The 57,671-nt window shown below is 46.5% G+C and carries 48 protein-coding genes (1 of these 48 running past the window's edge); 19 read left to right on the top strand and 29 right to left on the bottom strand.

The annotated features are described in order from the left end of the window. Window positions 1-943: the 5' portion of an aldehyde dehydrogenase family protein gene (locus H4O21_RS12190; RefSeq protein WP_182809145.1), read on the bottom strand. It extends 569 nt beyond the left edge of the window; the window shows 943 of its 1,512 coding nt (coding positions 1-943); it begins with the start codon at window positions 941-943; its stop codon lies beyond the left edge, outside the window. A gap of 584 nt (window positions 944-1,527) precedes the next feature. Here H4O21_RS12190 and peaA point away from each other — a divergent pair. The 5 genes from peaA (at window position 1,528) to H4O21_RS12165 (ending at window position 8,865) form a co-directional block, all read left to right on the top strand. Beyond that, window positions 1,528-3,183 (top strand): quinohemoprotein amine dehydrogenase subunit alpha, encoded by a 1,656-nt coding sequence (gene peaA, locus H4O21_RS12185; RefSeq protein ID WP_255487286.1) that lies wholly within the window; start codon window positions 1,528-1,530, stop codon window positions 3,181-3,183. Between the two features lie 110 nt (window positions 3,184-3,293). Then, entirely contained in the window at window positions 3,294-4,727 is a 1,434-nt protein-coding gene (gene peaB, locus H4O21_RS12180; RefSeq protein WP_182809144.1) for a quinohemoprotein amine dehydrogenase maturation protein, read from the top strand. A 2-nt stretch (window positions 4,728-4,729) separates the two neighbouring features. After that, window positions 4,730-5,056 carry a quinohemoprotein amine dehydrogenase subunit gamma gene (gene qhpC, locus H4O21_RS12175; RefSeq protein ID WP_182809143.1) on the top strand — a complete coding sequence of 109 codons (327 nt, stop codon included), beginning with the start codon at window positions 4,730-4,732 and terminating at the stop codon, window positions 5,054-5,056. Between the two features lie 24 nt (window positions 5,057-5,080). Continuing rightward, the gene (gene peaD, locus H4O21_RS12170; RefSeq protein WP_255487285.1) at window positions 5,081-6,244 is read left to right on the top strand and encodes a quinohemoprotein amine dehydrogenase subunit beta; all 1,164 of its coding nucleotides are present in this window, start codon (window positions 5,081-5,083) and stop codon (window positions 6,242-6,244) included. Window positions 6,245-6,786: 542 nt separating this feature from the next. Further along, the gene (locus tag H4O21_RS12165; protein ID WP_182809142.1) at window positions 6,787-8,865 is read left to right on the top strand and encodes a sigma-54-dependent Fis family transcriptional regulator; all 2,079 of its coding nucleotides are present in this window, start codon (window positions 6,787-6,789) and stop codon (window positions 8,863-8,865) included. A gap of 21 nt (window positions 8,866-8,886) precedes the next feature. Here H4O21_RS12165 and H4O21_RS12160 read toward each other — a convergent pair whose 3' ends face one another. After that, entirely contained in the window at window positions 8,887-10,692 is a 1,806-nt protein-coding gene (locus tag H4O21_RS12160) for a winged helix-turn-helix domain-containing protein (protein WP_182809141.1), read from the bottom strand. Window positions 10,693-10,969: 277 nt separating this feature from the next. On the opposite strand from H4O21_RS12160, the gene H4O21_RS12155 reads away from it, so the two are divergent. Both H4O21_RS12155 and H4O21_RS12150 read left to right on the top strand, forming a co-directional pair. Then, window positions 10,970-11,773 (top strand): alpha/beta fold hydrolase, encoded by an 804-nt coding sequence (locus tag H4O21_RS12155; protein ID WP_182809140.1) that lies wholly within the window; start codon window positions 10,970-10,972, stop codon window positions 11,771-11,773. Between the two features lie 147 nt (window positions 11,774-11,920). Beyond that, on the top strand, window positions 11,921-12,370 hold the full coding sequence (locus H4O21_RS12150; RefSeq protein ID WP_182809139.1) for a hypothetical protein: 450 nt from the start codon (window positions 11,921-11,923) through the stop codon (window positions 12,368-12,370). Here the strand turns inward: H4O21_RS12150 and H4O21_RS12145 are convergent. After that, complete coding sequence (locus H4O21_RS12145; RefSeq protein ID WP_182809138.1) at window positions 12,271-12,747, bottom strand: peroxiredoxin; 477 nt, start codon at window positions 12,745-12,747, stop codon at window positions 12,271-12,273. The two genes, H4O21_RS12150 and H4O21_RS12145, sit on opposite strands and share 100 nt — an antisense overlap. Before the next feature lie 356 nt (window positions 12,748-13,103). On the opposite strand from H4O21_RS12145, the gene H4O21_RS12140 reads away from it, so the two are divergent. From H4O21_RS12140 to H4O21_RS12125, 4 genes are all read left to right on the top strand, one after another. After that, window positions 13,104-16,241 (top strand): response regulator, encoded by a 3,138-nt coding sequence (locus H4O21_RS12140; protein WP_182809137.1) that lies wholly within the window; start codon window positions 13,104-13,106, stop codon window positions 16,239-16,241. Window positions 16,242-16,538: 297 nt separating this feature from the next. Then, window positions 16,539-18,356 carry a diguanylate cyclase gene (locus tag H4O21_RS12135; RefSeq protein WP_220495638.1) on the top strand — a complete coding sequence of 606 codons (1,818 nt, stop codon included), beginning with the start codon at window positions 16,539-16,541 and terminating at the stop codon, window positions 18,354-18,356. A 500-nt stretch (window positions 18,357-18,856) separates the two neighbouring features. Continuing rightward, a complete protein-coding gene (locus tag H4O21_RS12130) occupies window positions 18,857-19,063 on the top strand; it encodes a cold-shock protein (protein ID WP_182809135.1) in 207 nt (68 codons plus the stop codon). 144 nt (window positions 19,064-19,207) lie between these two features. Next, the gene (locus tag H4O21_RS12125) at window positions 19,208-19,435 is read left to right on the top strand and encodes a hypothetical protein (RefSeq protein WP_182809134.1); all 228 of its coding nucleotides are present in this window, start codon (window positions 19,208-19,210) and stop codon (window positions 19,433-19,435) included. 127 nt (window positions 19,436-19,562) lie between these two features. Here H4O21_RS12125 and H4O21_RS12120 read toward each other — a convergent pair whose 3' ends face one another. Beyond that, window positions 19,563-20,609: an AraC family transcriptional regulator gene (locus tag H4O21_RS12120; RefSeq protein ID WP_182809133.1), complete on the bottom strand. Its 1,047-nt coding sequence runs from the start codon at window positions 20,607-20,609 to the stop codon at window positions 19,563-19,565. Window positions 20,610-20,923: 314 nt separating this feature from the next. Here H4O21_RS12120 and H4O21_RS12115 point away from each other — a divergent pair, with 314 nt between their 5' ends. The 5 genes from H4O21_RS12115 to H4O21_RS12095 all read left to right on the top strand — a co-directional run bounded on the left by H4O21_RS12115 (window position 20,924) and on the right by H4O21_RS12095 (window position 29,168). Further along, on the top strand, window positions 20,924-22,078 hold the full coding sequence (locus H4O21_RS12115; protein ID WP_368737549.1) for an acyl-CoA dehydrogenase family protein: 1,155 nt from the start codon (window positions 20,924-20,926) through the stop codon (window positions 22,076-22,078). 50 nt (window positions 22,079-22,128) lie between these two features. Continuing rightward, complete coding sequence (bktB, locus tag H4O21_RS12110; protein ID WP_182809131.1) at window positions 22,129-23,346, top strand: beta-ketothiolase BktB; 1,218 nt, start codon at window positions 22,129-22,131, stop codon at window positions 23,344-23,346. 12 nt (window positions 23,347-23,358) lie between these two features. Then, on the top strand, window positions 23,359-25,776 hold the full coding sequence (locus tag H4O21_RS12105; protein ID WP_182809130.1) for a 3-hydroxyacyl-CoA dehydrogenase/enoyl-CoA hydratase family protein: 2,418 nt from the start codon (window positions 23,359-23,361) through the stop codon (window positions 25,774-25,776). Window positions 25,777-26,063: 287 nt separating this feature from the next. Continuing rightward, complete coding sequence (locus H4O21_RS12100; protein WP_255487284.1) at window positions 26,064-27,683, top strand: fatty acyl-CoA synthetase; 1,620 nt, start codon at window positions 26,064-26,066, stop codon at window positions 27,681-27,683. Between the two features lie 213 nt (window positions 27,684-27,896). Beyond that, window positions 27,897-29,168: an ABC transporter substrate-binding protein gene (locus H4O21_RS12095; RefSeq protein WP_370463926.1), complete on the top strand. Its 1,272-nt coding sequence runs from the start codon at window positions 27,897-27,899 to the stop codon at window positions 29,166-29,168. A 147-nt stretch (window positions 29,169-29,315) separates the two neighbouring features. Here the strand turns inward: H4O21_RS12095 and H4O21_RS12090 are convergent, their stop codons facing one another. From H4O21_RS12090 to H4O21_RS12035, 12 genes are all read right to left on the bottom strand, one after another. Then, complete coding sequence (locus H4O21_RS12090) at window positions 29,316-30,023, bottom strand: P-loop NTPase family protein (RefSeq protein WP_182809129.1); 708 nt, start codon at window positions 30,021-30,023, stop codon at window positions 29,316-29,318. Between the two features lie 194 nt (window positions 30,024-30,217). Then, window positions 30,218-32,332 (bottom strand): polysaccharide biosynthesis/export family protein, encoded by a 2,115-nt coding sequence (locus H4O21_RS12085; protein ID WP_182809128.1) that lies wholly within the window; start codon window positions 32,330-32,332, stop codon window positions 30,218-30,220. Window position 32,333: 1 nt separating this feature from the next. After that, a complete protein-coding gene (locus tag H4O21_RS12080; RefSeq protein ID WP_182809127.1) occupies window positions 32,334-33,083 on the bottom strand; it encodes an OmpA family protein in 750 nt (249 codons plus the stop codon). A gap of 90 nt (window positions 33,084-33,173) precedes the next feature. After that, window positions 33,174-33,515 (bottom strand): STAS domain-containing protein, encoded by a 342-nt coding sequence (locus H4O21_RS12075; RefSeq protein ID WP_182809126.1) that lies wholly within the window; start codon window positions 33,513-33,515, stop codon window positions 33,174-33,176. Between the two features lie 337 nt (window positions 33,516-33,852). Continuing rightward, a complete protein-coding gene (locus H4O21_RS12070; protein ID WP_182809125.1) occupies window positions 33,853-34,542 on the bottom strand; it encodes a sugar transferase in 690 nt (229 codons plus the stop codon). 114 nt (window positions 34,543-34,656) lie between these two features. Beyond that, window positions 34,657-35,862 carry a glycosyltransferase family 2 protein gene (locus H4O21_RS12065; RefSeq protein ID WP_182809124.1) on the bottom strand — a complete coding sequence of 402 codons (1,206 nt, stop codon included), beginning with the start codon at window positions 35,860-35,862 and terminating at the stop codon, window positions 34,657-34,659. A gap of 70 nt (window positions 35,863-35,932) precedes the next feature. Further along, window positions 35,933-37,009 (bottom strand): glycosyltransferase, encoded by a 1,077-nt coding sequence (locus H4O21_RS12060; RefSeq protein WP_182809123.1) that lies wholly within the window; start codon window positions 37,007-37,009, stop codon window positions 35,933-35,935. After that, window positions 37,006-38,565: a GumC family protein gene (locus H4O21_RS12055; protein WP_182809122.1), complete on the bottom strand. Its 1,560-nt coding sequence runs from the start codon at window positions 38,563-38,565 to the stop codon at window positions 37,006-37,008. The genes H4O21_RS12060 and H4O21_RS12055 overlap by 4 nt, the downstream gene beginning before the upstream one ends. Window positions 38,566-38,587: 22 nt before the next feature. Beyond that, on the bottom strand, window positions 38,588-41,077 hold the full coding sequence (locus H4O21_RS12050) for a hypothetical protein (RefSeq protein ID WP_182809121.1): 2,490 nt from the start codon (window positions 41,075-41,077) through the stop codon (window positions 38,588-38,590). Then, window positions 41,074-42,249 carry a glycosyltransferase family protein gene (locus H4O21_RS12045; RefSeq protein ID WP_182809120.1) on the bottom strand — a complete coding sequence of 392 codons (1,176 nt, stop codon included), beginning with the start codon at window positions 42,247-42,249 and terminating at the stop codon, window positions 41,074-41,076. The genes H4O21_RS12050 and H4O21_RS12045 overlap by 4 nt, the downstream gene beginning before the upstream one ends. A gap of 12 nt (window positions 42,250-42,261) precedes the next feature. Then, entirely contained in the window at window positions 42,262-42,990 is a 729-nt protein-coding gene (locus tag H4O21_RS26120) for an acyltransferase (RefSeq protein WP_182809119.1), read from the bottom strand. Window positions 42,991-43,198: 208 nt separating this feature from the next. Then, the gene (locus tag H4O21_RS12035) at window positions 43,199-44,386 is read right to left on the bottom strand and encodes a glycosyltransferase family 4 protein (protein WP_182809118.1); all 1,188 of its coding nucleotides are present in this window, start codon (window positions 44,384-44,386) and stop codon (window positions 43,199-43,201) included. Between the two features lie 39 nt (window positions 44,387-44,425). On the opposite strand from H4O21_RS12035, the gene H4O21_RS12030 reads away from it, so the two are divergent. Beyond that, window positions 44,426-45,361, top strand: coding sequence for an NAD-dependent epimerase/dehydratase family protein (locus H4O21_RS12030; RefSeq protein ID WP_182809117.1), 936 nt, complete (start codon window positions 44,426-44,428; stop codon window positions 45,359-45,361). Window positions 45,362-45,544: 183 nt separating this feature from the next. On the opposite strand, the gene H4O21_RS12025 is transcribed toward H4O21_RS12030, so the two are convergent. The 10 genes from H4O21_RS12025 to H4O21_RS11980 all read right to left on the bottom strand — a co-directional run bounded on the left by H4O21_RS12025 (window position 45,545) and on the right by H4O21_RS11980 (window position 54,374). Continuing rightward, complete coding sequence (locus H4O21_RS12025; RefSeq protein ID WP_182809116.1) at window positions 45,545-46,159, bottom strand: LysE family translocator; 615 nt, start codon at window positions 46,157-46,159, stop codon at window positions 45,545-45,547. 49 nt (window positions 46,160-46,208) lie between these two features. Continuing rightward, entirely contained in the window at window positions 46,209-46,901 is a 693-nt protein-coding gene (locus H4O21_RS12020; protein ID WP_182809115.1) for an alpha/beta fold hydrolase, read from the bottom strand. A gap of 100 nt (window positions 46,902-47,001) precedes the next feature. Next, entirely contained in the window at window positions 47,002-47,958 is a 957-nt protein-coding gene (locus tag H4O21_RS12015; protein ID WP_182809114.1) for an alpha/beta hydrolase, read from the bottom strand. Between the two features lie 19 nt (window positions 47,959-47,977). Then, on the bottom strand, window positions 47,978-48,982 hold the full coding sequence (locus H4O21_RS12010) for a hypothetical protein (protein WP_182809113.1): 1,005 nt from the start codon (window positions 48,980-48,982) through the stop codon (window positions 47,978-47,980). Between the two features lie 188 nt (window positions 48,983-49,170). Further along, complete coding sequence (locus H4O21_RS12005; RefSeq protein WP_220495637.1) at window positions 49,171-49,452, bottom strand: hypothetical protein; 282 nt, start codon at window positions 49,450-49,452, stop codon at window positions 49,171-49,173. Between the two features lie 388 nt (window positions 49,453-49,840). Beyond that, on the bottom strand, window positions 49,841-50,743 hold the full coding sequence (locus H4O21_RS12000; protein ID WP_182809111.1) for an AraC family transcriptional regulator: 903 nt from the start codon (window positions 50,741-50,743) through the stop codon (window positions 49,841-49,843). Between the two features lie 342 nt (window positions 50,744-51,085). Then, window positions 51,086-52,018 carry an alpha/beta hydrolase gene (locus H4O21_RS11995; RefSeq protein ID WP_182809110.1) on the bottom strand — a complete coding sequence of 311 codons (933 nt, stop codon included), beginning with the start codon at window positions 52,016-52,018 and terminating at the stop codon, window positions 51,086-51,088. A gap of 89 nt (window positions 52,019-52,107) precedes the next feature. Next, window positions 52,108-53,022: an alpha/beta hydrolase gene (locus tag H4O21_RS11990; RefSeq protein WP_182809109.1), complete on the bottom strand. Its 915-nt coding sequence runs from the start codon at window positions 53,020-53,022 to the stop codon at window positions 52,108-52,110. Between the two features lie 455 nt (window positions 53,023-53,477). Further along, window positions 53,478-53,672: a glycine zipper domain-containing protein gene (locus H4O21_RS11985; RefSeq protein ID WP_182809108.1), complete on the bottom strand. Its 195-nt coding sequence runs from the start codon at window positions 53,670-53,672 to the stop codon at window positions 53,478-53,480. Between the two features lie 12 nt (window positions 53,673-53,684). After that, window positions 53,685-54,374 carry a zinc metallopeptidase gene (locus tag H4O21_RS11980; RefSeq protein WP_182809107.1) on the bottom strand — a complete coding sequence of 230 codons (690 nt, stop codon included), beginning with the start codon at window positions 54,372-54,374 and terminating at the stop codon, window positions 53,685-53,687. 152 nt (window positions 54,375-54,526) lie between these two features. Between H4O21_RS11980 and H4O21_RS11975 the strand changes: the two genes are divergently transcribed. After that, window positions 54,527-54,751, top strand: a complete 225-nt coding sequence (locus tag H4O21_RS11975) for a type II toxin-antitoxin system TacA family antitoxin (protein ID WP_368737548.1) — start codon at window positions 54,527-54,529, stop codon at window positions 54,749-54,751. Window positions 54,752-54,797: 46 nt separating this feature from the next. After that, the gene (locus H4O21_RS11970) at window positions 54,798-55,076 is read left to right on the top strand and encodes a type II toxin-antitoxin system RelE/ParE family toxin (RefSeq protein ID WP_182809106.1); all 279 of its coding nucleotides are present in this window, start codon (window positions 54,798-54,800) and stop codon (window positions 55,074-55,076) included. Window positions 55,077-55,206: 130 nt separating this feature from the next. On the opposite strand, the gene H4O21_RS11965 is transcribed toward H4O21_RS11970, so the two are convergent. The 3 genes from H4O21_RS11965 to H4O21_RS11955 form a co-directional block, all read right to left on the bottom strand. After that, entirely contained in the window at window positions 55,207-55,509 is a 303-nt protein-coding gene (locus tag H4O21_RS11965) for a type II toxin-antitoxin system RelE/ParE family toxin (RefSeq protein WP_182809105.1), read from the bottom strand. After that, window positions 55,497-55,754 carry a type II toxin-antitoxin system Phd/YefM family antitoxin gene (locus H4O21_RS11960; RefSeq protein ID WP_182809104.1) on the bottom strand — a complete coding sequence of 86 codons (258 nt, stop codon included), beginning with the start codon at window positions 55,752-55,754 and terminating at the stop codon, window positions 55,497-55,499. Before H4O21_RS11960 ends, H4O21_RS11965 begins: the two co-directional genes overlap by 13 nt. Before the next feature lie 360 nt (window positions 55,755-56,114). Further along, the gene (locus H4O21_RS11955) at window positions 56,115-57,530 is read right to left on the bottom strand and encodes a hypothetical protein (RefSeq protein WP_182809103.1); all 1,416 of its coding nucleotides are present in this window, start codon (window positions 57,528-57,530) and stop codon (window positions 56,115-56,117) included. Between the last annotated feature and the right edge of the window lie 141 nt (window positions 57,531-57,671).

Genomic DNA, 57,671 nt, shown 5'->3' with positions numbered 1-57,671 from the left:
GAGATCCGGCACAGCATACCTGGCCATGGTTAAAGAAGATGGCGTTTGCGGCTCCCTGAACGGCGGTTTCAAGATCGGCATCTGGCAGAACAATCGTCGGTGATTTACCGCCCAATTCCAGCGTGACGCGTGTCATTGAATTCATTGCTGCCTTACCGATCAGCTTGCCGACCTCTGTTGAACCGGTAAACGTCAGTTTATCCACGTCAGGGTGCTGGGAGAGGGCTGCACCGGCTTCATGGCCTATGCCGGTGACGACATTAACGACACCTGGCGGATATCCTGCTTCCAGAGCCAGTTCAGCCAGTTTAAGAGCGGTGAGTGGGGTTTCTTCTGCAGGCTTCAGTACTACTGTACAGCCGGTGGCCAGTGCCGGACCTAATTTCCAGCATGCCAGTAGCAGAGGGAAGTTCCAGGCAACAATCGCACCGACCACGCCGACAGCTTCTCTGCGGGTATAGCCGTGGAACTGAGCATCAGGCATAAAAGGGACAGAGACATCAACGCTGCGTCCTTCAATTTTTGTAGCAAAACCTGCCATATAGCGCAGAAAATCGACGGCAAGACGAATGTCTACATGCTCTGCGATAACGACACTTTTGCCATTATCTATAGACTCAATTTCCGCCAGCAGCCTTGCGTTTTTTTCAATCAGATCGGCGAAATCCCACAGCCGTTTTTGACGATCCACGGGTTTAACCCGGCTCCAGTCGGAGTCGTCAAATGTCTGTCTGGCCATGGCAACCGCACGGTCCATATCTTCTTTTTTACCGGCGGGTACCTGGGTGATCTGTTCACCGTTAGCAGGATTATAGACGGTCAGTGTTTCGCCATCACTAGCAGGTAACCATTGATCTCCAATCAGAAAACGATGTTCTTTCTGAATGAAAGCCATGGCTTCAGGTGATGCGGAGAAGTGGCTCTGGGAATGTTGACTATTCATGTTGTCACCTTGTTATTGTTTTTGGTTGTCCATTGTTACGTCTTCATCAGAGAGCGGCTTTTATTCACGGGCCTGTGTTATCTGATGCTGTCCGTATAGGCGCAAGGCTTGTGCCAGTCAGAATAATTGGTTTTAACTATTTGATATTGTTTGAAATTTTAATTTTTGTTGCTGCCATTGGGTGTCAGTGTTCAGTGTTTCACTATGAGACAGGTGTTCAGAAATGGATCAGTTGATGTGTTCAGTGAAACAGTCTTAAGAGAACGGTAATCTTCGATTTATAGCCACTGCATAGATAAGCACCTGGTTCCGCGTTGATAAGCGTCTGGTCCGCGTTGCTAATAAGCCGATGCTATCTGTATCGCTTATTGGAACAAGTGTCACATTTTTGAACAGGGCAGGTGCAAAGTGTCGCGGAATAAAACAGTGCTGAAACGCCAGTGTCAGTATCGTTTTTTACTCATCTGTCTGAAATATATAGAAATTACCATTGTGGCACAGGCCATGCTCATGAGTTCTGTGGGTTAGAACACAACGAGTCTTCGCTCGTGGACAAAATAAACAATAAAAGGAGTCTGGCCTTGATGAAATTTCCGAAGTTATCTCGCCTGAACCTTCTGCTCAGGAAAACGCCTCTTGCAGCTGGCATTGCTGCTTGTGGTATGACATGGGCAGGTGTCGCTAACAGTGCTTCCGATGCACTGACCGAAAAAGCAGAGAGCATTATTCGCTCTAACTGTCTGGCCTGCCATAGCGAACAGCAGGCAGAACCCGCGCAATTCAGTCGTATCAGTCACCAGCGTAAAACCCCTGAAGGCTGGCTGATGACGATTGCCCGGATGCAGATTATGCATGGATTACAGATCAGTAATGAAGATCGCCGTACTCTGGTTAAATATCTGTCTGATAAACAGGGGCTGGCTCCTGAAGAAACAGCGGGCAGCCGTTATGCCATGGAACGTCGTCTGAATACCATGGAGAGTTTTGATTCAGCGGAATTTGCTGAGATGTGCGCCCGTTGTCACTCGGGTGCCCGTGTGGCTTTGCAGCGTCGTCCTGCTGGTGAATGGGAACATCTGGTGCATTTCCATCTGGGGCAATGGCCGTCTCTTGAGTATCAGGCCTTATCCCGTGACAGAGAATGGTTTGAGCTGGCTCTGAATAATATGGTGCCTGCACTGGCGAAGGATTATCCGTTGAAATCCCAGAGCTGGCAGCAATGGCAACAAACTGATAAACCTGAACTGGGCGGTAGCTGGAGTTTTGCCGGACAGATGCCGGGTAAAGGCGATGTTCATGGCCAGATGCAGATTACTTCTGCCGGAAATGATGAGTATCAGGTCAGAATTACTGGCCAGTATGCCGATGGATCACCTTTGAAAGGTAAGGGCAGCGCCATTGTTTACACCGGTTACGAGTGGCGTGCCAACCTGACCTTTGAAGGTGTGGGGCAGGAAAAAATCAAAATGCGCCAGGTGTTTGCGGCTTCCAAAGAGGGAGATCAGCTGACTGGCAGAATGTTTGCCGCTGTGCATGATGAAATGGGTATGGATTTCTCTGCGGTTCGCCAGCAAAGCCAGCCTGATCTGATCGCGGTTCAGCCTGCTTATATTAAAGCCGGTACGCGTCAGACCATTACTCTGGTGGGGAATAATCTGGGCACAGATGTTTCTCTGGGCGAAGGGGTGTCGGTTGAGAAAGTGGTACTCCGGGATGCCAACAAGCTGGTTCTTCAGGTCCGCGCCGCTAAAGACTCTGAACCTGGTGCTCGTCAGGTGACTGTAGGCCAGGCCGGTGGTGCATCGTTGACCGTTTATGACCGCATCAGCTCTGTCAAAGTGGTTCCTGAATATTCGGTGGCCCGTGTGGGTGGTAATGGCGGTTCAACGCCGAAATATAATGCTCATTTCCAGGCCGAAGCCTGGGCCAGTGGTGCTGATGGTAAACCCGGTACCGCGGATGATCTGCGCATTGGTTATGTCCCGGCTAAATGGCATGTTGAGCCATTTGATGCGCAGGCGAAAGCAGATAATGATGTCCACTTTACTGGCCGCATGAACGCCAGCACAGGCATGTTTACTACCGCATCTGCCGGGCCTAATCCTGAACGTCGTATGTCCACGAATAATGCGGGTAACCTGAAAGTGGTTGCCAGTGTTAAAGACGGAGGGCAAAAACTGACGGGTGATGGCCAGTTAATTGTCACCGTTCAGCGCTGGAATAACCCACCGCTGCCATAGGCTGATTTAAATCTGAATATCTGAACAATCTCACGGCGCACCTGATTCTCTCAGAGTATCTGACAGTGCTGTTACCCGTGAGCCCGAAAACAGAACAGAGGAGTCAGCTTATGGGTGCTCAACTCAGACTGGTTGAACAGAACCTGCATCTGGTGGATGTGGACAGTAAATCCCTGCTGTTTCATATCCCTACCAGCAGTCTGTTTGAACTGGATGACCTGACCGAACGTCTGATCCATGAACTACGCCAGACACCGGATTTAACCGCAACTATGCTGGTTACCCGGCTGGCAGAGACATTTCCTGAACATCAGGTACAGGAAGTGATTCGTGAAATGCTGTCACTGGAGCTGATCAGTGATGGTTCAAAAGCATTAACCCGCGAAATTGCGGTTAGCCAGATCAATGAATTTCCATTGAACACTCTGGTGCTGAACGTGAACACCGGTTGCAACCTCAGTTGCAGCTATTGCTATAAAGAAGATCTGGATAAACCATCTGCCGGGCGAAAGATGTCGCTGGAAACAGCGAAGCAGTCTATCGAAATGTTACTACAGGAGTCACCGGATGAAGCACGCTATAACCTGGTGTTCTTTGGTGGAGAGCCCTTGTCTAACTTTGGCCTGATTGTGGATGTGGTGAACTATGCGGAACGCCGTTTCGCACAGTTTGGCAAACCGGTGGATTTTACCATGACCACCAATGCCACTTTATTAACAGAGGAGATTGTTGATTGGCTGGCGGTTCACCGTTTTGGTCTGTCAGTCAGCATGGATGGCCCGAAAGCGATTCATGATAAGAACCGGATCACGGTCGGAGGGCAGGGGACCTACGATGTGGTGAGTCGTAAAGCCCGTATGTTGCTGGAACGTTATTCGCAGCGCCCTATTGGTGCCCGTGTCACATTGACCCGCGGCATTACTGATATCGAACGCATCTGGCAGCATCTGTTTCAGGATATGGGGTTTGCTGAAGTGGGGTTTGCCCCGGTGACATCCGGGGATATTGCTTCGTTTAACCTGACTCAGCAGGAGCTGGCCGATGTTTTTGCCGGTATGAAACGACTGGGTGAGTATTATCTGACAGAAGCATTGCAACACAGAAATATCGGCTTTTCCAATATGCACCAGCTGATTACCGATCTGCATGAAGGTAATAAAAAAGCCCTGCCATGCGGTGCCGGAGTCGCCATGCTGGCGGTTGATCACAAAGGTGAACTGAATCTTTGTCATCGTTTTACCGGCTCAGATCTGAATACCTTTGGTGATGTGCATCAGGGACCGGACAAACCCGCATTGTCTGCATTTCTTGAACAGCGACTGGATCGTTCAGATAAGGGCTGTGCCAGCTGTTCTATTCGCAATCTCTGTTCCGGAGGTTGTTACCACGAAAGCTATGCCCGTTATGAAGACCCTGCTCAACCCACCTGGCATTACTGTGAACTGATGCGGGACTGGGTGGATTTCGGTATCCGTGTTTACAGTCAGATCATGGCCGAAAATCCGGCATTTATTGACGACTATATTTCGCCTCGGAGGGCTTAACCATGAAACATCTTAAACCTGTTAATAATAAGGCCCGCTTGCTGAGTAAAGTTGCCGATGAGGACCAGATTGAAGAAGTCGTTGCCATGCAGTCTCTGGCGGGATGTACCGCAACAACCGATCCGGGCTGGGAGATTGATGCCTTTGGTTCAGTGACATCCTTGTGTCAGCCGATGGAGTCTGATCTTTACGGGTGTGCTGATCCGTGTTGGTGGCCAGCTCAGGTGCCGGACATGATGAACACTTATCCGAACTGGAATGAGAAAGCGACCAATTCAGGTGAGAACTGGCGTAACCTGGGTTCTGTTTTTCCGGCAGATAAAGAGTAATTAAGGCAGAGAAAGGAGATCACAATGCATAATAAAAAGTATTCTCGCCTGAATGTTAAAACGACCCTGGCTTTACTGGTCATGGGAATCACGGGCTATTCCGGTCATGCTATGGCGATTAACGGTCTGGCATCGGTCAATAAAGATAAAACGCTGGAATCCGGCCATGAGTATATGGTGGTAGCGAATTATCCGAACCAGCTGAATGTACTGGATCTGAAAAATGACAGTGTTTATAAAACCTGTCAGATGCCGGATCGTTTCGGCCCCGGAGCGCTGCAGATGGCGCCGGATAAGAAAACCGCTTATATCCTGAATAATGGCTATGAAGATATTTATGGCGTTAATCTGGATAACTGCGAAGTTACCTTCCATGCCCGCATGGCGCAACAGCCGAAGGAACGGACTAAAACGCTGTATGCCTTTACGCTCAGTTATGATGGTAAAGAGTTGTATGCGGTGCAGAATCCGACTCTGCTGGAAAGGGATCACTATCGGGTTCAGCCAACCCGGCTGGCGGTATACGATACGTCATCCGGTCTGAACGCCAAACCGATTCGTACTCTGCCGTCTCCACGCCTGGTAACGGCTATGCAGACAGGTAAAGATGGTGGCCTGTATATGGCCGGTGCCGATATCTACAAAATGGATGTTAATACCGGTGAGTACAGTGTGGCAGTGCCCAGCCGGAACTGGAAACGTCCACGCTATGTACAACCGGATGTACTGAATGTCTGGGCGGTACAGACGCCGACACAGGATTTCACCATTTTGTACACGACAGCACGTTTTCAGGAAGGATCAGAAGATCTGAACACAGCGGACTGGTTATATGGTTACTTCAACATCAACCTGGAAACCGGCCAGACGGAAACAAAAGATTTCGGGCCAATTACCGAGATCTATTTCACCGGAACCCGCTCGCCGAAGGATTCTAACATCATGTACGGTGTGCTGAATCGGCTGGCAAAATACGATATTGAGCAACAGAAACTGATTAAAGCCGCTGAGCTGGATCACTCTTACTACTGTCTGACCGTGAACAATGATGGCAGTAAGCTTTATCTGGCTGGTACCTTCAATCATGTTGCTGTATTTGATGCCGATACTCTGGAGCGTCTGGATACCATCACTCTGCCAGGAGGTGATATGTCGACCACAACGGCTCAGGTATTTATCCATAACTGATACCTGAACCGGATCTGAGTTAACAGAACCGGAGTAATATGCCTGATACAGCTGTTTTCGGCTATTCAGAAGATTTATGCTCCGGTACTGGTTTTATGTTACCACTCCCTGGCTTTTGAGCTTTCTTGTTCTCTGTCTTACTCCGGGTGTTCACTCAGCCTGCGCCCGGAGCTTTTTTACCCCGGCATCCCGACAAAACCGCTTCTCCGGCAACCGCCTCTGTGCGTGAAAACATGTAATACCTGATAACTAATTTTTACCCTGATGGTTGAAATATCAAGTCAGGTCAGGTAATCCTTAATGACCTGCCGATGACTCATATTCATAAATATCGGTCCGGTCTGAAAATAAAAATAACAGCGTTACAAAAATAAAAAGTGTCGCAGAATAATCGGCAACATCTATGACAGGTTTTCCTGAATATTCTGACTATCCGATCTGAGTTGAACTGCGTTGGCATCGGTCGATGTCTGACGGCTTCTATGCTTGCAGGCTGCTAAAGGACATTTTTTGTAACATCCGGTTTGAGGAATTCATCTGTCATGAACCCTATTGCTGATAATTCGGATCGCTCTATCGATCTGGCCAGACAACACTTACTTCGTGACGGTCAGGTCTCCCGACAATTTTTACGTTCAGAAATTGCGCATTCATGGCAGCGAAGTGTGGACGCCGGGTTAAGCTGTGCATCGCCTCTTGAACCTGAGAACCTGTCCCAATCCAGTCTGAATGATCTTAAAGAGCAGCACCGGCCCCTGATTGAGGCTGCTCATCCAGAGATAAAACAGCTGGCTGAGTATTTTTCATCCGTCGGTGGGTTAGTGATGCTGGCCGATGCGGATGCGACTATTTTGTCTGTAACTGGTGATAAAAGGCATCTGGATAGTCAGACCCGTTATGCCCTGGCCGAAGGGGCCAGCTGGTGTGAAGAGATCAGAGGCACCAATGCGTTAGGCACAGCGGTTATTGATCGCTCTGCCGTGATGATTAATGGTAACGAGCACTTTCTGGATAGTGTGGGCTATCTGTCCTGCTGTTCGGCTCCGGTCACTAATGCGGAAGGCGAAGTAATCGGGGTACTGGATCTGACTTCACTGGTGGATAATCAAAAACTCCCCCCTAATCTCAGTCTGGTGCGACAAGGCGTCAGGGCGATTGAGAATCGGATGTTCAGCAGTCGGTTCCGGCAACAGGTTATTCTGAGCGTCCATTCACGACCTGAATATCTGCGTTCCTCTTGGCAGGGTATGATCGCACTGGATCTGGATGGTATTATCCGTGCCGCTAATGATCAGTTGTGTCAGTTGTTACAACGCAACCGGAAAGAACTGACAGGCCGGTCTCTGGAACGGATTTTTGGCATCCGGCCAGAACAACTGCTGAATGATATTCGACGTAAAGGTCGCGGTGTGCTCAGAGGACTGTCGGGGGATTTCTGTTGTGAGCTGTTGCACTTCCCTGATAATCAGCCGTTAATTCTGCCTGAAAACAGACCTGCCCGTGAAACAAAGCATCGAAAGGCAGACGCTGGTCATAAACAGAGTGATGAACTCCACTCACCAAATAAGGCACTTCCCGAGTTATCGGAGTTTGCAGGTCAGGAACCATCACTGATTAAAGGCGTAAGGATGGGGAGCAGGGCGCTGGCACATGAACTGCCAGTCCTGATTCAGGGAGAAACCGGTACAGGAAAAGAAGTGATTGCGCGGGCTTTGCGTAATGATAGCCGAAGACGTCATCAGCCCTTTGTTGCTGTCAATTGTGCGGCAATTCCTGAAGGCCTGATTGAGTCGGAGCTATTTGGTTATCAGGAAGGGGCGTTTACCGGGTCTCGAAAAGGCGGTATGACAGGCCGTTTGCAACAAGCCAATGGCGGTACTCTGTTTCTGGATGAAATCGGTGATATGCCATTAGCGTTACAGGCACGCTTGTTAAGAGTACTTCAAGAGAGAACGATTGCGCCATTAGGCGCTGGTCAGGAAATCGCATTAGATATTGCAGTAATTTGTGCATCTCATCGGGATCTGAAGCAACGGGTTGCTGAAGGGCTGTTCCGGGAGGATCTGTATTATCGCCTTAATGGTGTCTGTATACGTTTACCTGCATTTCGAAATCGGGCTGACAAAGCATCCTTTATCCGTGGCTTCCTGAGACAGTTAACTCCGGATGGTCAGGATATTTCGCTGGACCCTGAATTACTTCATCAGTTACTGATTTATCCCTGGCCTGGAAATATCCGTCAGCTTGAAACGACCCTGCGTGTAGCGATTGCTTTTATGGAGCCGGATGAAAGTACTATTACGACAGAGCATTTGAGTGATGATTTCCTGGATGAACTGAGTTCGCGAACCGCTGGCACAGATAAGTCTTCCTCAGAAACGGCCGTAGTACAGTATGCTGATATCACACAGACTACAGGTTTATCCTCCAAAGCAGCTGAAAAAGAGTATGAGAGGGCAAGCCGTTACCATCAGTCAGATCTTAAAGCCGGAGAAGAGGGGGTCATACGCCAGGCTCTGATGCATCATGAAGGAAATATATCTGCTTCAGCCAGAAGTCTGGGTATCAGTCGTGCGACACTATACAGAAAAATGCGTCAGTATGATTTGATGCGCTCCTGAGCGGAATGTAATAACGTGGCGTCAGTTTACCCCGTTCTCTGGCGCATTTGTGATTGGTGTCTGTAAGACAGTTGCCTGAAAGTGCTGAATTTCCAGCTGCAGCTGCCCGGCTTTTAACTGTTCTGCTAATGCCAGAGCGGTTTTCAGATCCTGTTTAACTGTTTCTGGAAGGCTATCGTTATAGCTGACCTGCTCTGCGGTTAACCTGGCTCTCAGGAAACGAATCAACGCTTGTTCATAGGGTTGCTGGAGTTTTTTAGCGTATTCCAGTGACTGGGTCAGGTAGTGTATCCGTGCCTCAATGGGCCGGTTGTTGTCCGAGCCCATAATCAGAAAACCTATCATCAACGCGGGTGTTTGCCCGAGTACGCTAAGATGGCGTAAAGATTCTTCAGATACAGCATGCTGTCCGGCTGCATCAGTGCTGAAATCCATTAGCTCTGGCAACAGGTTGTTCTCATACCAGAAAGAATTGACCAGGTCTTGTGATAGAGCAGAGGTACGATAGTTATTAAGTCGTTGCAACTGCTGTTGTATCTGTTGCCTTAGTTGCTCAGCTTTTATTATTTCTCCTGAACGGAGCCAGAGCTGGCTCAGCCATAATTTAACAAAATCTTTCAGAGCCGGATCTTCAATCCTGTTATTCAGTCCGGTGAGTGTCTGTTCTGCACGATCATACTCTCCTAACAGAATCATACATACGGCCAGATAAGCTTCAGACCAGAGGTGATTCGGATCAATCTGCGTCGATGCGGCAAAATAGTGTTGAGCCAGAGCCGGACCAGTCAGCTGTAATGCCTGCACACCTCGAGCATAGTCGTGCATGGCACTGGGTTTATAGTGATATTCTGGCAGTTTGGCCGGGGCTGGATCAGGAATAAGCTGCTGATAGAGGTGGCGTGCGATGTCCGGCATCGAGACGGCTAAATCATTGTGGCTCAGTGAGCCGGTTTGTTCTGCAAGAGATTGGCTGACAATTCTGTAATCCAGCAACTGAGTGTGTTTCTCCAGACGAATCCGGGCCACTATAAGGCTGTTGACCTGATGTGCAGACAATATCTGCTTTAAAACTGCACCATCAGCGTTGTACAGATCATCATCCTGCAGTGATGGTTGGCTGGCCAGCAGACGTGCACTCTGGGCCGGGGTATAGATCTGAAGTGACGGGATGCTCATCAGATCGCTTGCCAGCATGTCACTCAGCCCATACTCAACCCACTGCATTGATGTGGTATGTGTGCTGTTTTTAAAGGGTAGTATCAGTACTTTCCGGGTGGCTGGAGATTCCTGTTTCTGAGTCTGTGATTCTGATGAACCGATCAGACCTGGTGAATAGTGCATGACCAGCAGCAGGGATAGCAGCAGCATCACACCGGTTGCGATAACTGTGGTGTATCTGTATCCGGGACGGACTGAAGGGGCGTCTTTTTGTGCTACGGTCTCTGAGGATAAGGACGTTGTCTCCGAGGAGAAGGCTGTTACATTCTGCTCATTGCTCTTTGTCGCGGAGATATCATCAGAGTCTGTCTGAACCGGGCAGATCCATTGATAGCCCTGCTGAGGTATTGTGCGGATATAGCGGGGAGCGGAAGCGGAGTCTCCCAGTGCTTTTCTTAATTCCAGTATGCTTTGTGCCAGTGAACGTTCCCGGTACTCGCCATGCTGCCAGATCTCTCGTAACAACTCTTCTTTGCTGACTGCTCTATCACGATGAGCCAGCAGATAACGGAGTAACTGAATCAGTTTCTGACGCAGGTATATCTCTTCATTCTGGTGCGTGAGCCGGTTAACGTCCGGATCGAAGCAAAACTGATTAAATCGCAACATAGTTCAGTCATTCACCAATCGGTGTTTGCAAAAAAGTTGCTCAATAAACCCTGTTTTATGAAAGGTTTACACTCCTAGCAACATACTGATTTTAAAGTGATTTGATAAAATTTGATATCGTTTTTATCTGAGTTGATCTGCGATATGACACCTTTTTAACTTATTTGCGTTGCTTCAAATCCAGCGGAAAACCGATGCTGTATGCAGTTCGATACCAGAGACGAATTGAGTCGCAGGTATCTTTTTTGTCAGCTTAATCTTTTCCGTGAGGATGAATATGAGCACTCGTTTTAAAACACTGTTATCCGGTATGACGCTATCTTTTGCTATGACTGGAACGTCTATAGCCGCTCAGCCTGCACCTGAAGTTATCTTTGTTCATGGGGCACATTTTACCGCGCAATCCTGGGCTGCATTACAGAACCGACTGGATGGACAGATCAGCAGTCATGCTGTTGAACTGCCCGGTCGCAATGATCAGCTAAAACCTTCTGCAGTCTCTCTGGATATTTCTGCCGCATCTTTATGTCAGTTTATGGCTAAGATTTCAGGCGATAAAATGCTGGTGGCGCACAGTCAGGGAGGCGCTATTGTAAATGCGTCGCTGGGACTGTGTCCGGGAGAAACCATCACCGATATTGTTTATATCACGGCAGTGGCGCCTTTAAACAAAACCAAAGTTTTTTCTCTGTTATCTGAGAAGGATGATGAATATTACTACTCCGGTGTGAAATATAATGAATCTTCAGATCTGCTGGAAATTTCTGATCAAGATAATTTTGTCGCCACTTTTGCTCAGGATGCCACGGCTTCGCAGAAAAAAGCCTTGCTTGAAGTGGCGGTGAATGAGCCGGGTTCGGTAGGGGCCAGTAAAGTAAAGCTGAATGAAGATCGGTTTAATCAGATCGATAAGTATTATGTCTACGCGAAAGAGGACAAAATTATCTCTTTTGAGTCTCAGAAAAAAATTGCTGCGACTCTGGATCTGAAAAATTCTTATGAGATTGATAGCGGGCACCTGCCTATGCTGACCAGAGTGAATCAGCTGGCCGATATCCTGCTCAATATCTACGGGAGATAATTTTCTGTTTGTTGTCACTTTTTAACTTAGCAGTAATCTCTCTGAATTAATCTTGAGCAGCAGAAAAAGCGTGCGAAAGAGCTGTTAAAGCAGATACACAATGTTGAGCCGGAAGGAATTGAGCGTTTCAGGCAGCATCCCAGATCTTTGCCGTTACTGAGTCATTCTGCCGGGGATATTCAGTTGGCCCATTGCCAGCTGGTTATTGCCAGAGAAAATGGTTTTGATAGCTGGCCTGAGATGAAAAAACATATTGATCATCTGTCCGTAATTGCCCGCCTGACAAAAGATCGCTCTGACAATGGGGCAGAGCAGATTGCTCTTGACCAGCCGGATACTCTGCATATTCGCTGTGGCAGCGATATTAAGCATAGCCTTGAGCTAGCCGGTTTCAGCGGACAGTTTCTGGAGTTCAGTCAGAGACTATCCGGCTCCTATTGGATGGAGCCGGATAATGTTGATGGTTTAAAGCGAGTGTTTATCACTGCTGAGACAGATTACAGCAAAGACAGTATGGTGTCAGCACTACTCTTATCAACGCCTTTTTCGTCGATATTCAGAGTTTGCACGGTGCCATCTTCAATAATCATGGCATAGCGCTGGGAGCGTACACCAAACTGAACGCCGGTCAGGTCTTTTTCCAGGCCAACGGCTTTCGTGAACTCCGCAATGCCATCTGCCAGCATAATGATCTCTTCAGCATTCTGATCTTTTCCCCAGGCGTCCATCACAAAAGCGTCGTTAACGGACAGACAGATGATGCTATCAACGCCTTTGGCTTTAATCTTATCTGCGTTCACCACAAAACCTGGCAGATGTGTCATAGAGCAACCGGGAGTGAAAGCACCCGGAACGGCAAATAGGACTACTTTTTTGCCTGCGGTCAGCTCAGCCGTAGTGACAGACTCTGGACCGTTTTTTCCCATCACTTTTAATTCGATATCAGGAATTTTTTTACCGATCTGGATAGTCATTGAATACCTCTGAAAATATTGCAAGTGTGTATACCTGAGCAAAAGTATTGCGCCTGTCTGTCGTTACAACGATGGCAGTTTCTTACACAGAAACTTTTGTTCGGGTGCTTAACCGTTTGAATAATAAGTAAAGCTCTGTCTGATAATAGATAAAAACAGTGTGTTTGTCTGGTGGTTTTGTTTAGCGAAATTAAACAGAGCAGATACTTTTTCAGGGTTTAACTTTATTATTAGAATACCCTTTCTTTTTTGGTGCAGGTGCTTATTCAGCAGCATGATGCTGAATAGAACTGAACATTAAAGGGCTATAATTCAGTATCATAAAACATCTGAACCATATGATTAAGGAGATAGATATGGGGTTTCGTTTGCGTCTGATTCTGAGTTTACTACTGATAGAAGGCGCTATCGGTGGGACTTTGTATTATCTGCAGAACCGGGCGTTGACAGAGGCTGCTATGGAGAAAATCCAGGACCACTATCAGAATCATTTTTTGTTTCTGGATAGCCTGCTGAAGTCCCATAGTCAGATGGGGGAGCTGACCCAGCCGATGATACGGCTGAACATGGCGCTGACTCATCTCACTCAGGGGGTTAATGATCTGGCTTATGTCCGTATACGCTCGATCAATGAGAGGCAAGCCCACCATGTTTTGCTGGAGTCCCGTGCCAGTTATTTTAATAGCCCGTTTAAAGAAGATGCTTATCTGGATCTTAGCAAACCTTATTATTGTGTGACAAATCAGCTATATCTTGGAGATAAGGCATACTGGCTGGATATCGCTCTGAATCTTAAACCAACCGTTAAATCCCTTAAATCCAGCGATCAGGGCTATCTGTACACCACTTTGGGATTGCTGGTAGCGGTGGCTCTGGTTGGCGCGGGGTTATTTCGTAATTATGGCAGAGGAATAGCCGAACTCAACCACGCGGTTGATGCGATAGAAAAAGGCAAACTGGGTTATGAGATTGGTGACAGCCAGCATCTGGCAGAGCTGGAGCCAACTGCCAGAGCCTTTAACCATATGTCGAAGCGATTGGCGCTGACCGTAACAGAGCAGGAAAAACTGTACAAAGATCTGCTTAAAAAGGATCGGAGGCTGGAGCTTATTCTGAACAGTACCGATGAAGCGATCCTTGGACTGAATTCCGCTAAAGAAGTCTGCGTCGTTAATACAGCTGCAATTCGTTTACTCGAAGTTGATCAGGCCAGTGAAATAGATGTGCAGCATATGCTGCCGTCGGAAGCCAGAAAAGGGTTGGAAGCGCTGTATCAGAGCCAGCAGCCATTTCATCTGGATGATGTCTGTGTACTCAATGCAATGGATTGCTTTATTCCGGTTGAGATCAGAGGCTCTCAGATTGGTTTGCAGGAAGAAACCTTTACCATCCTGTCATTGCGTAATCTGTCTCTGGAGAAGCGCATTCGCAAAGAAGTGGAGCAGCAGAACTCATTAAAAGCCGCGTTGATGGATGCCAGTCTGGATGGGATTTTACTGATGGATACCCGAGGTAATACTCTGAGCTATAACCTGAGCATGTTTAATCTGTGTCACAGAGTATTACCGCAGGGTACAGAAATCAGTGTACTGGATCTGTTAGGCGTCGATAAACGAGTGAACCTTAACCCTATTGAGTTACTTGAAGAGCAATCAAAAATTAATACCGGATTACATTATCTGGTCATGACTGATCTGAAAGGAGGACTCATCCACACCGAATACAATATTCAGGCATTTGATGCCGACGGCCAGTTGTATTACACCCTGGTCGTGACCGATATTACCGATAAAGTCCGCAGTCGTGAAAAACTCGAGCATGCTATGGAACAAGCCGATGCGGCCAATGTGGCAAAATCCCAGTTCCTGGCCGCCATGAGTCATGAGATCAGAACGCCTTTGAACGGTATCCAGGGCTCTATTTCTCTGATGGAAAATACCCCGTTGAATGAGCGACAAATTGAGTTGATGAAGACAGCGTCTGTCAGTAGTGATGCGTTGATGCAGCTGATTAATGAAATTCTGGATTTTGCCAAAATAGAAGCCGGTAAAATGGAGCTGGAAGAATCGGAGATAAGTCTGCAAAACCTGGCGGATGAAGCCGCTATGATTATTGCCTCTAAAACGAAAGAAAAGCAGTTGCTGTTTAATATTACGGTTGACCCGACAATTGATCGCTGTGTCATTGCTGATGCGGGACGTTTACGTCAGATCTGGCTGAATCTGCTCAGTAATGCCGTTAAATTCACTGAGCAGGGGGGGATCAGTATGAGTATTACGCGTCTATCGGATACCGATGTGTCATCCCGGTTAAAGCTCAGAGTGCTGATCGAAGATACCGGAATGGGGATTGCCATTGATGATCAGGCCCTGCTGTTTAATGAATTTACTCAGGTGAATCAGACCGATTCCAGAAAATTCGGCGGTTCGGGGCTGGGGCTGGCTATCAGTCAGAAACTGGCTGAGATGATGAATGGCTATATTGTTTTTGCCAGTGAAAAGAATAACGGCAGTACTTTTGCGGTGTATCTGACCTTACCACAAACCTCTACTCTGGTGAGTGAGCTTGAACCGGACACGGTTCATGAGCAATCGTCGTCTTTAAGTCAGCAATATCGGATTCTGCTGGTTGAAGATAGTGTAACCAATCAGCTGATTGCGACCCGGATGCTGGAGTCTCTGGGGCAGCAGGTTGAAATTGCCAATAATGGCCTGGATGCACTGGATGCGATGAAACTCAGGCCGTTTGACCTGATTCTGATGGATCTTCAGATGCCGGAAATGAATGGTTACGAAGCGACAGAGCAGATCCGAAAAATGCCACAGGGTGATGGAGTTCCAATCGTCGCAATGACAGCAAACGTCGTGACCTCAGATAAAGAGCGTTGTTTTGAAATTGGTATGAATGATTTTCTGGCAAAACCGGCGCACTTATCTGAGCTTCAGTCAGTATTGGTGCGTTGGCTTGAGAAAAAGGGGAATGATGTCGTTGATATTCCGCAACAGAGTGCAGAGCAAGAGCAAATGACGGTTCAGAAAAGGATAGTTCAGAGAAAAGGCTCGCCAGAATCTGCAGAACAACCTGCCCGGCAGATCGTTTTAGGTGATAACACGCAGGATTTAGTAGCAGAGTCCATTGAGGATGAAGTGTTTTCTGTCGCGGTACTGAAGCAGATGGAAAATGATATCGGAACAGATCGTTGCATTAAAATGATCGGTATTGTGCTGGATGAAATCACAAAGCGGTCAGAACAGTTATATTGTCACTTTCTTAATGACGAAACGGAGCTGGTTGGCAGACAGGCTCATGCATTAAAAAGTACCAGTGCCAGCTTTGGCTTATTGCAGGTTTCAGCTATCGCGAAGCGAATTGAACATAACTGTAGTGCTGGTGAAACAGAGGCCCTTGCGGATGATGTAATGTCACTGAAACAGGCGATAGTCTCCGGAGCGGATACTTTGCAGGAATATCAGCAATCTATCGGGAGCGTCTGACTCATCTTTACAGTCAGAGATGAAAGAAACCGTTACCCCAGGGAAGGCTTTATATCCAGTGAGAAAAAAGAATCTTAATAAGAAAATATACTGTTTTATATGTGTATCACGCAGTAATTCAGTTCAGGACTGCTGTATTTCTATATAAATGACAGTGAGTTACAGCTATTCGACCTTTGGCTAGGATACATGATGTCACCATTGCTTTAGCGGTTATTTTTCCAAATAATGACAGTCTTTATCCGGTTCGGATGGACCAGATTTTTGCATTATTCTATTTCATCATATGAGGACGTTATGCTGAAATCGCTATATCTGCGCAATTGGCCTATCCTGCCAAAAATACTGCTTACCTCTTTTATCGGGGTATGTATCATCCTTACTGTCACTTTTGCAGTATTTATACCTCATATTGAATCTCGCATCATGTCGGGAAAGAAAGACGCTACCCGCCAGGCAGTTGAGGTTGCTTTTGGTGTGCTGGTTCACTACCAGAGATTAGTGGAAAATCGTGAGTTATCCGCTGAAGAAGCGAAAGATCGCGCTAAAGAGGCGATCAAAGGACTGCGTTATAGCAGCAGGGAATATTTCTGGATTAATGACACTCATCCCCGCATGATTATGCACCCTACTGCTCCCAGACTGAATGGCACAGATCTGAGTGATTTTGCTGACCCCAACGGGACTTTGCTGTTTAAAGAGTTTGTCAGTGTTACTAATGTTTCAGGCTCAGGGTTTATTGGTTATATGTGGCCTAAGCCAGGTGAACAGGCTCCGGTCGAGAAGCTGTCTTACGTTAAGAGTTTTAAACCATGGGGCTGGATTGTAGGCAGCGGTATCTATCTGGATGATGTGCAGAAAGAGATTCTTAATCTGCGTAATCTGGCCATTGCCGGTGGTGTCTTTTTTGCTTTACTCACGATGGCTCTGGCCTGGTGGATAGGGAGTTCTCTTACTAAACGTCTTGAGAGAGTTATTGATGGCCTGAAGGATGTAGCCCAGGGCAAAGGTGATGTGGATCTTCGCAAGCGTATCGCTATCACCTCAATTGATGAAATTGGTGCTCTGTCTACGGAGTTTAACGCACTGATGGAATCCATCAGTGATCTCACCACCTTCCGTAAGGTGATTGAGGAAGATGATGTGATGGAGGATGTTTATTCCCGTCTTTATGATGTTTTCACGGACGATCTTAAGCTGAAATCGCCAGTGATTTTTGAAGTGGATGATATCCATAAGCGTATGAAGCCCGTTTATCCTCTGACGCTGAATGAGGATGACCAGAGTTGTAATCAGGAGATTCTGGATAACTGTAATCTATGCAAGGCGAAACGCACCGGACATGGCATCAGTTCATACGATTTCCCGAAAATCTGTAAACAGTTTATTGATCATGGTAATGCGCATCATGTGTGCATTCCTATGACGATTGGTGGCAGTACCATTGGCGTTGTGCAGTTTAATTTTAACGGTGATGAGGATATCGAAAGCAGTCAGCATGTGGCTGACCAGATAGATAAAGCTTCTCAGTACATTAAGGAAGCCTTACCGGTCATTGAATCTAAACGCTTGACGGCTACTTTACGTGAGTCCGCCTTATGTGATCCTCTCACAGGGCTGCATAACCGTCGTTTCCTGCAGGAATCCGCTACAAATATCTGTTCAGGGGCTTTACGCCGGAATAAAACTATTGGTTTGCTGATGTGTGACCTGGATTATTTCAAACAAGTGAATGATACTCACGGTCATGATGCGGGTGATCTGATACTGGTGGAGACATCAAAAATCCTGAAAAAGAGCGTACGTGATTCTGATCTTATATTCCGCTTTGGCGGGGAAGAGTTTTTCATTATGCTGGTGGATGTGGAGCCTGGAGAAGCGCTCTCTGTTGCTGAGAAAATGTGTAAAACATTTGAAGATCATCAGTTTACTCTGGATACAGGTGAGCGTATTACTAAGACGATCAGTATTGGGGTCAGTGAATTTCCGGGTGATGATGAATCTTTATGGAAAGGCCTGAAATATGCTGATGTTGCCCTGTATCAGGCTAAAGATACAGGACGTAATAAAGCAATGCGCTTTACCAGAGAAATGTGGAAGGATGATCAGTATTAACAGGTTGTAGCCATGATTGCCAGGCCTGCTTGCCTGTACTACTCGCTAAGCTGGAGAGGATTTATTGCCCTTTCCGGCTTTTTATTCTGTTATTTTTTATATGGTGTATGAGACCGGCAACGCTTGCAGACATGGCGAGGAGTAGTTTTCCTCCAGATTAAACTCTAGAGGGTATAAGTATTTGTTTTAAAAGCCTGCTGCTGATGTAAATGCAGAAATAAATTTGCCTGATTTATAGACTATCCGGTTTTGTTTTTATCTGTATTGATCTCTGATTGTCTGTATCGGGCAAACATCAGAACGAAAAATAAATTTTATTGTTTGCTTTTTATAAAAACTCTCTGTAGTCTTTGCGTACTGGCTTTGATTGTAGCCAAAATATTATGCCTGCTTCACGATACGTCCTTTCTAAGTCTCGTCCTGTCATTTCATAATCTTTTTACAGTTAGTCTTAGCCTGAAATCCGCTCTTGCGGTTTATTTATTTTTTTGGAAAAAAACATGTCTAAAACAACTGGCACAGTGAAATGGTTTAACGAAGAGAAAGGTTTTGGTTTTATTGAGCAGCAGGGTGGCCCTGATGTATTCGCTCACTTTAACTCTATCGTGGCTACTGGTTTCAAAACGCTGAAAGAAGGCGATAAGGTTGAATTTCAGATTACACAGGGTAAAAAAGGCCCTCAGGCGGAAGAAATCGTCGTAATCTGATTTGCCTTTATGAGCACAGATTCTCACTGTGCTCATCTCCCTTCTTTTCGTATCTTTTTATCAGAATTGCCTGATCCCATCTGGTTGATTAAATTAATTCGATATCTGAATATATGAAAGGGATAGGGCATAAAGGAATTTTAAATGCTTATTAATATTAGTAATATCCTGAGTGTCAAAAAACACGAAACAAATGGTTATATTCAATGGGTTTGTTTTACTTCTGATCCTGTCAGTCTGAGTAATAAACGTCCATTATGGAAAAAGGCAACTGGCCTGATGTCAGCTATTGATATTATGAGCTGGCTTAAATCTGAATATCCGGAAAGTAATTTATCAGAGAAGTTTTCTGAACTGACGTTATCGGCCTGATTTCACTCTCCTGTTGCATTTTTTCTGAGTTATAAATAGTTATCTGCTCTGGTCTTTGCCCACAAAGGACCGAGCGGAAATATTCCTGTTTTCCGTATTTCTTAATACCTTCTGAAAAGTAATCTGGTTATTCATTTCGCCAATCTGATGGCGATTGTCCCGTCCAGCGTTTAAAAGCCCGACAGAATGCTGCACTTTCGGAAAATCCGGTACGGGTACTGATTTCTGCAACATTCAGTTGTCCCGCTATCAGCAGTTTTATGGCGTAGTCTTTTCTCAGGCCTTCTTTAATGCTTCTGAGTGTATAGCCTTCATCTTTCAGTTTGCGTCTGAGTGTGCGGGGTGTCAGGTGCAGTTGCTGACTTATCGTTTCCAGATCCGGCATCTGGTCAAAATCAAATTGCTGCAGAATACAACGAATGCGTGTGTGCAGCCTGTCGTCCTGATCCGGTCGGTGCAGGATATAAGCCGGAGATTCTTTCAGAAATCCCGTGAGTTCACTATGGGTTCGGATAATCGGTAACTGCAAAAAGCGGGGGTGTAGTGAAAATCCGCAAACCGTTTGGTTAAAGCAGAGTTCTCCAGTGAACATAACGTGGTATTCACTGACATGCTCCGGTTCAGGGTAATTAAAATGAGTGTTGGCAAAGGGGATTTGCTGACCCGTTAGCCAGCATGCGAATCTCTGCCACATCAATAACAGAAACTCTTGCAGCAGGTGATCCTGATCCTGGCTCTGATCGTTAAGTTGTAACCGATAGAACAGTTGTGAGGAGGCGGGATATAGCTTGTTGGTCTGATCAAAGTCCACCGGACCGATATCCATGCCTTCATACACTGCATTATAAAACCGTGCACTCTGCTTCAGCATGCCGCCCAGGGTGTCTGCTTGTTGTGCCATTTCAGCCATCAGGGCAAATACACCATTTTTACAACGACGATGGGCCAGTCCCATAAATTCATCTCTGGTTTTTCGCCATACTGCTTTAATGAGCTGACTCAGTTGTTGTTCGGTAATGCAGTGTTCAGGCTTGTTCAGCCATTTCCGGGGAATACCTGCGGCATCCAGCAGTTCATCAGCCGAGTAACCCTGTTTTAAGGCGCCGCCGATGCTGGCGTGGATATAGTGATTGGCGATATGGGCTTTTGCGCTACAACCTGAGCCAGTGCTCATTGTTTTTCCTTACTTTTCCGAAGCGATATATTTGTTTTTATGCATTCAGTATTCCAGAGCATGCCCTGATCCGATTGCCTGTTCTCTGCACTGACAGGCAGAGTCTGGCCATGACATTTTCTGCACAGTGACCTTATTACAGCCCCACTCCTTATGTCCAGTCCGGGCAGTAAATGGCCCTTTTGATCAACTATTTAGACCCGAATCATCATTTATAGCCGATTAAATTCGCTTTTTAATGACCTTAATAGTCAATAGCGACATCTGACAAAAGCAATAAAAAGACGAATAACAACGAGATGAGGCGATTTGTCGTGAGTGAAACCAATACCCATGCCGATGAAGATTTTCAGCTGTTTAAGACCATGATCCATCGTATTCTGGATCAGGAGGTAGCGCCTTATTTTGAGCAGTGGGAGCAGGATGGCCAGGTACCTAAAGCTCTGTGGCGTACACTGGGCGAGGCAGGTTTACTGGGCGTGGATATGCCAGAGGAGTATGGCGGTGCCGGTGCCCGGTTTGAGATCTGCCAGTTGGTGATAGAAGAGATTTCAGCCCGTGGCTTTGGTGGTGTGTGTGGCGGTTATAACATTCATGCCAATATTGTTATGCCTTATCTGTTGCATATCGCAAGTACTCAGCAGAAAGAGTACTGGTTGCCAAAAATGATTGATGGTTCGGTGCTGGGTGCTATCGCCATGACAGAACCCGGAGCGGGCAGTGACCTGGCGGCAATGAGAACCACTGCAGAGCGCACCGATCAGGGCTGGAAAATTAACGGTTCTAAGATTTTTATCACCAACGGCATGCTGGCAGATATGGTGATTGTGTGTGCTAAAACCGATACCTCAGCCGGGGCGAAAGGTATTTCATTGTTTCTGGTTGATGCCAGTTTGCCGGGCTTCAGCCGGGGTAAAGGGATTAAAAAAATCGGCCAGCATTCCAGTGATACCGCTGAACTCTTCTTTGATGACCTGATTGTGCCCCATGATGCTTTGCTGGGCGAAGAAAACCGGGGGTTCGTTTATCTGATGCAGGAATTGCCCAGAGAGCGTTTAGGGGTGGCTTCGCAGGCGCTGGGCGCAATGGAAGGAGCATTACAGCTGACGCTTGATTATGTTCAGGAACGTAAAGCCTTTAAGCAGCGTATCGCTGATTTCCAGAATACCCGCTTTAAGTTAGCCGAAGTTAAGGCTCAGATGGAAACTGGCCGGGCTTATTTTAACCAATGTATGCAGAAATATGCTGTTGGCGAAATGACCACCACAGATGCCGCCATTCTCAAGCTGATGCTAAGCGAAATGCAGTGCCGAACCATTGATGAGTGTCTGCAGTTGTTTGGTGGCTATGGTTATACCACAGAATATCCAATCTCTCGTTTTTATGTCGATGCCCGTATCCAGACCATTTACGCCGGGACATCTGAAATTATGAAAGAAGTGATCGCCCGTTCCTTACTGGGTAAATAAATCATCTCTGCTGAAAAACAATCAGTACAACAATAAAAAAGGGGATTGCTATGACAGCAACAGGTTCAGGCAAACAGTCGGTTGATCTGACCGATGTGGTTATTCTGGATGGTGCACGAACAGCCATTGGTGGTTTTGGCGGTAGTTTATCCGGTTTCACTCCGGCAGAGTTGGGCACTGTGGTGGCGAAAGAAGCCATTAAACGTTCTGGTGTCGTTGCAGAACAGATCGATCATGCGGTGTTCGGCCATATTATTACCACTTGTCCGCAGGATGTTTATCTTTCCCGGCATATTGCGCTTAACGCCGGTCTGCCAGAAAGCTCTGCTGCTATGAATATTAATCGTCTGTGTGGTTCGTCGGTACAGTCACTAATTTCTGCCGCTCAGATGATTGCCGCAGGGGATAGTCAGATTGCTCTGGCCGGAGGAGCCGAAAGCATGAGTCGTGGAGCTTATCTGTTGCCCAATATGCGCTTTGGCCAGCGTATGGGTGATGGCGAAGTGCTGGATATGACGCTGGATATTCTGAGTGATCCGTTTGATAGCGGTCATATGGGTATAACGGCAGAAAATATTGCTGCTCAATATGGTTATACCCGTGAGCAACTGGATGAGTTTGCGGGTAGCAGCCATCAGAAGGCGGCTCGGGCAATTAAAGAGGGTATGTTTACCGATCAGATCGTACCTGTGACGGTACGTAAAGGAAAAAAAGAGTCGGTATTTGATACCGATGAGCATGTGCGTGCAGAGGTGACTGCAGAGAGTTTGTCCGGATTGAAACCCGCTTTTAAAAGGGATGGGCTGGTCACCGCCGGTAATGCCTCCGGTATTAATGATGGTGCGGCTGCTATGGTGCTGACCACTCGTCAGTATGCAGAACAAGCTGGGCTTAAGCCAAAAGTGCGTTTTGTCAGTTATGCCTTTGCCGGGGTTAAACCAGATGTAATGGGACTGGGACCCATTCCTGCGGTGACTGATGCATTGGCTCAGGCGGGCCTGACAGCCGATCAGCTGGATGTGATTGAATCCAATGAGGCGTTTGCCGCTCAGGCAATGGCTGTAACCGAGTCATTGCAGTTGAACCCGGATAAGGTGAATCCGAATGGTGGGGCGGTGGCTCTGGGCCATCCCGTTGGAGCAACAGGTTCCATTATTACCCTCAAGGCCATTTACGAACTGGAACGTATTCAGGGCCGTTATGCGCTGGTCACTATGTGTATTGGTGGTGGTCAGGGTATTGCTCTGATTCTGGAACGCTGCAGTTAACGGGAGCTTTATATGACTATTGCGATTAACCGTGTGGCCGTGATCGGTGCCGGAGTGATGGGTGCGGGTATTGCAGCTCAGGCTGCTAATGGCGGAGCTAAAGTTCTGTTGCTGGACCGTGTGCCGGATAATCTGGCTGCAACAGCCAGTTATGAGCAGCGCAATGCTATCGCTAACGGTGCTATTGAACGTTTTATCCGACAGGGCTGCACTGGTGGCTTAATGCATCCCTCAGTAGCCGATCAGATCGAAACCGGTAACACTGAGGATGATTTTCATCGCCTGGCCGGTTATGACTGGATTATTGAGGTTATTGTTGAGGATCTGGCCGTTAAACAGGCCCTGTATAAGCGAATAGAAACGGTACGCGCACCTCATGCCATCGTATCATCTAATACCTCGACTATTCCTCTGGCAAAGCTGACCGAAGGTATGCCAGAGAGTTTTTGTCAGCACTTTGTGGTCAGCCATTACTTTAATCCGCCTCGCTATATGCCTCTGCTGGAACTGGTGACCGGGGAACACACGAAAGACGAAGTTGCTCTGGCAGTAGAGCGTTTTAACGATTATCAGATGGGGAAATCCGTTATTCGCTGTGCGGATCGTCCTGGATTTATCGCGAACCGGTTGGGTGTGTTCTGGATGCAACTGGCGCTGCAGGAAGCGATTCGTTTTGATCTGACGGTAGAGGACGCTGATGCCATTATGCAGGCCTGTGGTTTCCCGAAAACCGGAATCTTTGGCTTATGGGATCTGTGTGGTATTGATCTGATGCCAGAAGTGTCGGCCAGTCTGGCCAGGTTGTTGCCCGACAGTGATGATTTTTCCGGCCTGGAAAAAGGTGATCCTGTTATTAGTCAGATGCTGGCAAAGGGTTACTCCGGCCGTAAAGGCAAGGTGCTGCAGGGTTTTTATCGTCAGTTTAAGGATGATAGCGGCCAGAAGGTTCGTCAGGTACTGGATCTGCATTCGGTTGAATACCGTGAACTCCAGCCGACGGCTCTGCTGGGCAGTCAGATCAGAACAGGAGACTTCTATCGTCTGTTGAATATTGCAGGTGAGCCGGATCAACAGGATAAAGGCACGGCTTACGCCCGCAGTGTACTTAGTCGAATGCTGAGCTATGCTTCTCAACTGGTGCCAGACGTCACGGCTGATCCGTCATCGGTCGATCTGGCTATGAAGCTGGGCTATAACTGGCGCTTTGGTCCTTTTGAGATGATTCAGAAAATTGGCGCAGAAACTCTGAATCTCTGGTTGCAACAGAGCCAGCGTGGGCCTCTCAGTCAGATTGCTGATACGGATAGCCAGATCCATTCAGGGATTGCTCAGACCGATATAACGTATTCAGTGAATGACGGGCCTTCTGGCGATGATCAATTAGCGGATATCAGCCGCAGGCCTTTCACTCTGGCACAACTCCCTGATGATGCCGTTATTATGCAATCTGATCGCTCCAGACTCTGGCAACTGGATTCACAAGAGTTCATTCACGCCGAAGGCGACACTTCAACGCCGACATTACTTTGTTTACAGCTGACAGACAGAATTAATCCTTTAAGCGAGGGTTTGCTGGATGATATCGAGCAGGCGCTGAATCATGCGCTTGAGCAGCAACAACCGCTGGTTATATTCAGCCAGGGGCCGGTATTTATCGCCGGAGCGGATCTGAAAGCATTCCTGAAACTGACTGAACAGGCTGATGGCATTGATCGGTATATCCGTCGGGGGCAAGCGCTGTTTTACCGAATTGAAACGGCTTCTATCCCGGTTGTTGCAGCTATGTCTGGCAAAGCTCTGGGCGGTGGGCTTGAACTGGCGTTGCATTGTCATGGCATCCAGGCTGTAGCCGAGAGTCACCTGGGTCTGGTCGAAAATCTGGTTGGTATCGTGCCGGGCTGGGGAGGCTGCAAACATCTACTGGCCAGAACTTGTGCAGTATCAGGGCCAGATCAGGCGATTAAAGCAACCTTTTCATTGATTCGGGATGCCAGGGTAACGGCTTCAGCCCATGAAGCGAAAGCCCTCGGCATTCTCAGAGCGGGTGATGGCATCACCATGAATCCGGATCGGTTGCTGGAAGATGCTTTGCAGCGGGCGATCAGGCTGAATCAACAGATGCTTGCAGATCCGCAAGACGCTGAAAGAGGTCAGGATGAATCCGGATCTGCTCAGACTCTTTCTGCCTCCTCTGAACAGGCTTTACCTCTGACTCCTGTTACCGAAGATCAGCTGACAATGGCTGAAGAGGGCTATCAACAGGTTCTGGAGCAATCGTTGTTAAAACTGCTGAATTCGGCAGCGGATGAAAACGGGTATCAGAATTTTTACGATGCAGAGAGGCTATGCAATCTGGCGTTAATTCAGCATCCCGGTGCTTTAGAACGTATGCGTTATTTTCTGGATAAAGGCCGACCGTTACAGAATTGATTGATGTTGCTGAAACTGTCAGACAGTTGATCAGACAATACTGTGTGCAAGTGATCTGACAAAGGCTGAAGGATAAAAATGGCCGTTAGGATCAGTAAAGATGACCTTTTCGGACATTGTTACTGAATCTCTGACGTTATTTACTGAGGATGACTCTGATGTAAGGAGCCACTCCAGCGCCTTTGGCTTTAAAGCAATAACTATACGAATTTGCTTTATTAAAGTCTGCTCATTATCGGGCAATACAGAAACAAAAATAACAACAACAAAGTTTTTAAGAGGTGTGTATGACAACCATCAAGGGAAGTTTAACCGAAGAAAACCGTAAAATGATTGCAAGAGCAACCCGGAATACGATCGGTGATGCTTTTGGGCGGGCTGCCGTGAAATATAATAATAAAACCGCACTGCAATATGGCAATCGTAGCTGGACTTTCCGTCAGCTGGATCTGGCGGTAAATAAAGTGGCCAATCATCTGGTCGCACTGGGACTGGAAAAAGGTGACAGAGTCGCGGCTTATGGCAAAAACTCTGATGCTTATCTGATTTTATGGCTGGCCTGCTGTCGCGCAGGACTGATTCATGTGCCGGTTAATTTTGCTCTGGTTAAAGGCGAGCTGGTTTATATTCTGAATCAATCCGGCGCTAAAGCTCTGTTTGCTGATCTGACGCTGAAAAATCATGTGGATGAGGTGTATCAGGAAACAGGCATCGACATTCATGGCAGCCTGCATTCTGGCGATAGCGAACAGCTTATTGCGGACACGGGCAGTAACAAACAACTGGATATTCTGACGCTGGCTATGGGGGAGGGAGATAGCTCCGAGCCAGACCTGGAATTGTCTGATACCGATGTGGTTCAGATTCTTTATACTTCAGGCACCACGTCTGATCCTAAAGGTGCGATGCATACGCACCGGTCTTTTATTAACGAGTATGCCAGCTGCATTAACTGTCTGGATATTGATACATCAGACCGGAGCCTGGCCGCTTTGCCGCTTTATCACTCTGCGCAGATGCATGCCTTTACCATGCCAGCACTATTAAATGGCGGCTTTACTTATCTGATTGATACTCCGTTGCCCAATAGCATTCTGCATCTGCTGAAAGAGCATAAACTGAATGCTTTCTTTGCTCCGCCTACTGTCTGGATCGCTTTATTGCGTCATGATGATTTTGTCGATGCTGAACTACAGCATCTGGAAAAAATCTATTACGGTGCCTCCATTATGCCTGAACCGATTGTCCATGAACTGGGTGTGCGTCTGCCGGAGTCAGGACTGTACAACTGTTACGGGCAAAGTGAGATTGCACCTCTGGCAACGGTGCTACGCCCGGAAGAACATGCGGATCGCCCGAGTTCAGCGGGTAAAGCCGTGCCTACCGTGCATACTCGTATTGTTGATCCGGTAACAGGTGATGAATGCCAGCCAGGGGAGCATGGTGAACTGGTTCATCAGTCTCCTCATTTACTGGTGGGCTACTGGGACAAACCGACAGAAACTGAAGACGCTTTTGCGGGTGGCTGGTTCCACTCCGGAGATCTGGGTTATCAGGATGAAGAAGGCTTTATTTATATCGTTGATCGGATTAAAGATGTGGTTAACACCGGTGGTGTACTGGTTGCCAGTCGTGATGTTGAAGAAGCTCTGTATACTCATCCGGCGATTGCCGAAGTCGCGGTTATTGGTTTGCCAGATGATAAGTGGATCGAAGCCATCACTGCAGTTGTTGTACTGAAGCCGGATCAGTCGCCCGATGAAGAGGCGCTGATTCATCATGCGAAAGAAAATCTGGCAGCGTTCAAAGTGCCTAAACATATTCGCTTTGTTGATCAGTTGCCTAAAAATACAGCAGGTAAACTGCTAAAACGAAATCTCAGAGAAACGTTTGCCCAGAGTGCGTAATACTTTCGGAAGCAAATAACTTTTCGGGATAAACGGCTATAGCCAGGTCGAAGTGCTTTGTGCAGGAATAATCGATCAGTTTTAGTCGGATATTTGTAATAGAAAAGGCCAGAAACCAGGCTGTAAAAGGTATCCATATTAAGAAGATACCTGCAGTCATCTTACAAGGCACTTTGCAGTGTCGAAAACAACAACAAAAAGGTAAGAAACTCTATGAGCCACAAAACAAACACTTCACTTGCTGGTGTAAAACGTACCGCTTCATTTGCGAAAAAAGCACTGGCAGGTGCGGTCATGGCAGGTCTGGCTTATGCCGGAACCGGGTCTGCACTGGCAGCAGGTATCTCAGATGATGAGATCCGTATTGGCTATATTGCTGATATGTCAGGAACTTATAGCCCGCTGGCTGGCCCTAATGGATTAGAGGCTGCCCGTATGGCGATTGAGGATATGGGTGGAAGTATTAACGGTAAGAAAATTACCATTATTGCTGCCGACGACCAGAACAAACCCGATATTGGTGCGAACAAAGTCCGTCAGTGGATCGATACAGATAACATCGATCTGGTTGCTGGTATGGTATCGTCCGCTGTAACGATTGCGGTTAATAAAGTTGTTGAGTCCAAAAACAAGTTGTCTATTGTGTCCGGTTCAGCATCCTCATCCATTACCAACCAGTATTGCACACCGAATACCGTTCACTACGTTTATGATACCTATGCACTGGCGCACGGAACCGGAGAGGCTGTAGTAAAAGAGGGAGGGGATTCCTGGTTCTTCCTGACCGCAGATTACGCCTTTGGCCATGCAATGGAAGGGGATGTATCCTCGGTTGTGAAAAAGAGTGGCGGTAAGGTTGTCGGGACGGTTCGTCACCCGTTAGCCACTAATGATTTCTCATCCTTTATCCTGCAGGCTCAGGCATCCGGAGCCAAAATTATCGGACTGGCTAACGCTGGTGGTGATACGGTGAATGCTCTTAAAACGGCTAAAGAGTTCGGTGTCGTGGCTTCTGGTCAGAAGCTGGCGGGTCTTTTGGTATTTCTTCACGACGTAAAGAGTCTGGGGCTGGAAACCACACAAGGTTTGCAGTTAACCACCGGCTTTTACTGGGACAGAACACCGGAAACCCGCAGCTGGTCTGAGAAGTTTAAAGCCAGAACCGGCGTTATGCCGTCTATGGTTCATGCAGGCATCTACTCATCAACTATGCATTATCTGAATGCAGTAAAAGCAACCGGTACCGATGAATCGCAGACAGTACTGGCCCATATGAAGAAGACTCCGATTAATGACTTCTTTGCGACTAATGGGCAGATTCGTGATGATGGCCGTATGATTCATGATATGTATCTGGCCGAAGTGAAAAAACCATCTGAGTCTGGTAATGACTGGGATCTGTTCAGGATTCTGCGCACGATTCCTGCTGATAAAGCCTTCCGACCCCTATCTGAGTCAAAATGTAAACTGGTAGCAGGACGTTAAGGTTTAACAAAGCAGTAATCAAAAATGGTTTTTTACTTGCTCTGAAGTCCACCTTGTTATCAGTTATTGATAAAGCCCTGTTCTCGATTGAACCGGGCTTTTTTTAGTTCTGGTCGTCGCTCGGATTGTAGACAAAATGTATAAAAGTCAGACTTTAAGGTTCAGGAATGATGAGTTATCAATGATCGAACGGAGTTTTCTGGCAACAGGGGGGAGCCATTTCAGACGTTTGGTTTCTCTGATCAGCTCTGCAGCCAGCGTTGGATGATGCTGGTCATTCATAATACATCCCACCAGGTTAGCTTTAACCTCCTGAAGTTCAGTGCAACATTCTTCCAGCTGGTTCTGGGTTGTTTTACCACTGGCGATCATCAATAGCGTTGCATCAGTCTCACCGCACACCGTATCAGAAGGGATATTGCGATAATTCTTAGCATTCAGCGGCGAAGTATCCAGAATCACCCGATCATAGTCTTCCAGCCAATGGCCCAGTGTGGTGTGCATGGCAGATTGATTGCGAAAAGACAAAGAGGCTGTTTTCCCGGTAGGGGCCGTCAGAAAATGAGTGCCTGTTGCTGAGGGTGCAGTAATACACTGTGAGCTGCTGTGATCTGCTTGCCACGCTTTCCTGGGTAAGCCAAGATAGGCATCCAGTGCAGGGTGCTGAAGGTTAAGATCAACCAGCAACACCTTATAACCATCTGCCTGATAGCGTTTTGACAATGCATAAGCCATCAGTGAAGTACCGCTCTGGCCATGACAGGCTGTTACCGATATAGTCCGATAGTGCTTTTTTTCCAGCTGCTGATAAATATGCTCCACTTCAACATAGTGGACGGGTAATGCTGTTCTCATGGCAGCCTCCGCTACTTAACACGTTGGAGTTAAGTACCTGAACTAAAGCAGCCTCGTAAAGCTCTGGCTTGCTCCACCGCCAATGTTTGAAGGGGAGCAATGAACTCTTATTCAGGTATGTATTAATCCTGTACTTGTTTTAAGCGAATATCATGCCATGAATTAATATGTGGTTTACTGGTTCCCTTCAGCCATCAGAGCAACAAAGCTAGCAAAGCCGCCAGACTTGCGACTTGTTGTAGTGTCGTAAGGGTCTGCGAGAACAGTCCCTGACCTTTAGGTGGAATATAGACACTGTCTCCGGGTCTGACGATAGGCAATGTGTACCTTTCCGGGGATTCCAGATATTCCTGCAGATCAAAACGAACGGTCGTTGAGCCACAACATCCCTTATGAACGATATAAATATCTTCCAGATCTGCCACATCTTTCGGACCGCCAGCACGGGCTAACAGATCTATGAGGTTCATCTCTTCTGTCATGCGATGATGGCCCGGATTATTCAGTGCTCCCATAATGCGAACCGTTTTTGCAGATTGGTTCTTATAATTCAACGCCTGCTGATCCGGGAAAAAGATAGTATCGCCCGGTTCCAGTTCCGGAATCAGTGACTGATCACCCGTTTCAAAATAAAGTGCCAGGTCAATAATGACCACTCTGACCGTTGGGCTATTGCGTTTGATCACACGAACAGCCCTTAAATCAGCCAGTGCAGTTGGGCCATTCGCTGCGGCAAGCACATCAAAGAAGGTTTCTTTTCCGGTAAAGCGATAACGTCCGGGAACGCCAATTTCACCCATCAGAAAAACAGATTCTTCCGTATTCTGTCGTGTCCATACGGCTTTATTACCTGAAGGCAGCTCTGGTGTTCTGGGAATCACAACAGTGTCCGCACCTTTCAGCTGAGGCAGAGGAACCGGGTTAGTGCCGTGCAGATAGCCATACAGGTCATAATAAAGAGGGGGCTGGCCTTTGCGTTTGATATTCAGTTTACTCAGATCGGCATCTTTAGAAGGGCCACTGCTTTCGGCCAGCAGATCCAGCAGAGTCATTTCATCTGACCATTCAAAGCGTCCCGGATTAGTGACTGCGCCGACGATATGGATCGCTTTTTCTGGAGCAATTTTCAGCCAGGAGGTCTGATTAATATCATTCTTTTCCGGGACAAAAATAGCATCGCCAGGGAAGATTAACGGGATCTCCTGAGTCCCTAAGCCTTCGGTATACGCCAGCAAATCGAAGTTTTCTATCTCTCCGTTCCTGCGAATAACCCGTATTTCGCGGGTTCTGGCATAACGGTTAGGACCACCGGCATTAGCCAGTACATCAAAGAAGGTGACGTTTTCTTTGCTTTCGTAGGCACCAGGGCGAAAGACTTCCCCCATGACGTACACGGTACGGTTACCGCTTTTAACTTCTTCTTCCTGAATAGGTACAAATATAGTGGTGCCAGGTGCGACCTGAGGCAGTGACTGTTTACTGCCACTGTCCAGATAACCTTTCAGGTCAAACAGGATAGGGTCGCCATCGGTCAACAGGCGAATCTGCTCTACACTGGCAAATCGGGTTACGCCACCGGCCCGCATCAGCAAGTCAACGATATTCTGATCGCCATCAAAGGTGAAAATACCGGGATTATGCACTTCACCAAAAATTCGAACAGATTGCTTTTTCTCCGCCGCATCACCGCCGGATAGCAGGCTCTGAGCATCAAACTCAACTTCTACATTACCGGTTAATGGTGAAGAGGGTACAAAGATTACATCCAGAGGTTTAAGCTCCGGCATCAGGTCTGTATTACCGGAGTCCAGGTACTGTTTGTAATCCAGAGTCAGGCTTTCATTACCCCGTTTGATCTGTACCTTATCCAGTTGAGCGCCGGGCTTTAAGCCACCGGCCGCTGTCAGAGCCATTTGTAAATTGCCATTTCCCGGAATATCCACTTCACCGGGAGATCTGACATAGCCCAGAACAGTCAGCAACAGACGACGGGATTGAAGAGTAACGGTAATACGCTCGGTCTGACGATAGGTCAGAGACAACTGGCTGCGTACCAGTGCCAGCGTGTCTGCCAGTGTTAAGCCTGTGACATTAATTTGTCCTGCTTCTGGCACAATAATAAAACCTTCCCGATTCACCGTGAATGGCTGTTCAAAGCCTTCTTCACCAGGAAAACTGATCTTCAGGGTATCACCCGGATTGATCAGTTCATCTTCATTGGCGCTGACGGATAAAGAGATGCTAAGCAACAGGCTAAACAGTAAAACCAGCCAGCTGTTGACTGAAAAAGTGCGGGGGAGGTGTGCCATATTATTCATCTCCCCATAATTCAGTCATAGCAGGCCAGTTTTTAATTTGATAACTGCGATATTTCTGATTGATCAGCAGTGTCAAAGAAAAATCTACCCGGCGATTAGCGGCTTTAGTCACAGGGATCTGATTACTGGCAACAGGTTCAAATTCGCCCAGAGCATTGACTCTGATCTGATAATCGGGAATACCTTTCTCATGCATAAAACGAGCGATGGTATTGGCCCGTTCCAGTGCCAGACGGGAATTATGCTCCTGAGTGCCTTCTGAATCGGCATGTCCGGTCAGGACCACCTGATAAACCGGATTTTTTTTCAGCCAGTTAATCAGTTCCAGTAAGGGCTTTTTGATATCAGCCGGTAAGCTATGGTTGTTAAAAATAAAGGAAAAATCAGATAGCTCTGCCAGCAATGGGGCTATCGCTTTCATGCGCAAGTCGTGACGATCTTCAATGCAGGTTGTGCTGGAACGAATATAACGTAAACCGTTTTCGGTATCCTGAATCTGTTGTTCCAGTACTCTCAGGTTATGCAGTGCATCGGTGTCCAGCCCTGTAAGATGCTCTCTTTCGATACGATTGGCCAGTTGTTGCATCCGGTAGATGCGGCCAGGTGTACATTCGCTACCACCGGACAGGTTGAGTTGTTGTATTCTCAGGTTGGCAATCCGTATAGCATCGGCCACCCTGTTTTCCAGCACTCTGTCCGGTGCATAGGGATAACCTTCCTCTACACTCGAACAGGCCGTCATACCCATCGCAAGAACGGATATGAGGCAACAACAGATAACAGGCCGGAAAAGGCTTGGCATGACAATACTCCCTTAAAGTCGATGGGATCATTAACATTCTACTGACGCTCCTATGCAGCTTCGCAGATCATTGTGCACAGGAATCGCCCGGTTAATTTTTAACAGTGTAGTCAGTTCTTTAGGCTGACCTGTTAATCCTACCAGAACCAGCTTACGATTTTGTTCTCTTAAGCGCTTGAAAAGAAACACAAGTGCACCGATACCGGATGAATCCATAAAAGTGACTTTACTCAGATCACATATAATATGCCGCTTAAACTTATCGGGAATGTTTTCCATCCGATCTTTGTGCTCTGCAACAGATACGCAATCCAGTTCACCAGAAATATCCAGTACTTCAAATTCGTTCAGGGTATAGTGAGAATGATACATGGCCTGTCTCCTTAAAAACCAGGTTGTTTAGTCAGGTATTTAGCATAGAACAGGCCAGTTATTTAAAGTCTTTTTAAATCAACAAGTTATCAAAAATTGTTTTGGCGTAAGCTATTGATTAAACAGGATTTTTGCAATATGCAAAGTAAGGTGATCCGGCTATCTTAAAGCTGAAGGCAAATGTATTCTGAAAATGCAAAACCATAGGCAAAGCCTCAGTAGTAAAACGAAAAAATCAGCTGAACACAGGTTCAGCTGATCAAGAGTAACGTGGGGTATCTTTTCTTATAAATTCATTGCAGGCAGGTTGAATAAAACCTGCAGTGCTTTCAGGCTGTTACTGCCCTCGTCCCAGAATCACTACCGATACTGTTTTCAGCGCAATATGCAGATCCATTCTGATCCAGCTGAGCAATCCTACCAGAGAAACAGAGTAGGCCAGATCATAGCCCAGTTTATTGCGGCTATCTTCAATGGTTTCATCATAGCCCTGATAGACCTGAGCCAGCCCGGTAATTCCCGGCATAACGCCATACATACGCTCATTAAACAAAGGGATCTGGCTCTCCAGTTTTGCCATAATGCCCGCTCTTTCAGGACGAGGGCCAATCATAGACATTTCACCTTTGAGCACATTAATCAGTTGAGGCAGCTCATCCAGTCGTGTTTTGCGTAGGAAACGTCCTGTTTTTGTAATGCGTGGATCATTTTTACTGGCCCACACCGGCCCGCTGGCGACTTCCGCATCAGTTACCATCGTGCGGAATTTTATCATATTGAACAGATGGAACTGTTCGGCATCTGCTACTCCGATTCTTTGCTGTACAAAGAAAACAGGGCCTTTTGAATCTATTCGAATAGCCAGAATAATTAATGGCCATAGCGGTAGGGTTATCAATAACAGTAAAGTCGCTGAGAACAGATCGAATAGCCTTTTAGCAATGCGAACATTGTGTGGAACATAGTCCGATAGCGAATTATTCTGGTTTGATGGCTGAGTCTTCTGAGAATTAGTGAAAGAGTTCATAGTGATTACTCCTGTACCATTTTAACGGTCTGATTCCAGCTATTCTGTTTTTACCCGCTTTTCGGTTTTTCCCAGCTCTTTGGGTTTCCCCTGCTTTTTTGGGGTCCCTGCTATTCAGATCTTTTTCCAGTTATTGGAAAAACGCCCCTGCAGATAATAAATACCGCCTAATAAACCGAAATAGTGACCTGTAATCAGATAATGCATTTTCACAAGTATTGCGTTATTCATCTTTAATACTTGTTGTGCAAGTACCAGGCCATATCCCAGAATCTGGCCAGATAAAATAATCATAAACCATGGATTAAGCAGGCTGAGTACGATGGAAGACAGCATACAGGCGACAAAACACCATGGAATAAAAGGCCGCAACCATTTACAGGAGAAGAACATCCAGGCCGTTGTGCCATAGGCTGGTTTCAGCAGATCCATTAATCTCAGACTTTGTTGCATATTGCCTGCTGAAATGCGAATACGACGTTTGAAATCATATTCCAGTGAACTGCTTTCAAGCTCCAGTGCCACAATGCGAGGATCATAGATTACTTTATAGCCCTGACGAATCACGTCACAAGGCAGATAAAAGTCATCATTAATGGTATCGACAGGCATAGGGCGAAACAGGTTTTTTCGTATCAGATAAAACGCGCCATGAGCACCGGGAGTAGAGCCTAAAGCACTCTCGGACTGTTTAATAGCACATTGGTATTGCCAGTAGCTTTGTTCCTGTTGACCCGCATGATTGAAAAAACGGTAAGTACCGCAAACAACACCAGTACTTTTTTTATCAAACCAGAGAGCTGCAAGTTTAAGTGAATCCATAGCGATCAGTGCGGATAGATCCGAAAGTGCAACAATGTCTGTTTTGCAATTCGGGATATGGTGATTCAACTGTTGCAATTTGCCCCGGTTCATCGGATCGTCAAACAGTGTGCAATTAAGAGACTGGCAGAGTGGCTCTGCCAGGGTGTCTTTTGCAAGAAGATAAGAATGGTCGGTACAACCATCAAATATCATCAGGATTTCCAGCTTATCGGATGGATAGTCCAATAAAGCCAGGTTGCGTATTTTTTCTGCAATATGCGCCTGCTCATTATAAACAGGTATTACAATTGTCACCGCTGGCCAGTTATGTGCATTTTTGTCTAACGGATAAAGAATAGGTGCAACAGGTTGATTTCTTAAAATTTTTCTTCTTGCCAGCCGGCTTACCAACAAGGGGTAAGCAAAGTGATGGTAAGCGATGAGTCCGAGTGCTATCAGAAAAATACTACCTGCAATAACCATAAGCGGGCTGAGTTCTGTATAGAAAATATCCATGTCTGCACCTCTTATTTGTCCGATCTGCTTTGTGTTTTCCGGTATACACTATGCCTGAGTGACAAAGCTTTTAACGCATTAGCATCCGGTAATCACGAGCCACTTTATAAAGATCATGTCGCTTCAGAACATACTCTCTGGGAGATTTTTGTTTTGCACGAGTGAAGCGTTTTAATAGCTTAAGCACGCCTCGTGCCAGAGCGTCACTATCTTTCGGAGGCACCAGTAACCCGGTTTCAGCACAGACCGCTTCTTTACAGCCCCCGGTATCGGTAATCAGAACAGGCACACCGCAAGCCTGAGCTTCAAGAGGGGACAGAGGCAGCCCTTCTGCTTCGGAGGGCAGGCAGAACAGATCCAGCGCATGATAAAATGTTGGCATATTTTCTACCGTACCCAGGAAATGAACCCTGTGCATGATGCCCATCTGACGGGCCTGAGCCATCAGATCACAACGGATTGGACCATCTCCGGCCAGCGCCAGATGGATATTACCTGGCAGGCGGGCCAGCGCATCCAGAAGATAGGTGTGACCTTTGCCATTCACTAAACGCGCAGCACAGCCCACGATAATTTTCTGCTCTGGTAACTCAAGTTCTTTACGCGCTTTGATATGTCGTCCGGGTCTGAAACGACGGGTATCAATACCATTAAGAATGATATTAAGTGGTTGTCTGGGAAAATATTTTTGCAGTATATGAGCCACATGACTGGCATCGGCTACCAATTTGGGTTTAACAAATCCCAATACTGCACGCTGTAATTTTTGACGTTTTTTACTGGTTTCCAGATGCCAGCCATCATGTTCGGTATGTACCACCTGTTTAACACCGGCCAGCCTGGCAGCGGTGCCAGCATAGATCAGAGGGCCAATATGATGAGTATGAACAGCGTCCGGTGCTATCTTTCTGAATAAGCTGACCAGGTCATAGATCAGTTTCGGGGATAGTCCCGGTGCTTTATTACAGAATATCAACTGACAATTCAGTCCATATAATCTGGGCCAGCGCTTCATAGAGTCATTCAGGTGTCCCTCCAGACTGATGATAATGACTTCATCTGTTTTCTGATAAACCTTTTGTAACTCAAGCACCATAGTTTCGATGCCGCCGGGTGCCAGATGCTGAACAACCTGTACTATTTTCATTGTAATTCTCCTTCAATCGCCGGAGGCTGATTGTTATTGGTTGTATCGCTATCGGTTATTTCATCAAGATCAAACTCACTCAGATCCAGCACGTAGCTGTTCTCTTTAACTAAAGGAATCCGCGTCAGTACAGGAACGCCTGCGGACTTTTGCACATCTTCGATATATCTCAGACGGCTATCAGTCAGCTCGATTAACAAGGCGATACCTGAACCAAGCCCTATACCCGCCACCAGGCCTGCAGCAACAAACACGACAACGGGTAAATTACTGGGTACTGAAGGCTCAAACGCTTTATCAATTATTTTGATACGGTCTCTTTGTTCATAGCTACCCAGTGCTCCAGTGATTTTGGCGCGTTCATAACGATCCAGCAGTTCGCTGTACACTTTGCGTTGTACGTCCAGATCTCGGTTTAAACGCAGCAGGGTCTGTTCAATATCTCCGCTGTTATTCACCAGAGCCAGCACCTGATTAAGCTGCTTTTTAAGTTGTCCCAGCTCATGCTCTATTCTCTGATGGCGAGCACGAGCTGATTCAGCTTCCTCTAGCTGAGCCATAACAATGGTTCCCTGTCCTGAAAGAATATGTTCAGGCGACGTATGAGAGGGCAGCGCTGTACCACTGGCCTGCCACAGTCTCTCCAGTTCATCAATGCTATTGATCGATTCGGTCAGGCTGATCAGCTCTCTGCGCTCATCCTGCAAACGCTGTAGCTGATTGTTAGCTGATATCACCTTGCTGTGCTGATCGGTATATCTGGCCTGCAGGCTGACCAGATCACTTTTCAGGCGAATAATATCTTTCTCCAGACTGGCCAGTACCGGGTTGTTTCGTAATAGCTGAGTGTGCAGTGTTTCCAGCACCGCCGCTTGCCCTGCCAGCTCGGTTTCTTTTTCTGCAATCTGACGTTTAAGCTCGCTGATTTCCGTAATGTTATTATTCATAAGACCAGGCAGCTGAAGCGCAAACTCCGCTTTAAAGACTGAAAGATCCTGTTCTGACTGATTCAGCAGCTCTCTCTGGCGTTCCAGTTGTTCCAGCAGAAACTTCTCAGAGTTACTGACAGAACTACGCTCAGGAGCCAGTAGCTGATTAATAAAGACCTCCCGCACATTACTCAGAATTGGGGCCATATTGCCTTTTTCCGGGCTGCGATACTGAATACGAACCAGATCTGAGCCAAACAGAGAAACACTTAAACGGGATGATAATTTACGTACCACCCAGTCTTTTTCGGCTTGTTTTGCCTCTTCGGAATACAGCTTTTGTTCCTCTGCTACCTGTTGCAGGATATGTCGGCTGTGTAGCAGAGTTTCCAACGCTTTAATACGTTGCTGGATATGAGTTTCAACCGATAAATCTTTCAGAAACGGGTTCAGCTTGGCGCTTTCCTGAATCAGAAAAGAGGTATGACTGTCATAGACTCTGGGAGACATCATACCGATCACCAGGCCAACCAGTGGCATCACTATCGGAGGAATAACCAGCAGATAGCGATGACGCCAGGCGGCTGCAATAATTCTGTAAAAACGTATTTCGACGGCCAGCTGCATAATCATTACTCCCTGCGGGTATTTAATGATTACTTTGCAGTCCCTGTGCCAATCGTTTTATCTGATCGATGAAACGATCTAATACTTTGTTATTTAAGGTGTTTTTCTCCCAGTCGCTGTCAATCTGCTTTTGCAGTTCATGCTGTAGCATTGCAAAACTCAAATTCTGATTTGCATTTTGCATCAACCAGTTAAGCCAGCGCAGATCGTTGACACCCTGTCGAATGGCTAACAGTCTGGGGTGAATTTCAGGAGCACGGCACAGCTGTGCGGAAGGAAAAAGCAGCTGAACATCATTCTCACGGCCATCAGTTGGATCTGCCGGGTGAGCCGTTGGCATACGGCCATGCCATTGCCAGTAGCCTTTCAGGCCGGTTTTCCATAAATAGGCCCCTGCCGCAAACCTTGGTGAAGGCAGGTTATACAGGTAAACATCCAGATTGCTCTGTTTTAGCTGCTGTATACGCTCAGCGGTCAGCTGATAACCATGATTGACCAGCACAGAGTTAAAGCGATCCGTCGTTTTATCGTGTTCTTTCCGGTTGAGTTGCGCCATGCGATCAAATTCTGGCCGGGAGGCTGCCATCAGATTGTTAAACTGATCCAGTTCCAGATCTTCCCGTAGGAATAAACCTGGCTCATCGGCTAATGACCAGAGTAAAAGCCCGGCCACACTGCTGACTTTATCAAGCTGTTCCAGGGTGTAATCCTGGCCATTTGGCAACAGACGCTTTACTGGTGTATACGCTGGGTATGGCGGTAATAAGCCAGCATTCAATGGTGATTGAACCGCACGTTTAAAAGCCTCTTCTTTACCTCTGACCGGATCTGGCAGAGCAGGGGCAACGCCAGTCAGTCCGAACTGACTCAGAAAATGATAATCACAACTGGCCTGTGTTTCAGCGTCCTGTTGTGAGAACCAGCTCAGATGTGGCGCATAGTCGAGATAAATACCGATAGGTTTTTTTACCTCAGGCAGTATCACTGGCAACAACTGAGCATTAACGGAATAGAGTGCTCGGTCAAACCTGAGGTAATAACCTCGTGAGGTCTCCGATATGGCCAGAGGCGCTTCTACCTGACCTGTAATTACCCACTGATCACCCTGTTCTGCATTGATTGCATAATCAGCTACGGATTGATTCCGGGGCTGGTGCATATTTTCAGCATAAGATTCTGGCATAAGAGGAATCAGGGACAGTTCATTCTGTAACGCCATCTCCTGCCCCCGAGGGCGACTGTAACCTTGCCTGATCTGGTAGATCTGCAGGTTCTTCAGAGGCAGATCCAGTTCCTTAAGTTGTCCGGGAGCATCCGGAAAATCCAGGCGAAGGCTGATATTTTCACCGGGCACCCATAGCAGACTTTCCCCCTGGTAAATCTCCGGTACATTTTTATACAACTCCGGGTTTGGCAGATAGGACCAGCTACGCTGGAATATATTTTCCCGGTATTGATCAAACTGATCAAATTGCTCCGGGTTTTGTTGTACAGACAAAGGCTCTGAAACATTGTTATCAATTGATGCTGTATTCAGAGGTACTGCAATCAAAGCAGAAATAAAGCGCCCGGCAGTCTCCGGACTGGAAAAATCCAGTGTCAGTTTGCCATCTGTTACCAGTACCGTACCATCAACAGGTGCTCCACGATATTGACCGACGCTTTGCCAGAAAGCATCCAGTCCTGATGATCCTTGTGATATATCAGGTTTATACAGATAAAAACGAGTCAGCCAGTCCTGATAACTCAGGTTCTGTTGCAAAATGCGGGTCTGGTTAATCTGAATCGATTTCTCCAGTGCGTGGGGGACATACTCCCACTCACCAATATCAGAACTCCAGAGTCTGATCCGCCAGAGTCCATTTTTTATTGGTAATACCAGTCGTGTCAGTCCTTCAATGCCATCGGCAATCATGGGATCATGATAAGGCCGGTTCCGATAGCGATAGGGACCTTCGACAATAAAGCCCTGACGTACATCCGTCTGTGAAACCTGAATCATGCCCGGCACTGATGTTTGAGCATCTGGCCCAAAATCCCAGCCAATCAGACCTGCAGGAATAAGAGGCTGGTGCAAGAGGGCTGCGGCATGCCAGCGAAAATCAGCCCCCATATTACTGAGGTAAATTTTGCGAATATCCTGATGAGTAAAGGTTTCACCGGCGGATGTTTTTAACTGATTCAGTGGTACTTCCAGTATAAAACGACCTGTAGGATATACCCGTTCCAGATTAAAACGGGTCCGGTAATTAACACTGGAGTGGTGGTCTATGCGTAATAGTAAACGCGCCGGAGTATCTGAGGTGTTTTCTCCTTCAATCCTGAGCAACTGGTTCCCGGCCACTCCGTCATCGAAAAACCAGAACTGTGGGTTTAACGCTGTCAGCGGTAATTCATGATGCGGGGAATTACTAATGTCTGCCCCCTGATCATCAGAGGCCATGACCTGAGAGCAAAATAGAAATGCGCACAAAATAAGCAGGCGGATTGCTGCACTTAACGGCCAGATCATAATTCACCTTCATAATGGGATGTTCCCATTGATTGCCGGATAAACTGTGATACCCGTTGGGCTCGGGACTGCCAGCTTTCATCTCTGACCAGCGCTTGTTGTATTTTTCTATTATGTGCCGGAGTTTGTTTGCAAGTGACAGGTTGCGCAGATAATAAAGCTTGCAGCAAGGTCAGGAATTCATCCTGATTATCAGCCAGGGAGATCACAGAATTATACTGTTCTGCAGCTGGGAAACGGGTTGAGATTACCTGAGTGCCAGACGCCAGATATTCTCTGAGTTTAAGCGGGTTACAGTGGGTAATCTGTTCACACTGGTGAAAGGGCAGCATGGCCACTTGCCAGTGCTGACAGTACCCGGCCAGCTGTTTATGGGGCATCGCATCCAGCCAGAGTACATTGGGCCTGGTCAGCAGATCCTGAGTATTAGTATGAATGGCTCCAATTAACATCAGCGTCCAGTCAGGGAAACGATCTGCCACCTTTGACAGCAGCTCAATGTCCACCCAATCAGCCAGCTGGCCATAGAAGCCGATCACTTTGTCATCGGGCATTAACTCAGGTTTGGGCTGAGCCGAGCTGAATAACTCAAAATCGACGCCATGTTCCAGTACCTGTGTTTTCCATACTGGAAATTTTTTCGCCAGTTCATGGCTGGCGGTCAGTACCAGATCACAGCGGCCAACCAGTTCTGATTCCATCCGGCTGATAATATCGTGGTCGACACCGGCCAGAGAAGAAAAGTCATCGCCACAGTAATAGACAGAGAAGCTCTCATTGCAGATACCAACCATATCTGCGGCTGACGGTAAAGAGATCCAGAGAATTGTCGGCTCATCATCAGACAAATAAGGCAGAAGCTGTTTTCTGAGCTGCTTCTGATTCAATCGACGTACCATTTTACTCTGATAGAGAGGCAGCGATCTGGGCTCAATAATAACGTCAGGGTGCTGTTTTTCTGACAGTGATGCCTGTTTCGCTATCGGACGGCGTTCAAACATGCTTTTAAGCTTATTGGTTGCCCTGGTAATATCGTGAGACGTTACTCTCGGGCAACGAAGGCCAATCGAGTTTACCCAGATCACCTCATCTTTGCGGGCAATATGACTAAACAGATGTTGCGTACTGCTGGGGTGGCTGCCCCAATCTTCACCAAAGACAATCCAGCGCATGATCCTTACTCCTTAAATATCCGGGTTATTTCTGGCTAATTCATCAGATGTCAGCTGCCTGACCGGATGGGCAGGGTTGCCGGCGGCAATCACATTGGCCGGAATGTTCCGAGTAACGACACTACCAGCACCAATGACGCTGTTTTCACCTACGGTGACACCCGGAAGAATCGTCACACCGGTACCTATCCATACATTTTTCTGCAGGATGATGGCGCCTGTCTGGCTTTCCAGGTCGGGAGCACCTGTGGCTCTGTCATAGGGGTTAAGCGGATGACCAGGATAGCCCGCAAGAAAAGCTTTCCCTGCCATTCTGACGTTATCTTCCAGCACCACCTTACTGCCAACAGCAATGGTGGTTTGCCAGCCAATATCTACGTTATTCCCTACGATTAACTCCGGAGTTTGCTGGCTACACCAACGCCCTGAAAAAGTACTGACACCAGAGATACGGCAGTGACTTCCCAGCGTGATTTTTAATGGTTTAATCACCAGAGGCATACCACTGTACAGATATAAGTTTTTCCCGCCTGCAATCTGGCTTTTAAATACCGGTGTCCAGTAAAGGCGACGCGTTGTTTCCTGAATAATAAAACAGATCGTTTTATGCAATTGATACAACACGCTATGAAGAACAGGTACTGATGGTAGTTCAACAGCATTTAACTGATGCCAGTGTTGTCTGATTAAACGTGCAGCAGGGTTCGGGCTTGTTTTAGCCCACTGTTTTACCTGAATCATAAAGCCCCCTTAACAGACTGAGCTGTAAACTTTAATCGGTATCATTGTGTTGGTAGATATATTGCAGATTATATGCCAGTTGCATTTTGATAGTGCCGGATACTTGTCAGGCTTTTTAATCTATTAAGACCCTTTAAGCTATTGCATGATTAAAACAATCAAATCTTCATTTTTGTCGATTTATCCGAAAATAATTTGCTTTTTGCACCTACAATGTATATGTGTTGATAATATCTGGCAGTATTGATTCTGTGCTATATTGCTCCTTTATTGTTTTCCATGCCTGATAAGACATAATGTCTTTTTCTGTTTTATCCATACTCCACCACAGGCGAATAAAGTCAGCCATATGTGCAATATCATGACTATGAATTAACCAGCCGTTTCTATTATGTGTAATGACAAGAGGCAGCTCACCAACGGCAAAGGAGCAAACAGGTATACCGCGAGACATTGCTTCTAAAGCCGCTAGCGGCAAACCTTCACACGTTGACGTAATACATAGTAAACCTATCTTATCCCAATGCCGGGACATATCCTGATGTCCGTGAAACTGCACCGCAGGAAATCTGGCTTCCAGACGTTGTCGATCAGGACCGTCACCATAGATGTGTAATTGTTCATCTCTTCCGGCCAGGCTTTCATGCAAGGATTCTCCCAGCATGCAAAAGGCGTCCGGATTTTTCTCACTGCTGAGTCTGCCCACAAAAGCAATTTGTGAACCGGACGACAGAACAGGTTGTTCTCCAATATCAACAAAGTTAGGAATCATGCATCCTTTCCGGCCAATACGATTGAAAATAGCCTGACTGACAGAGATGGGATGAAATAAAGATGAAGAGACTTCATCAAACCGGATATAACAGTTTAATAAACCAGAACCCGTATCTCCATTATGATGCGTTGGCACGGCTTTCCAGCGGCCGCTGACAGCCATTAGCTTATTAATAATGTTAGCTTTATAACCATGACTATGAACAATAGAATCTCTGGGTATCAGTTGAAATAGTCTATACAGACGGCCATCGGCATAACTGACGTTTATATCTGATTTCAACAGGTCAGCATATATAGGGTGATCACTGCCATACTTTTTCCAGAAAATAACATCTACGGTATATGATCTTTTATTTAAGCTGCAGGCCAGATTAAATACATGGGTTTCAATTCCGCCTGAACTACGGCTATCAAGGAATAGTACAATATGTTTCATATCAAAACTCCTGATAAGCATTTTAATATGAACAGAGCAAAAGAAGTGCCACTCGCATTTTGCAAACAGATAATGCCCCAGGTTATTAAAAAGCAAATACGACCGTCTTAAAATGATCTTACTGAACTGATAAACAAGCACTTTTCTAATGAGTGGCCTGCTTTTTGGAATGATTGCTTTCAACTTGTTTCAAATCGCAAATGTCCGTTCAGGAGAAGTATTATGGCTAAGTATCTTGTGACTGGTGGTTGTGGCTTTATTGGTTCACATCTGTGTGATGCTCTGATTGAACAGGGGCATGATGTGATTGTTCTTGATAATCTGTCGACTGGCAAAACGATCAATTTAAATAGTAAAGCACAGCTGTTTGTAGGGAATATCTGTGATAGTTCTCTGGTTAATATGCTGATGGGGCAGGTAGACGGCTGTTTCCATCTGGCGGCAGTGGCATCTGTAGTACGTTCAAATGAAGCCTGGGCAGAGACCCATGCGACGAATCAGAGTGGTACCGTCAGTATTTTTGAAGCGGCCAGCCAGGGTGGAAAGCCTGTGGTTTATGCCTCTTCTGCAGCGGTGTACGGTGATAACGCCGTCATCCCATTGACAGAAAGCAGCCAGGTACGCCCTTTAACCGCATATGGCGTGGATAAACTGGCTTGCGAGCTGCAGGCTCAGGTAGCAGGACGGATTCATAATACACCCACGATGGGCTTCCGCTTCTTTAATGTCTTTGGAGAAAGACAGGATGCGTCATCGCCATACAGTGGTGTTATCTCTATTTTTGCTGATCGTATCCTCAGCCATAAAGATATTATCATTTACGGAGATGGCAGCCAGATCAGGGACTTTGTCTATGTTAAAGATGTCGTACAATATCTTATCGGTGGTATGAGACAAGCCAGTGTGCGGGCACCTGTATTTAATGTTTGCACAGGCCGCTCCAGTAGTATCAAAGATCTGGCTAATATCCTGTTTTCTATCGTAGGCTATGATGTCAAAGTGACTTATGCGGCCAGAAAACCAGGTGATATTCAGACATCACTGGGTGATCCGGGCGCTCTGGTTCACCAGTTTAACTACCAGCCTCAATATGATCTTTATTCAGGGTTGATGGAAATGCTGGCATCTGAAGTCAACGTTCTGAAAGATGCCGTTTAAGGAAAGAGGGCGGCCTTATTGGATCAGATAGAAATCTTTTCCGTTCATTACTAAAAGCAAACTCAGCCGGTGGCCCGGTGCGATTAAACAAAGTCCGGGCTACCGTTGTTTCTATGGCGAGAAGAACACAAGTCTGGATTCAAGTAATAAGTACCATCGTACTCCCAGAATGCTAAAAATCGACTATTGTCGGCTGAATAACAGGTTGGCACCGGATGCCGCCAGAAACATTGAACAGCACTTATTAAATATTTTCGCCATTTCGGGTTTTGAAAACCAGTGACGCAGATACAGACCGAATAAAGCGTAAATAGCGATGGCCAGCATCTCCAGAATCAGAAATGTACCTCCCAGCACAAAAAATTGTTCATTAACATTGGCACTGACATCCACAAACTGAGGCAAAAAAGCGGTAAAAATAAGAATCGCTTTAGGATTACCCGCCGCCAGGGCAAATTCCTGCTTCGCCAGCTCGATATTATTCCGGCTATGTTCAATATCCGTCACCGGGCTGGTATCAGATCGCCATAGATTAAAGGCGATCCAGAGCAGGTAGCCAGCACCGGCCAGTTTAATTAGCAGAAACAGGGTTTCTGAGGTATACAGCACTACCGCCAACCCGGAAGCTGCCAGAGCAATCATCACAGCAAATGCCAGCACTCGGCCACAGCCTGCGAGAATAGCGGCTTTAAAGCCGTAGCATCTGGCATTATTCATTGACAATAGATTATTTGGTCCGGGTGTCATGTTGAGCGCAAAACACGCCGGTATAAACAGTAATAGCTTTAACAGTTCCATCGTAAATCCTGTAATAATATCGCTGATGAAAAAATTATCCCGATATTCCCTATCCAGCCCATGTATTGATATGGTCAGCCAGCTCACGGGGCTTCTCTAGTGGCAGCATATGGCCTGAACCTGAGGTGCAAATAAGAGACAATAAATGGCTGGTATTATCCAGCTGTTTTAACCAGTTTAAATTAATCAGCTTGTCATACTCGCTATAGTAAAGGTATGTGCAAAACGAAAACTGGTTGAGAGCCTGAGACAGGTCCGCTCTTTCTGAGGTATGTTGATACTGGCTGAGAAATTCATGTTCACCCAGGGCCTGATCCATCTCTGAGATCAGGCTAATCAGATCATCTGTTTGATTCTCAGGAGCTAATAAGCTGGCAATCTTTTTTCGACTCATCCCCTTATAACCATGCTTTTTCACATAATTCAAAGTATTGCTGCGTTGCTTCAGCTCTTCATCCGGCAGGGCAGCGGGTGTGTTTGAGATAACAAACAGTCTTTCAATGCGTTCTGGGTACAGGCTTGCAAAATAGGTTGCGATATAGCCCCCCAGAGAAAAACCAAGCAGATTTACCTTCTTATCACCCAGAATATCGTTGTAATACCCAGCCAGCTCATCAAAACTCTTGTTCTGGGGGATATCCAGATACACCAGCTGATAATTATCTTGCAGCAAAGGTAAAACTTCTGACCAGAGTTTTTCAGTACACATCGTACCAGGAATCAGGTGTAGTGTTTTACGCATAACGCCTCTTCATATCACAAATTATACCCAGAGAAATATAATGTCGGTAAATCAATATCTTTTTTCAGCAGCCGGTAAGTCTGACGATAACCTATCCGGTTTATTCTGATGCAGGGTAAACGCCGTGCTGCTTAAAATGTTCAGCAAAAAAGGTAAGGCTGACCGGGATTCTGCTACCAAAAAAAGTATCATCGTGTCTGCCTCCGGGAACAGACACAAAACGATGTTTCAGCCCCAGTTCAGTGAGACGTTGCTGGAAATGCAACGCCATCTGGTAAAAGCCAAATTCATCATCTGTACCGCTATCAAAATAGATGGCCAGTTCACCCGGTTTAAGTGTATTCAACAAAGAGTAGGGATCGTACTGCTTCCAGCCTTCAATATTTAAACCAAACATGGCTTCCCATTCGGCAAAACCAGGCCTTGGTTCAATACGAGTTAGCATACTGCCATCCTGAGGCTGGTAGAGCATAGATACAGCGCCAGAGTGTGCTGCTACTGAAGAGAATAAATCCTTATGTCTGAGCGCCAGATGGAAGGAGGCCAGGCCACCTGCGGATTCACCGACAATAGCTCGGGCCAGCCGGGTAGAATTGGTGCGATAAGTGCGGTCGATATAGGGGATAATATCCTCAAGCATATAACTTTCGTAATCTGCATGGTGAACGCAAAAGCTTTCTCTTGGCTCATGTTTATTACGCACAGGCGCGGCTTTATCTATACAGGCCTGATAATCGGCGGCAGTGACCGAGTTGACAAAAACACCTCTGTCTCCATCTGGCATCACAATGATGGCCTGCAAATTGAGCTCATCAGCCGCTTGCTGAATCTGAAGAGTGGGGGATCGCCAGGAATCTTCATTCACGCCCCAGCCATGCACCAGATAAATAACCGGGTAACGCTGATCGCTCTTGTGATAGCCATCAGGCAGATAGATATTAAATCGTTTGGAAACGCCAAGGGCAGAGGCGTTGATCATTCCACTCTGAATCCTTCCCTCAGCCAGAGCTAACGAGGGTAAAAGCAGCAGAATGCTAAAAAAGCTTATAGATTTCATATTCGTCCCTGAAGTTTGTTTACTTATCCTGAATATCCGGAATGTACTGTCTCACTGAGTCAGGTAATCCTGTTACCATTGATGCTCTTGCTCGATGCCAGAATGCCGACAGCAATAAAAGCATCCCTCCCATAAAGACACCGGTTAGCGCAAAACTATAGCCAACACCGCCATAAGTCTGAAGAAGGCTGGTAATGGCATACAGCACATACACCAGGGCAGAAACCATAAATGCCCGTCGGTCTATAACGATAGAAATTAATGTCATGAAGATGTACAGGAAAATAACGACCACCATATTGCCCGTGCTTTCATTACCGTCCAGCACGCCCAGATTTGAGAAAACAGGGTGGATAATCAGTGGGGCAGACAGCAGATGCAACCAGAATGCAACGTCTGCATTGCGCGTTGCTCTGAGCCGATCAGCGGCATCCCAGTACATGGCAATGAAAAAAGTGAGTAAACCGCATAAAAATACGATGAGTAACAGCCAGTCCTCAGCATTCGGAAAGACACCGGCAAGCATAGAAGCAACCAGACCAAGAGCCGCTGCAGTACCCACTGCGACAGTAATCGGCACTCTGAAGCGCGTCCAGTGTAAATAGGCTGCAATAGCGGATACCGCCGTAGCGGAGATATAAGACATATCGGAATGAGAGAGTAGTGAGATAACCAGTGAAAACACCCCTCCGATAAATGACAACAGCAGAACGATACCAGGAAATGCCATTTTTCGGTTAAGCACAAAAAATTCAGCCAGCGCCCATGACAGCATGGTAAAGGTGATTAATCCCAGTGTATCACTGCCTGTAAATGAGTTAAGCACCCATAATGATGAAAAAAGCAGCAACATGCAGGCAATAACGACGAAAATATCATTAAACCCGCTGATTAACCTGAAATTCTCTTCGTCTACAGAAGGCGCATGTTTCTGCTCTGATAGCAGGGTTCGGAACTGCTCAACGGATTCCGCTGAGAAGATTCCCTGTTTTATCGCATAATCCAGATCTTTATCTGTATACATATCGGTTCTCCGACAAGCCTGGGATGCAGGCCTGGAACAGGCTTTAAGCAACAAAGCCTAAGAGGGGATTGTTAGTCAGCGGCATCAAAAAACGGGCCAAAAAGTTTCTTTCTCAAAAATAATACCCATTATTAATGGATAAATATCAACAGAGCAGTATGTATCGCTTGATGCTATCTATATGAGGCTCAGCCTCCGATATAATGCCTGTTAATATAAGCACACCATTGCTCAGTGTCTCTGGGTGGGATGTCTGAATTACCGCGAATACCGAGTTTAAACTCAACCACTGATTGCCACTCTGACGAACCCGGATCAGGCCCATGTCCCTGTCGATCAGCAACCTGAACTTTTTCTTCGACCAGAGAGAACAATTGACTCGAACATGCCTGTACAGCAGTGGCGCTGTCTGGTGGGGTTGAGCATGCGGAGAGGGTCAGAATGAATAGAACGAAAATGGGTAACTTCACTGAAATATCCTTAAAAATCATAGCCAGACAAGATATTTATAAGGCTTTGCCTTCAATGCATCAAGCCTGCTTGTCAGTGAACCTGCGTGAATCTCCAGCTTATGCCCTTCAGGATTCGGGATATCTATTCGTCGTCACTTTTTTCTTATCTGTCCTTTTACTCCAGAGTTATGGCAGCGCCAATTGCAACGCCCTCTCCAACACCCAGAGCTACTCTATACCAAATCCAAATGCTACCGTGTTATTTTTAGGGCTGCCATTCTTGTTACAATTACCCATTTGAATATCTCTGATATTTCAACTCACGCAGTGGCAATATCCCATAAATTGCTGTGTTATGCATGATTTGCACGATCCTGGTTCGGCCTGTAACGGACGTTGCCTGGTTCTATAACAGCCGTCTAAGCTGTTGAACGTCCTTCGAGGGTGGTAACCCAAATAGCCGACTATATTCGCGACTAAACTGAGAAGCACTTTCGTAACCCACGAGGCTGCTGGCCTGGCTCGCATCTAACCGGTTCATTAACATCTGATCTCTTGCTTCCTGCAATCTGAGTGTTTTCAAATACTGCAAGGGGCTTGTACCTGTAAGCGACTTAAAATGCTGCCTAAAGGCAGATCCGCTCATATTAGCCCGGCCAGCTAAGTCATCCATTGCAATGGATTGAGTGAAGTTCTGTTTGAGCCACGCAACTACCTTAAGTATTTGGCTGCCAGGTGAACCATCAGATGCCAGGTAACGGAGCTGTGGCCCATGAGGGCTTTCCATAAGCCGGATAATAATTTCCTTCTCCAACAGTGGCAACAAACTGTCCACAAACCTGGTTTCATGCTGCAGATTCAGCAGCCGCTTCAACGCATCAGTCAGGCCATCGTCGAGGTTTTCGACAGAGATAGATTTGTAGGCAATATCTCCAGCAGGTTTGTTCAGCTTTAACTCTGAACATACCTGTAAAATGAGGTTGTAGTCCAGCTTAAGCACCAGGCCAATAAATGGTTTATGACGGGTTGCATGAGTCACATGAGAAACCACTGGCAGGTCAAACGTCGTTAAGGTTAACTGGCCTTCAGTGCAAGAGAAGGTCTGATTGCCATATGAAATCTGTTTTTCACCCTGTAATACTACTGCCAGGCTCAGCGTGTAGATACAATGCAGTGGATCGGTTGGATTATTGCGAAGGTGTAAGGTCAGACCTGGAATACGAGTGCTATGATCGCCAGGGCGATGCTCGACCTTCAGAGCTTGTCTGACCAGACCTTGTACATTGTTTTGATCAGTGACTTCATTCATTGTGTACAATCCAATATAAAAACTCTGGGGGCTGGACATCAAAAGCATCGATTAGCTCTTCCGAGGAAATTTGATCACCCATGCGTCCTCTGTTGACGTAGCGATGAGCAAAATCAGCTGCGCCGTTGGCGTGGACCAGGGTCTCAAACTCTGAAAGGCTCGGTAATTGAGTTATTTGCTCTGATGTATAGGCTTTGTTTTCACCCGCTTGATGATTTTAGATCCGTGTGACCACAAAGGCTGATACCTTCCAGTCCCATCAGTAACAACAGGGGAGCGATGATAATCCACTGTGTCATACACTCCCATCCTTTCGTCTTACCAGTGGTTTTGAACAATGGATCAGGCCAAATGCGCCTCGAAGAAAGGTGTAACGCGCGCTATTGCCAGGGCTACAGGTTCAGATTTATCGTAAAGGTCGTAGTGAGACCAGTCGTTCAGCTCAACCAATTGTCTATCCTTTGAGACAACTGACCGACCATAGATTTCCATGCCATCCCGATAAGCTCCAAAAGCCCCGACTTTATTGCCGATGACAGCCATGACCGGTTGTGTCATCAGGGTTTCGGCAAATGCAAAGGCGTCCCAGCTCAGTATTTTCTGTGCATGAGAGAACAGCATCTTAGTTGCCCCGCCTGGCTGTTGACCCCGTGGTGTTTTGTAGTAATCCGTAGCTTCAGATACATCACGTTCAGTCAGTCCCAGCTTTACAGCAGCTTCAGGACCTGGTGGTAACAACTCGTTCACTTGCAACTCTTCGCCTCTGGCTTCCAGCGTGCGTTGTGCTGCCATAGATTCAAGTGCTGTGATCGGTTGAAACTGGCTAAAGCCCTCTCTGAACAAACGGCCCAGGTTTACCGGTGTAATCCCGACAACCGCTTTCAGGCGCTTTTCCGTCAGCGCGGCGTTGATAATGTAAGCCCCGCCACCGCAGATACCAATACCGCCGATGCGGTCGGCATCAACGTATGGAAGTGTTACCGCGTAATCAATGACCCGGCTCACATCTTCAACACGCTGAGCTGGTTCTTCCACATAGCGAGGAAAGCCACCAGACTCACCCTGGAAGCTGGCATCATGGGCGATTACAACGTAACCGGCTTCAGCTAATGCTTTACCATACACAGCCCCCGATGTTTGCTCTTTACAGCTACCAAAGGGGTGTACACTGACAATCAGAGGATATTTTTGGGACGGATTAAAGTTCGGTGGGTAAAGCACCAATGCTGATATGTCCCAAAGCATGTCTGAATTTCGAAATGTAATCTTTTCCATAGTGTTCACCTTTATCTGCTCGCTGGATTGATCAGCGAATGCCGGTATATGTTTAGTTATTGTGACTACTTATGTTTCGAAGTGAGTTATCAAAGCGTACGTGAGAAAAAAGGTGCCAATGCGCCGATGGCTTCAGTGATTTCAGTTTTCCCGTCATAGAGGTCCATATGGTTTGCACCATCCACAATGTGCATATGTTTGTCTGCACTTGCTGCACGTTCCATCAGATCGTCACTCATCCACTTACTGCCTGCATTGCTGCCCGCAACAGTCTGCAGCGGCTGAGTCAGGAAGGCTTCTGCTTTATGGAAAGCATCATAGGTAATGATCTGGTTAAGGCTGCGAGCTGTCGCAAAACCCGGCGCAGTGCAGTACTCGGCACGATCGGTATGGTAATACTCCCACGCCTGACGCAGTTCTTCATTCGGTGCATCTTCTTCTTTCAGTGGCGCCATTGGGATAATTGCGATTTCGTTACCGTTCGTGTCAGCAGTGCGAGAAACAGAGCCAAAGTCGATGTAAGGAATAGCATCACTGTCTTTAACATTGTTTTCCCAGCCGTTACGGAACATCTGGCCAATGTTTACCATACTGACAGTGCCAACCGCCTTGATACGACGGTCATTGATGGCTGCGTTTACGGTGTAACCAGCACCCGCGCAAATACCCATAGCACCAATACGATCGTTATCGACATATGGAAGCGTGGTCAAATAATCGATAACAGCACTGATATCTTCTGTACGCACATACGGGTTTTCTAACTGGCGGGGCGAGCCGGTGCTTTCGCCTTGATAAGAGGCATCATAGGCAATGGCGATAAAACCATTTTCTGCCAGCTTGCGGGCATAGATACCAGAAGTTTGTTCTTTAACACCACCGCCAGGGTGCGACACAACAACCGCTGGATAGGTCTGGTTCTCATCAAATGCTTCAGGGAAGTTAATGACTCCGGCCAGGGTGATATCCAGTCCGTTAGTGTTAGGGAAAGTAACTTTTTGCATGATCATCGCTCCAGGTGTCAGCAAGGCCTTTTTAGTCCAGGCTGTTTGTCAGGTTGCTAAGTACGATGTGACTTAACTGATGATCAGTTTAACCAATGAGATATTATATCCTTGCCTAAAATGATTTTATGATTGCCTGAAATGATTAGACTGTTCAAATCAGAAATGAACACCTGTATCCGAAAAAACTCCCCCGATCTGAACACATGGCATGACAACAGAATAATCCACCATCCCGATAGCCTGGTTCAGTCGCTCAGTTGTTCCGCTTTGGTATAATCCAGAAAGCTGCCCTGCATCTTTTCAATGGATGGAGCATGACACAGCTCAGATGAATGCAGGTTGAACCGGAGATCCGGGCTTATCTGCCAAATCTCTTCGACAAGATTTAACGCCTATTGAATTCGCTTAAGATCTCATTCTATCACTTCACTTGTTAGCTGCTGATTACAGGTCTATTCATCGTCACTTTTTTCTAGCTTTTTCTTTTGCTCCAGGCCTATGGCTGCGCCAATTGACACTCCGATACCAATACCCAGAGCGATATTCCCAAGCGCTGCACCAATACCACAGCCAATGGCTATTCCTATACCAAGACCCAATGCGACTGGGTTCTTTTTACTGATACCATTCTTGTTCCAATGACTCATTTTCCCCTCACACTATCGACGGAGCACAGCAACCCATCGCCCCAGGTTTAACAAGCTGGTCAGCGAGGCAGCGACATAGGTCAGCGCCGCAGCCTTGAGAATTTTTTCCGCATGCTTCAGATCACCATCGTGCAGATAGTCGCCTTCCTTCAGGATCGGCAGCGCCTTGCCATAACTGGCATCGAACTCAACCGGAAGGGTCATCAGGTGCACCAGTGTACCTAGTGCCATTGAAATAACGCCAATCATTATCGTGAGTGCTCCCGCCTGTGGCAGGCGGGTTAGCATCAGAACAAGCGGGGCAGCTACCAGCATCATACCGGCAATACGCTCGCCGACCATGGCGGCCTTTACGAGTCTCTGCCTGGACAGGAATAAAGACTCGCCACGTGAATCCTGAATGGCATGCCCCACCTCATGGGCGGCCACAGTCACTGCTGTCAGTGAGTATCCTGTATAGTTGTCTGGCGTCAGACGAACAGTCTTAGCGACCGGATCATAGTGATCACCGGCAGAGGTTTCCTCTACCTTGACGTCGCTCAGGCCGAATCTGTCTAGCAGATGGCGCGCAAGTTCACCACCATTTCCCCGATTGCGGTAGCGATCAGCAGGCTGTCTGTACTTTTCCATCACATGCCTGACCCATAGGCTTGGCAGGAAGACGCATATCGCGATTATGAGTAATATGACTATCCAGAACATTTTAATCAGTCTGTATTGAGCATTTGTGTGACTATTAAATATTGTACGCATAGAAATGAAAAGCAGATACTTACCCCGCTGTGTCAGGATTGTTGTCCACTTTCAGCGCGAGTGCTAACGTTTGTGTGTACACCATTTTTAAGGATTAGCACATGGACACTAGAATCCAGTTTCGTGTTGATGACGAAACAAAACGCCTGGCTCAACAAATGGCAGAGAGCCAGGGGCGCACGCTTAGCGACGCATGCCGAGAACTCACTGAGCAAATGGCTGAGCAACAAAGAAAAACATTATCTCACGATGCTTGGCTTACTGAACAAGTAAACCTCGCATTTGAGAAGTATGACTCCGGTAAAGCTGTATTTATTGACGACTAATCCGAATGGAAGCACGTAAAGCCAGGATTCGTAGCCGAGGTCAGCAATGATTTTATGGGAAGAAGAGTTACTAAATGATCGCGAAAAGATCTTTGAATTTCTCTACGATTTTAACCCTGATGTTGCTGAAAGAACTGATAATATCATTGAAACTAAAGTGGAAAACTTACTCGAACAACCCTTAATGGGTGTACAACGTGACGGCATACGTGGAAGACTGTTAATTATTCCCGAAGTTTCAATGATTGTTTCTTATTGGGTTAAGAGCTCGAATATTCGTATTATGCGAGTGCTACACCAGAAACAAAAATTCCCTGCGGACTGATGCGACGTATTGCAACTATCTTGAAAACTACCGCTAACGCCCTGTTAAGGTTGAGCACCGCAATACAAAAGCAGTCGCATACCACCTAAAATACTATATGCAACGCATATTAGCCGCTCACTCTCAAAGATTATTGCTTACTTAATAGGAACTTACGCAAATCTCTCTCAGTGCGCATAACAAACAGAATAAACACTTTGTCACCGTCTTGTTTATAGAAAACACGACATGGATTAACGACAACTTCACGATAACTTAAATGTTCTAGTTCAGGCGGAATACGACCTGATTCAGGAAACGTCTCCAGGCGTTCAACTTTGGAGAAGATCGTTTGCACTAACTGCTTTGCAGCTACGACATTTTCAAGTGCGATGTATTCAGCGATATCGTTCAGGTCAGATAACGCTGGCTCAGTCCAGATTATTTCAGCCATTTTGACATTTTGTCCCTGGCTTCATCATGACTTACCACTTTACCGTCAACTAGTGCACGCTCACCTCGTGCAATACCCTCCAGAATAGCCAAACGATTTTGCATAAACTCGTAATCATCAACATCAACCAGATATGCGGATGGCTTACCATGCTCGGTAATTAACACAGGTTCTTTGGTGTCGTGGAGTTCGGCGAGAATCTTAGTTGCTTGACGTTTAAGTGATGTAACTAGTTCTACTTTCATGAGGGCTGCTCCAAAGGAATACTAAAGTGATACTATTCTGTCACTTTGAGTATAGCAAGCTCCATGACGGCTAACGCCGCGTTAAGGGGTGAACAACGCCACCACCTAGCCTAAACCATTGTGCCGTAGACACTAAAGCTGAATCAAACTGAAATTATATGCCCGAACTCATTGTGTATTCTGAATGTCCAGTGTGCTCATCCAATTGTTCACTCACGCTCTACCTTAGTCTCACCTTATATTTGCTAACGTCTTGGTCAGTGGCCGATTGAAGTGAAACGTAATGAGGTCCACTGCACCATTTTGTTATGTGTGTGTGTTTTTGTATGACAATTACATTAAATAGGAATTGTAGTTCATTCAGAAATAGTCTGCAGGGTTTGGACATTCAGAGACAAAATGATCGCCACCCGTGTGATACACATGTATGACAAGACCATTTTGATTTCCTATTGGCTCATTATCTTGACCCACACTTACAGGATAGTGAACCAAAACCCCCGCGTTAATTCCTAAGACATTTAATATAATGCCTACGGTATTTGGCGATGCAAACAACATGTTGCCTATGCTTCCAATTCTTACACGAATCTCTACAAGCTGTTCGTAACTAACTGTTATGCCAGCGCCCATAGCTATTGCATTGATCAGACAGTTATTTTGGAAAAGCAAATCACAACCAAGGACTTCCAACAGTAGTCGTCTTTCTAATCTTTTAGATGATATCGAAGTGTCTAATTCAGGTAACTCAAATGTATATTTATTTTCTTGCTCAGTTTCAACCAAACTATCCAGGTCGTCTTCTATAGACATCGCGTCGTCTTCTGAATCAGAATATTGCTCAGAGTTATCTTCGTAATCCGGGTCAAGTAATTCAAGACGATCCGCTATTGCTTCATAATAGGATTCCCTATTCTTAAAGTTAGCTAAGGTATCAATATTTCTTTTTGTATCTGAAAGATCACCAGTTTCACCTTTACCTTTAAGATGTTTCTTTTTAATCGTCTTTGGAGACGCCCACCCGTATACAGCGTATGGATGCAGTTGTATTAGTTCGTGCATCCAGTCAAAAGGAGTTCCTTCATTTTTATCATTTAGAGATCTGAGAAGACCTTGGTATAGGCCATTATAATGGCGATAGGCTCTCAAAAGTCTTTGTGAAAACTCGCTTTTACCGTGAAAATGATTACCCCCACCTAATTCATTGTTGACTAAATCTCGCCACTGACTTGGATTAGGAATTTGTTCAGCTATTACAGATAGAGTATCAATCCTGCCTTCAGCATTATATAAAGCTTTCATCAAAGCTGCATGTGCTACAGTGTGTGGTCCTTGCGGAATACCATAGCTACTTATTTTATTGGTTGATTTTGTCGAAGTGTGAGTAAAGAGAGAGGGTGGCCTGCCACCGCTGATCGGCGGTGGTGCTTCCATGTTTTGCTCGTAAGTGTAAGCTTCCTGCCATGTATCGAAGTATCTGTCAGGCTCCATATCACTATAATACTTGCCATCGCTATTTTGAAAGATTTGGCGCTGAATTATTGGGCTAATAGTATTTTGATTGATATTCGGACTATTTCCGGTATTTTTTGGAAACGCTCTTAACTGTTTAACTTGCCTGCTGTTGTTCGCCATTTCTTGAAATCTTTTCATTTGCATGGCTTCAGGTCGATTATCAATAAATTGAAAGTTTGAGTCGCTCCTTTTAGCACGAGAACACCCGACCACCATAGAATAATTCTTATTTTCTTTTGATTTGTCAGTGTGAGCTCTCATTTATAAAAATCCTTATCAATTAACCATGTCCGATCAGGAGGTGGGACACATAACTATTAAGCGGTTATACGGATGGCGGAGCCATAGCTATAACCGTCTGTTGAACGGCCGCTGATTGTGCAGGGGATTTGCTTTTTAACG

It is taken from the genome of Oceanospirillum sediminis, assembly GCF_014164585.1.
GTDB classification, from domain to species: Bacteria; Pseudomonadota; Gammaproteobacteria; order Pseudomonadales; family Halomonadaceae; genus Oceanospirillum; species Oceanospirillum sediminis.
Note: the sequence above shows the minus strand (reverse complement) of the source record. Positions and strands in the feature narration are given on the sequence as shown.

Excerpts from the sequence above, each read along its gene's own strand:
- H4O21_RS12000 (WP_182809111.1), bottom strand. The coding sequence starts at position 50,743 with ATGAATGAAGTCACTGATCAAAACAATGTACAAGGTCTGGTCAGACAA.
- H4O21_RS12160 (WP_182809141.1), bottom strand. The coding sequence starts at position 10,692 with ATGTTGCGATTTAATCAGTTTTGCTTCGATCCGGACGTTAACCGGCTC.
- H4O21_RS11955 (WP_182809103.1), bottom strand. The coding sequence starts at position 57,530 with ATGAGAGCTCACACTGACAAATCAAAAGAAAATAAGAATTATTCTATG.
- H4O21_RS12075 (WP_182809126.1), bottom strand. The coding sequence starts at position 33,515 with ATGTATCATTCTCACTATACCCTGAACGAATTTGAAGTACTGGATATT.
- H4O21_RS12010 (WP_182809113.1), bottom strand. The coding sequence starts at position 48,982 with ATGTATACAGATAAAGATCTGGATTATGCGATAAAACAGGGAATCTTC.
- H4O21_RS12060 (WP_182809123.1), bottom strand. The coding sequence starts at position 37,009 with ATGAAAATAGTACAGGTTGTTCAGCATCTGGCACCCGGCGGCATCGAA.
- H4O21_RS12015 (WP_182809114.1), bottom strand. The coding sequence starts at position 47,958 with ATGAAATCTATAAGCTTTTTTAGCATTCTGCTGCTTTTACCCTCGTTA.
- H4O21_RS12045 (WP_182809120.1), bottom strand. The coding sequence starts at position 42,249 with ATGCGCTGGATTGTCTTTGGTGAAGATTGGGGCAGCCACCCCAGCAGT.
- H4O21_RS11970 (WP_182809106.1), top strand. The coding sequence starts at position 54,798 with ATGATTTTATGGGAAGAAGAGTTACTAAATGATCGCGAAAAGATCTTT.
- H4O21_RS11965 (WP_182809105.1), bottom strand. The coding sequence starts at position 55,509 with ATGGCTGAAATAATCTGGACTGAGCCAGCGTTATCTGACCTGAACGAT.
- H4O21_RS26120 (WP_182809119.1), bottom strand. The coding sequence starts at position 42,990 with ATGATTCAGGTAAAACAGTGGGCTAAAACAAGCCCGAACCCTGCTGCA.
- H4O21_RS12030 (WP_182809117.1), top strand. The coding sequence starts at position 44,426 with ATGGCTAAGTATCTTGTGACTGGTGGTTGTGGCTTTATTGGTTCACAT.
- H4O21_RS11960 (WP_182809104.1), bottom strand. The coding sequence starts at position 55,754 with ATGAAAGTAGAACTAGTTACATCACTTAAACGTCAAGCAACTAAGATT.
- H4O21_RS12145 (WP_182809138.1), bottom strand. The coding sequence starts at position 12,747 with ATGACTATCCAGATCGGTAAAAAAATTCCTGATATCGAATTAAAAGTG.
- H4O21_RS12065 (WP_182809124.1), bottom strand. The coding sequence starts at position 35,862 with ATGGATATTTTCTATACAGAACTCAGCCCGCTTATGGTTATTGCAGGT.
- H4O21_RS12100 (WP_255487284.1), top strand. The coding sequence starts at position 26,064 with ATGACAACCATCAAGGGAAGTTTAACCGAAGAAAACCGTAAAATGATT.
- H4O21_RS12080 (WP_182809127.1), bottom strand. The coding sequence starts at position 33,083 with ATGACGGCCTGTTCGAGTGTAGAGGAAGGTTATCCCTATGCACCGGAC.
- H4O21_RS12095 (WP_370463926.1), top strand. The coding sequence starts at position 27,897 with ATGAGCCACAAAACAAACACTTCACTTGCTGGTGTAAAACGTACCGCT.
- H4O21_RS12020 (WP_182809115.1), bottom strand. The coding sequence starts at position 46,901 with ATGCGTAAAACACTACACCTGATTCCTGGTACGATGTGTACTGAAAAA.
- H4O21_RS12070 (WP_182809125.1), bottom strand. The coding sequence starts at position 34,542 with ATGAACTCTTTCACTAATTCTCAGAAGACTCAGCCATCAAACCAGAAT.
- H4O21_RS12165 (WP_182809142.1), top strand. The coding sequence starts at position 6,787 with ATGAACCCTATTGCTGATAATTCGGATCGCTCTATCGATCTGGCCAGA.
- H4O21_RS12125 (WP_182809134.1), top strand. The coding sequence starts at position 19,208 with ATGCTTATTAATATTAGTAATATCCTGAGTGTCAAAAAACACGAAACA.
- H4O21_RS11990 (WP_182809109.1), bottom strand. The coding sequence starts at position 53,022 with ATGCAAAAAGTTACTTTCCCTAACACTAACGGACTGGATATCACCCTG.
- H4O21_RS12130 (WP_182809135.1), top strand. The coding sequence starts at position 18,857 with ATGTCTAAAACAACTGGCACAGTGAAATGGTTTAACGAAGAGAAAGGT.
- peaD (WP_255487285.1), top strand. The coding sequence starts at position 5,081 with ATGCATAATAAAAAGTATTCTCGCCTGAATGTTAAAACGACCCTGGCT.
- H4O21_RS12135 (WP_220495638.1), top strand. The coding sequence starts at position 16,539 with ATGCTGAAATCGCTATATCTGCGCAATTGGCCTATCCTGCCAAAAATA.
- H4O21_RS11980 (WP_182809107.1), bottom strand. The coding sequence starts at position 54,374 with ATGTTCTGGATAGTCATATTACTCATAATCGCGATATGCGTCTTCCTG.
- H4O21_RS12155 (WP_182809140.1), top strand. The coding sequence starts at position 10,970 with ATGAGCACTCGTTTTAAAACACTGTTATCCGGTATGACGCTATCTTTT.
- qhpC (WP_182809143.1), top strand. The coding sequence starts at position 4,730 with ATGAAACATCTTAAACCTGTTAATAATAAGGCCCGCTTGCTGAGTAAA.
- H4O21_RS12050 (WP_182809121.1), bottom strand. The coding sequence starts at position 41,077 with ATGATCTGGCCGTTAAGTGCAGCAATCCGCCTGCTTATTTTGTGCGCA.
- H4O21_RS12025 (WP_182809116.1), bottom strand. The coding sequence starts at position 46,159 with ATGGAACTGTTAAAGCTATTACTGTTTATACCGGCGTGTTTTGCGCTC.
- H4O21_RS12120 (WP_182809133.1), bottom strand. The coding sequence starts at position 20,609 with ATGAGCACTGGCTCAGGTTGTAGCGCAAAAGCCCATATCGCCAATCAC.
- H4O21_RS11995 (WP_182809110.1), bottom strand. The coding sequence starts at position 52,018 with ATGGAAAAGATTACATTTCGAAATTCAGACATGCTTTGGGACATATCA.
- H4O21_RS12055 (WP_182809122.1), bottom strand. The coding sequence starts at position 38,565 with ATGCAGCTGGCCGTCGAAATACGTTTTTACAGAATTATTGCAGCCGCC.
- peaB (WP_182809144.1), top strand. The coding sequence starts at position 3,294 with ATGGGTGCTCAACTCAGACTGGTTGAACAGAACCTGCATCTGGTGGAT.
- peaA (WP_255487286.1), top strand. The coding sequence starts at position 1,528 with ATGAAATTTCCGAAGTTATCTCGCCTGAACCTTCTGCTCAGGAAAACG.
- H4O21_RS12105 (WP_182809130.1), top strand. The coding sequence starts at position 23,359 with ATGACTATTGCGATTAACCGTGTGGCCGTGATCGGTGCCGGAGTGATG.
- H4O21_RS11985 (WP_182809108.1), bottom strand. The coding sequence starts at position 53,672 with ATGAGTCATTGGAACAAGAATGGTATCAGTAAAAAGAACCCAGTCGCA.
- H4O21_RS11975 (WP_368737548.1), top strand. The coding sequence starts at position 54,527 with ATGGACACTAGAATCCAGTTTCGTGTTGATGACGAAACAAAACGCCTG.
- bktB (WP_182809131.1), top strand. The coding sequence starts at position 22,129 with ATGACAGCAACAGGTTCAGGCAAACAGTCGGTTGATCTGACCGATGTG.
- H4O21_RS12140 (WP_182809137.1), top strand. The coding sequence starts at position 13,104 with ATGGGGTTTCGTTTGCGTCTGATTCTGAGTTTACTACTGATAGAAGGC.
- H4O21_RS12085 (WP_182809128.1), bottom strand. The coding sequence starts at position 32,332 with ATGGCACACCTCCCCCGCACTTTTTCAGTCAACAGCTGGCTGGTTTTA.
- H4O21_RS12090 (WP_182809129.1), bottom strand. The coding sequence starts at position 30,023 with ATGAGAACAGCATTACCCGTCCACTATGTTGAAGTGGAGCATATTTAT.